Source organism: Streptomyces sp. DvalAA-43, assembly GCF_900091725.1.
Classification (GTDB): Bacteria; Actinomycetota; Actinomycetes; order Streptomycetales; family Streptomycetaceae; genus Streptomyces; species Streptomyces pulveraceus.
In genome coordinates, this window is sequence record NZ_FMBW01000083.1 from 57,672 (window position 1) to 104,463 (window position 46,792).

The following is a 46,792-nucleotide window of genomic DNA, read 5'->3' on the forward strand; positions in this document are numbered from 1 at the left end:
GAAGGGCTCGATGGTGTTGTCCGGCATTTCGACTCTCCAGAGGTGACGGGCTAGACCTGGGCGAGGGAGTGGGAGCGCGGCGGCGAGAGCGTCCGCCCCACGGCCTCGACGACGGGCCTCAACCGGCCCATGAGAGTGGAGAACTGTTCCGCGTCGAGTGCCTGAGCGCCGTCGCACATCGCGTGGCCGGCGTCCGTGTGCACGTCGATGATCAGGCCGTCCGCCCCGCACGCGGCGGCGGCGAGGGACATCGGCGTGACGAGGTGCGGCCGGCCCGTGCTGTGGCTGGGGTCGACGATCACCGGCAGGTGGGTGAGCCGCTTCGCCTCGGCGACGGCGCTGAGGTCCAGGGTGAACCGGGTGCTGGGGTCGAAGCTGCGGATACCGCGCTCGCAGAGGACCACGTCCCTGGTCCCCATGTGCATCAGGTACTCGGCCGCCAGCAGCCATTCCTCGATGGTGGCGGACATGCCCCGCTTGAGGAGGACGGGGCGCCCCGAGGCGCCGACGGCCCGCAGCAGGTCGAAGTTCTGCATGTTCCGCGTGCCGATCTGGAGCATGTCGCTCTCCTCGGCGACGCTCTCCACGTCGCTCGGGGTGACGACCTCGGTGACCACCGGCAGGCCGGTGCGTTTGCGCTGCTCGGCGAGGAGGGCGAGACCCGCGAGCCCCAGTCCCTGGAAGCTGTACGGCGAGGTCCTGGGCTTGAACGCCCCGCCCCGCAGCATGACCGCGCCCGCCACGACGACGGCGTCCGCCGCGGCGCTCATCTGCGTCGTGCTCTCGACCGCGCAGGGTCCCGCGATCACGACGAACTCGGTCCCGCCGAACACGGTCCCGGCCTCGGACCCGGCCTCGGACCCGACCGCCACCTCGGTGGCGTCTGCGCGGAAGTGGCGGCTGGTGAGGCGCTGTGCGCCCGGAATGACGACGACGCGCTCGACCCCGGGGGAATTCTCCACGACTGCCGCGAGATCCGGTGTTCCGACTTCTTCGGTGATGAGCACGGTGATATCCGCCAGGGTGCTCGATTTTGGATCGACGCCGTGCCTCTGGAGAAGTCTGATGACGAAATCAAGCTGTTCACGGGTCGCCCGCGAACGCATTGCAACGATCATAGGAACCTTCCAGGGTGGGCTGTCGCGCGAGATTACCTACCGCCTGCATCCCGATAGCGGACACCACAGAGAAGTGGTCGCTGTACCGCCGTCTCGGGCTCTTTCTCCGAAGCGACTACAAACTGGAGGCTATCCAGAGCCCCGTGAACCGGACAGCTCCGTGGCAGGATTATGCCACCGCAATCAAAATGTCTTTGACGACCCTTGGCGGGCATGTTCTGATGACCGCGCGGAGCCCTCTCAGCAAATCCTGGAACCGTGTTATTCGCGGCGGATTATTACGGAGGGATGAATGGATCCCCCCGCATCAACGGAAGCCGCACAGAATTGAGAAGTGCGGTACTGCGATGCCGCGTCCGCGGCCAAGGGCTGCCCCGTGATCCCCGGCGGATCAGTGGCCGAAGGCGGCCGCGACCGCCAGGAGCGCGTCGTTCTCGGCCGGCGAGCCGATCGAGACCCGCACCCCGTCACCGGCGAACGTCCGTACCAGTACCCCGGCCCGGACGCAGTGCTCGCCGAAGGCCGCGGCCCGCTCGCCGAGCGGGAGCCAGAGGAAGTTGGCCTCGCTCGCGGGAACGGTCAGGCCATGGGCGGTCAGGGCGGCCCCGACCCGCTCGCGTTCCCCGATCGTGGTCTCCACCCGCGCCATCAGCTCACGCTCCGCCCCCAGCGCGGCCACCGCGGCGGCCTGGGCGACGCTGTTCACGCTGAACGGCAGGTATGCCTTGCGGATCGCCCCGGCCACGAGCGGGTGCCCGACCATGAAGCCCACCCTCAGCGCGGCCAGGCCGTACGCCTTGGAGAACGTGCGCAGGACCACCACGTTCGGCCGCCCGGAGGCGAGTTCGAGGCCGTCGGGTGTGCCGCTGTCGCGGACGTACTCCCGGTAGGCCTCGTCGAGGACTACCAGGCAGTCGGCGGGAACCCGGTCGAGGAACGTCCTCAGTGCGTCCTCGGCGACGACCGTGCCGGTGGGGTTGTTCGGGTTGCAGACGAAGATCAGGCGGGTCCTGTCGGTGATGGCGTCGGCCATCGCGGCGAGGTCGTGCACCCCGTCGTCGAGCGGCGTCTCCACGGCGGTGGCGCCGGAGAGCCTGGTCAGGATCGGGTACGCCTCGAACGAGCGCCAGGCGTAGAGGACCTCGTCACCCGGCTCGGCGACGGCCGCGAGGAGCATCTGGGCGACCCCGGCCGAACCGCAGCCGACGGCGACGCACTCCTCGGGGACGCCGTGGCGCGCGGATATCCCGGCGATGAGCTCGGCACAGCCGTTGTCGGGGTAGCGGTTGACTCTCAGCGCCTCCCGGCGGACGGCCTCCACCACCGCGGCGGGCGGCCCGTACGGGGACTCGTTGGCCGCCAGTGGGCAGGCCGGACCGGTCGGCGCGGGCATGGCCCTGCTCGGCCGGAAACTCACGATCCGGTCGAGGACCGAGCGGAATCGGGGGGTCTGCGCGGTGGTGGCCTCGGACATCTGGTGTCTGCTTTCTTCCGGTCCGACCAGGGGGGAGCCGCCGGGGCCGGCGGCCCCGGCGGGCGGCGTCTCACACGTCCGACGCACTTGGGCAGCTCCGGCGTCTCAGGCGTCCGGCGCGCACAGCTCGCTCAGCGCGGGACCCGAGTGGATGCCGTGCGCGCGGTTCATCACGACGTCACCCCACTCGGCCTTGATGGCACGGGTGTTGGCACCCCCGTAGCCGTTGACCACGGAGAACATGCCCCACAGGACGTTCCAGGGCTGCAGATCACCGTTCTCGTCGGGGAACAGCTCGGCGGTGGGCCGGACCCGGCGCTGGAGCACGAAGGGAGCGTCGAAGGCTGCCACGACCTGCTCGCGCCACTCCTCCGCGGTGAGGCCGGCCGTCCAGCCCAGCACCACGCCCCGGTTGCCGTACAGCGACGTCGGCTTGAGCACGAGTTCGTGCCGGTTGTCGACGGCGTGCTGGAGCAGGTCGACGCGCTCGCCGCCCTCCAGGGTCACCTGTCCCGGGCGGACCATCCGGGTCCACGGCAGCAGCCGGTCCACACTGGCCAGTTCCTCAGCGCTGAACAGCCCCCGGTTCTCCTCGTCGGAGAGCATCGCCAGGGCGCCCTTGCTGGCGTACGCGGCGGTGTCGAGCGGAGTGAAGATCTTGACCTCGCCGCGCTCCGCCGCGTTCAGAACCGGGTCGAACAGCTCGGGCCGGTCCACGATCTGCGAGATCGTGAAGGTCCTGAAGACGATGTCGACCGGCTTGTCCTCCAGCCAGACCCGGCCGTCGCGGACCTGGAGCTGCCCGACGTGGCAGGGGTGGGCCTCCAGGCCGATCCCGCGCCAGCGCTCGCAGAGCAGCCGCATGTACGCGACCTCGTTGTCGAAGTTGGCGGGCCAGTCGGTCAGCGCGACCACCGGACGGTCACCCGGCTGGAAACCGGACTCCACCAGGACGTTGTTCACCTGCTCGCGCAGGGTGTCCACGTAACCGAGGTTCCGGTCGGCGGCGAACTCGGCGAGCAGCGGGTGCTCCAGCAGCCCGCGGCAGATGTCGGCGTTGTCCATGCCGCCGATGGAGCTGCCGATGTTGAGTTCCAGCAGTTTGAACTGGTTGTCCTGGACGAACAGGTCGGCCCGCGCCTGGCGGGTCATCGCGGCCCCCCGGCCGCGCACCGCGGCGGCGACCTGGGGCTCGGTCAGGCCGGTGGCGCGCGCGAACGCGGCGAAGTCCCCGCCGAAGAGCAGGTCGGGCAGTCTGCTGAGCGCCCCCATGATGGTGGAGACGTCGCCGAAGGCCTGGACCCGCTCGGCGTGGCCGAGGAACACCGGCCGCGAGAGGTACGTCGCCTTGTAGAACGCGCGGAGCATCTCCGACTCCGGCAGCCTTCCGATCAGATCGGCTGCCTTGGCGCCGTTCTCGGTCACCCTGCTCAGGTATTCCGTGGTCAGTGACGCGCGGTCCATGCGGGTTCTCCTTCAGGTGGTGTGCACGGTCGGTGCCGGTGAGCGGGCGGGGCGGGTCAGCCGGGAAGCGGGAGTAGGGCATGGGGGTTGAGCAGACCCGCGGGGTCCCAGGCAGCCTTGACCGCGCGCATCAGGGCGATGTCGGCCGGGGAGCGGGTGAGGTGGAGATGCCCTGCCTTGGCGCGGCCGACGCCGTGTTCGGCGCTGATGCTGCCGCCCAGGCCGGCGACCCGGCGGAGGACCGCGTCGACGACCGCCGCCTCGTCGGCCGCCGCGACGCCGAGCAGGTTGAGATGGAGGTTGCCCTCGGCGAGGTGGCCGTACAGGTACGCTTCCGCCCGCCCGGCGAGCAGGTCGGGAAGCTCCGCGACGAACCGCGGCAGTTCGGGCAGCGGGACGGTGACGTCGAGCTTCAGCGGTGTGCCGACGGCGTTGACGGCCTCGGTGTGGCGCTCGCGGTAGGCCGCCAGGCGGCGGCGCCCGGAGTCATCCACCGCCACCGCCACATCCAGGGCACCGACCCGCTCCACCGCCTCGGCGAGTTCGCTCGTCGGGTCGCGCGTGCTCGCACACCCGAGGAGCAGGTAGACCGGGTGGGCGCGGCGGAACGGAGCGGCCAGGCCGCTGTGTTCCAGGACCAGCGCCAGGCCGTCGGCCGTGAAGAACTCGGCCAGTTCCAGCGACTCCAGACGGCGCAGCGCCGTCATCGCGCTCACCGCGGCGTCGAGGGAGTCGAGCGCCACGAGGGCGCTGACCCGCCGGGGCATGCGGGCCCGCAGGACCAGCCGGAGCCGGGTCAGCACGGCCAGGGTGCCCTCGCTGCCGACGAGCAGCCCGGCCAGGTCGTAGCCCGTGTTGTCCTTGGGCAGCCCGGCCAGCCGGTCCAGGACGCCGCCGTCGGCCAGTACCGCTTCCACGCCCGCGACGTTGGCCCTGGTGGTGCCGTGCCTGAGCACCCGCTCGCCGCCCGCGTTGGTGGCGGCCATCCCGCCCAGCGTGGCCGAGTCCCTGGAGGCGAGGTCGACCCCGAACTCCAGCCCGTACGGGCGGACATGGCGTTGGAGGTCCGCCAGCGTCACGCCCGCGCCGACGGTGACCTGCCGGCATCCCGGGTCGACCGGGCCGATCCCGGCCAGCCGCCGCGACGACAACACGACCTCGGTCCCGTCCCCGCTCGGGGTCGAGGCCCCGACCAGGCCGGTGTTGCCGCCCTGGGGCACGATCGGGACCCCGGCCGCGGCACAGATCCGCACCGTCCCGGCGACCTGGGCGGAGTCGGTGGGACGGACCACCAGCAGCGCCCGGCCGGTGTGGCGGCCGGTGAAGTCGGTCTCGTACGGGCCGCACAGCGCGGGTCCGGTCAGCACGTGCGCGTCCCCCACCACGGTCGCGAGCCGCCGGGCGAGCAGTCGCCGGTCCACCGGGGAGACCGACGGGGGTGCTTCTGGTCCGGTGGTCAACTGGCCGTCACCGCGGTGCTACCGGCCGCCTGGGCGGGCGGCTCGAAGTAGACGGCGTCGTCCGGCAGCTTGCGGTCGATGAACCACAGCATGGTGCCGCCGGCGAGTGCCGTGGCCGTGATCACCAGCCAGGGCAGCCGACCGTCCACCACGACGAGCGCGGTGAACAGGCTGGGCGTCAGCGCGTTGGCCAGGGCCCAGGAGGACTGGTACGCGGCCAGGTAGCGTCCGCGCAGCGCGGGCGGCGCGGCGGCCTGGGCCAGCGTGCTCGACGCGGGGCTGTGCACCAGCTCCCCGAAGGTGGCGACCACCACGCAGGTCAGCAACACCGCCATGATCACCACGGTGTTCTTCGGTCGGACCGTGCCGAGGACGATCTGTCCCACGAAGGCGACGACGAACAGTCCCGCCCCGGCCGCCGCCATCCAGTTGCGCCTGCGGAAGCGGCGTCGCGCGAACGCCGCGACCGGGACGCCGAGGACGGCGCAGAGCACGGTGTTGACCACGAACGCGCTGCCGATGATGCCCTGTGGCACGTGCAGCCAGCCGATGGCGAAGAGCGGGAGCAGCACCGTGAGCGAGGTGTAGCCGATGGCCATCAGCAGGTTGGCGAGGGTGAGGGTGAGGAAGGGACGGTCCTTGACGACCAGCCGATAGCCGCTCTTCTTCCTGGCGACGGGGCTGTGCTCGACCAGCGGGCTCGCCGGGGTGCGGGTGGCCAGTACCGCGGCGACCACGAAGGAACCGGCGTTCAGCCAGGCCGCGATCACATAGCCGGAGTTGCCCGCGGCGGCCAGGAGCAGCGAGGCGATCAGTGTGCCCGACCCGAGCCCGGCATTGCCCAGGCTCCGGGACAGGGCCTGCATGCGGTCCCGGTCGGTGCCGCCGAGGAGTTCGGAGAACCTGGCCTGCAACGTGGACGGCGCGGTCCTGGTGCCCACGGCGGTGACCAGCGCGAGCAGCGCGAACAGGGCCAGGCTGTGCGCGAGCGGGTAGAGGGCGAAGCCGATGGCGCGCAGCAGGTAGAGCGCGATCAGGACCTTCAGCGCGCCGAACCGGTCCACGGCGGCCCCGCCCAGCGGCAGCGCGACCATGGCGACCAGGCTGGTGACGGTGAGCACCAGGCCGATCTGTGCCAGTGGCAGGCCGGTGACGTACTTGAAGAAGATCAGGTTGAAGGGTACGTACATGCCCGACCCGGTCGCGTCGATGGCGATGCCGGCGACCAGTGCGCGTTCGCCCTTGAAGGATGGGCGCAGAAAGGACATCTGTCTCTCCAGGAGGAATCCGCGAGGGGTGGGCCTACGAGGTCGCCGAGACCGCGTAGAAGCCGTGGCCGTCCAGGTAGCGGGCAGATGTGCAGTCCCGGACGACGGTGCTCTCCGTCTCGTGCGTCAGGAACACCCGTAGCGGGAAGGTCCAGTCGTCGACGGAGCGGTTGAGCCGGTTGCCGGGCGTGACCCGGAACACGGCCTCGTGGAAGCTCTCCAGCCCCTGGAGGTCCGCCAGTTGGGGATAGTCGATGAGGTCGCCCTCGACCGGCGAGACCATGTTGACGATCCTGGCGTGCTTGAGCAGCTCGTAGTCGCCGTCCCACCGCTGGGCGAAGCGCTCGGGGTCGGCGTAGGCGTCGACGGTCCAGTCCAGCTGGCTCTCGCCGATCGCGTCCCCGGCCGGGACGTGGACGTCGGCGCCGCAGACCCGGGCGCCGGTCTCGACCAGCCGGGGGCCCTTCGGGGTCAGCTTGAGTTCGGTGTGCGCGGGCCCGTTCCGGATGCCCAGGGCGTCCAGGACCAGCAGGGTGTGCTCGACCAGCGCCTCCTGGTCGGTGCCGTGGCGGGGCATCAGCTCCGCCCCGGCCGGCAGGTCGCGGACGCCGTTGGCGCTGAGGTGGTGCATCTTCCAGATGTCGGTGACGTGGTGCCTGCCGTGCAGGCTCACGGTGTTGACGATGTACTCGCTGCCGACGAGGTACTCCTGCGCCAGCACCGCCTGGTTCTCCTGGCCCAGGACGCTGTGGGTCCCGTGCAGCTTGCCGAAGGCCGCGCGGACCTGGTCGGTGTCGTCGCAGAAGAAGATCCCGTCGTTGCCCGCGCTGCTCACCGGCTTGAGCACCACGCGGCCCGGGTTGCGGCCGTACCAGTCGAGCAGGGTGTCCGCGTCGGTGGCGAGGAGCTGTTCGGTTCCCGGTATCCCGGCCGCTCTGGCCGTCTCGATCATGCGGAACTTGTCCCGCCGGGTGAGGCTCTGCGCGGTCCCGTTGGTGGGCAGGCCGAGTTCCTCGCTGAGTTCGTCGGCGAGCATGACCGCGCGCTCGATGCCGGGCAGCAGGCCGATCGGCGCGTGTGCGTCGATGGCCGCGACCGTCGCGGCCACGTCCCCGTCGTGGACGATGTTGGCGACGAAGTCGTCCGGGTGGAAGCTCGGCGCGTAGACGTCCGGGATCGTCGGTGTGCTCTGGACGTGGACGCAGTCGACGCCCCGTGCGCGGAACAGCGGAGCCAGGCAGCGCGCGCTGGCGAAGGCGTCGACGATGACCATCGCACGACGGTCTGTGTTGGAAGTCATTGTCATCCCACTGTCGGTTGCGGACTGGCGGCGGAGCCACGTGAGGGGACCGGCCGGATGGTCGTGCGCGGCACGATCTCCACGCCGTCGCCGAACCTCATCAGGTCGTAGTAGGCGGTCGCCCGGACGTGGCGCATGGTGCGCAGGATCGCGATGGCGCTCTCGGCGGCCTCGTCACCCTGCACGATCGACTGGTCGTCGCCGACCAGCGCGGCGGTGATGACCACATGCCGCTCGATGTCCTGCAGGTCGGCGTCGAGCAGGACGTCGCGCGCGAACGCGATCTCGGGCTCGACGGCGGCCAGTTCGGCGAACGGCTCGGCGGAGACGGTGACCAGCTTGCGCATCGCCTTGCGGAACGCCTTGTGCTCGGGCTGGGTCCGGCCGGTGAGCGCCGCGGGCACGGCCGGAGGCTGCATGGTGGGCCGGACCACCGCGTCGTAGCAGGCCGACGACATGTCCCCGGAGTGGATCATGGCCGCGGTGAAGCCGCGGACCAGGACGGCGGCCTCCCGGAGGGCGGTCACCGCGGTGTCCCGGTCCCGACCGGTCAGGGCGGCGGTGGCCCGGGAGACCGCGGCCGCGGCCGCGAGGTTGAGCACGAAGTAGAAGTGGTGGGTGATGACCCACCTGGTCAGCTCGTCGTCGCCGACCCGGTACGGGGCCCGCTCCGCCGGGGCGGCGGCCGGGGGTTCCGGCGCGGGCGAACCGTCCTGCGGGCTCAGGCCCTTGAGGATCAGGACCATCGCCCTGACTTCGGCCGCCTGGTCGTTGAGGTCCAGCCGCGCGCCTCTGAGGTCCGCGAGTGCCCTGGCGATGACGGTCGAGATCTCCGAGACGCGGTACGCGTCGTCGATGTCCGCCGTGCGCACGCCGAAGTAGTCGTGGTTGGGGACGATCGGTATCAGCGACGCGGTGTCCATCGGGGTGACCGCGGCCTCGGCGGCGAGTCGCCCGGTCCTGGCGACGGCGGCGTCCAGCGCCTCGGGGAGGGCGGGCCCGGCCCCCTTCGGGTCCAGCAGCTGGTCCCGGAGGTGGGTCAGCGCGTCGACCGCCGCCGTCAGCGCCGCCCGCACCGGCGCGGAGGGTGCGGTGCGGCAGCTGACGGTGTTGTCCGAAGGGAGGACGACGATCGGGATGTCGGGGCAGGCGGGGGCCATGTGGGTTACCTCGGAGTCCTGTTCGGTGTCGGGGCGGGCTGGGGAAGGCCACGTGGTCATGGCGAGACGAAGCCGCGCGCCTCCTGGACGAACTGGGCGAGGTACCCGTCGTGCGGCAGGAACGGGTCCTTCCACCAGCCGGGGACCCTCCCGTGCAGGACGGTGCGGACACCGGGGGCGTCCAGCGCCTCGGCGACGAGCGCGGCATTGTCGGTGAGCAGGGTCAGCGCCAGTGAGCCGTCCAGCGGGCCGATGCCCTCCGACGGACGCCAGGGGGCCACCCATACGCAGGGGAAGGGCAGTTCGGCGCCGAGTCCCGGATGGTCGGAGCGGTCCACGCACATCACGGCGGGCCGCATCGCCACGGCATCGCCGCCGACCGCGGTGAGCGGGCCGTCGTCGTGGAACCGCCGCACCAGGTCGGCGCTGCCGTGCGCGCTCCGGTCCAGGGCCGCCCTGATGCCTTCCGCCTCCCGGCGCGGACGGACCGGGAGGACGGCGGCGTCGTCGGTCACCGGGTGGGCGGGCAGCCGCGCGAGCCGTTCCGCCAGCGCTTCGGCCAGGGCCCGGTGGTCGCCGGAGCAGAAGACGGCGGTGGTGTTGGTACACCGCACACCGCCGTCCGAGGCGACCTCGGCCACGACATGGTCCAGGGTCTGCTCGTCCACCCGCTGGTCGACCAGGATCTTGCTCCGGCCCGGTCCGCGCACCAGCACCCTGTCGTTGCCCCGGAGCCGGGCCACGGTGTCCTCGCTGCCGTAGACCAGGGCCAGGTCGGCGGTGTTCATCAGGGCGTCGGCGGAGGCGTGCGGCCCCGGGAGCACACTGATCCACCCGTTGCCGAGGCCCGCCGAGTCGAGCGCGAGCGCCAGCCTCAGCGGCGTGAACGGGTCGCGCGTGCCCGGCCGGACCGCCACCCGGTAGCCCATCGCGACCGCCTGGAGCCACGCGCCGTGGGTCGCCGGGTGGTTGCTGGGGGCCACCACACCGAGGACCGAACCGCGGCGCACCCAGCGGGCCGTGCGGCCCGCGCCGACCGGCGCCTGCCGGGCGACGACCTCGCCGAGCCGCCCGCAATCCGCGCCCACTCGGGCCAGCGACTGGCGGGCCACACCGATCGGGACGCCCGAGGCGAGGGCCTGGGCGCGGCAGTACGCCTCCGGCGTCAGCCCCCCGAGGGTGGCCCCGGCGAACAGCCGCCCCGCTTCGGAGAGCACCGCGAGGCGCTCGTCCGCGGACATGGGGGGCGCGTCGTGCATGGCCTTCACGGTCATCCTGGTCACCAGCGCCGGCGCCTCGTGGACGGTGGCGAGCGGCGCGCCGTCGACGCCGTGCAGCGTCCTGGTGTCCCGTGAGGGCCGCTCTTCTCCCCCGCGGAACAGGGGTACGGACAACGTCACGTCAGACCAACTCCTCGGGCGCCGGCCAGGCAAGGGCGGCCACGGACTCGCCGGTGGAGGTCGGTACGCGGAACTGGGTGCGCTCGGGATCGCTGACCTCGTGCCCCATCGCGTACCGCAGCCCGGCCGTCTGGATCGCCCGTGGCGGGCAGCCCTCCAGATAGACGCCGGCCTCCCGGTGCTCGTACAGGGCGTTGCCCACCAGGACGACCGCGCCGCGCAGTTCGGGCAGGTGCTCCATGGGTCCCGACACGATCGTCATCTCGCCGGGGAAGTCCAGCAGTTCGTCGCGCAGCAGGCTCATCGCGGCGGCCAGCCAGCGGCGGCAGTCGTCGCAGGCCGTGCCGGCGTGGACGTGGATGCCCTCGCGCGGCGGGACCAGGGTCACCGGGGCACGGTCGATCACGAACCCGGCCTCCTCGACGGTGACGCCCCTGACCTCGATGTCGGCGAGGTCGACCGGCCCGAGGCCGCGCCGATGGGCATCGCGCAGGTAGGCCAGCTCCCACGCCTGCACGCCCGCGACGGCCGCCATGGTGGCGTCCATCGCGACCGCGTTGCGCGAGGCGGAGACCAGACCGACCTCGCGGGAGCTGCCCTCCATGGGGTAGTTGCCCTCGATGACGGTCGTCGCGTCACAGACCAGCAGGTGCTGCGGGCGGAGCAGGTTGAGGTCGACGAGGGATTCCTCGACCCCGGCCATGTGCACGATCCGGGTGGTGAATCCGGGGAGCAGGCCGACCAGGTTCTTCATCGCGTTGGTGAGGACCACGCTGGAGTGGGTCCGTAACTGCGGGGCCCCGATGAAGAAGTCGCACTCCGTCACGATGTCGGGGATCGCGACCGGCACCCGCAGCGAGGTCGCGCCGGGGATCTGGACTATGCGCAGGGGCCTGTCGTCGAAGCTGACCACCTGGGCGTAGCGGTGGAGCGGGCTTCCGTCGAGGATCTCCTTGAGCACGTGGGTGCGCTCCGCGACGAAGACCTCGGCCCCGCGCGCCGAGGCCCGCTTCGCCACGGCGAGCAGCAGCTCGGGGCTGGTGCGGAAGCCCGGCTTGCGCTGGAACATGTTGGGCTTGATGACGACTCGGTCACCCTTGCCGACGTCCCGCAGGGGGTCGCCGAGCAGGTCGAGCACCTGCTCGACCGCCTGGTCGACCGCGGCGTCCGTGGGGTCGTCGACCCTGGTCAGTGCAACGGCCGTGAGATCGCCGGGCACCCTTCACCTCCCTTTCATGGGGGCACCGTCCAGGTGTGGTCAGAACTGCCATCCGTCGAAGACCACGGCACGGGACGGAGCCGCCTCGACGCCGGAGACCTTGATCGGCAGCGCCATCAGCTGGGCGACCGGGTGGGTGATCTGGTCGAGGTTCTGGATGTTCTCCAGGATCGGGATACCGGCCCCCAGCAGACGGCGGTGCACCTGGCCGCTGCGGTCGTCGGGCCGCTCGGTGATGCAGTCCATGCCGACGAGGACGACGCCGTTCTCCACCATCCAGTCCGCGGCCGAGGTGGTGAGGTACGGGGGCTTGTCCCAGTAGTCCTCACGCCCGAGGTAGCGGTTGGGGTGGTCGGTGCGGATCAGCAGGCGGTCCCCGGGCTGCCAGATGTCGCGCAGCGCCTTCTCCAGGTCCTCGCCGGTCACCGGGTCGAGGTCACGCTTGTCCGAGAGGTCCGCGATGCACGCCCGGCCGACGAACGTCTCCAGCGGGACCTCGTCGATTTTCTCGCGGTCCTCGAAGAAGTGATATCCCGATTCCACGTGCGTGCCGTTGTGCGGGAATATCTGCAGATCCGAGAAGGTCCGGCCGCCTTTGGCCGGGTCCGTCTCCGGAGTCATCGCCTTGCGGATACCGAATTTGGGGTACCAGGACGCATTGTAGGAAGGCATTCCCTGGTACCAGCCCTGGCTGATATCAATCATCTGCACGATGCGCTCCGTTGCTCGACCGGACGGGAGTTCCTCGCCTGTCCTGAGGGTGCGGTGCGGCCATCAGAGCACGGCTGGAGCAGGCCCAGCAATGACGTTCGAATCCGGTGGCAGGATCATGCCACCGCCCTGCCCCTCGCCCGCGGCCTCGGATAAACTGCGAAGAAGACCGCTCTGCCAATTCCATTTGCGGGCGACCGGGGGTGGCCCGTCAACCACCGGACATGTCACCCTCCGGGGCGCGGCGGTATTTGTCGCAGGCTTATCAATGGGAGGGCGGAATTCTCCTCGCCTGTTTCCCGCAGGTGTTTTCTGACGGCCTCCCCGCGGGACAGCCCTTACGCGAGCGCGGCGTCCAGCACCGACTCGGCGACGGACGTGCGGGCGTACAGCACCAAGCGGCCCACCCGGTGCGCGCTGACCAGACCCGCGTCGCGCAGCGCGGTCAGGTGCTGGGACACCCCGCCTGCGGAGAGCCCGGTACGGAGGGCCAGTTCGGTGGTGGAGGCAGGCGTCTCCAGTTCGGTCAGCAGCACGGTCCGCGAACGGCCGAGGACGGCGGCGATGGCGGCGGACCTCGTGACCGGCCGGGGCTCCCACAGCACGCCGACGCCGCGTGCCGGATAGGCCAGTTGCGGCGGCTCCGGCAGCGACACCCGCGTACGCAGTCCGGGCCCGGTGAAGGCCGAGGGGATCAATAGCAGCCCCGCACCCGCGGTCTTCCGGGACAGGGTCCGCTGCCGACGGGCAAGGCGGAGCGCGTTGTCGCCCCAACTGGACGACGGGTGAAGGTCGTTGAAGAGACGGGCGGTGCCGTATTCGGCGACCTGCCTGGCGCGATAGAGGACATCGGCGTCCAGCACGGTCCTGATCCGCGCCCAGTAGGGGGCGATCGCCACCTTCCAGTAGGTCTCGATCTCCTCCACCACCCGGGCCAGCCGGGCCTGCGGCTCGGCGTGCAGGGTGCGTAACCGGGTCCCCAACCCGCCCTGGTGGTGGCGGAGATGGTCGAGGTCGCGGCGTACCCGGTCGGCCGGCGTGGCCAGGATTCTGGCCAGCTCCTCCGCGAGTGTGGGGGCGGGCCCCGGAGGCGCGGGGTTGAGGAAGTCGGGCACGTACCCCGTGGGCGGGATCAGCTCGGCGAGCCAGCCCCGGTCCAGGCCGACGTCCACCACCCGGGGACGGACCTGCTCGGCCCAGCGTCGGTGCACGCCGTGTGCGGGACGGGAGTTCAGCAGCCTGAAGCTGGGTCCGATCTCCCACATCGGTGAGACGGCGAACCGCATCTGTGCCAGATCGCTCGCCGCGAAGGCCAGTTCCACCGACATGACGACCCACCTGGATTCAGCTGTGCCTTAATCAATGGCGGCCAGCGTATCCCAGGAAGACCATGCAGGCATGACCTCAAAGACGACAACCGTGGCCAGGATGGGCACTTGGAGACTCGGCGACCTGGAGCTCACCCGAATCGGCTACGGCGCCATGCGTCTGGCGGGCCCGAACGCCTGGGGGCCGCCGAACGACCGGGACGAGGCCCTCGCCGTCCTGCGCACCGTCGTCGAGGCGGGCATCACGCACATCGACACCAGCGACTACTACGGCCCGTACGTGGTCAACGAGATCATCCGCGAGGCCCTGCACCCCTACCCCGCGGATCTGTGCATCGCCACCAAGGTCGGCGCGCGCCGCACCCACGCCCGGGGCTGGCCCGCCGCCGTGTCCAGGCGCGAACTCGTCCAGGCCGTGCACGACAACCTCACCCGGCTGGACGTGCCGGCACTGGACCTGGTCAACCTGCGGATGACCCGCACCCTGGCCGCCGCCGACATCGTCGAGCCGTTCACCGTGCTCGCCGAATTACGCGACCAGGGCCTGATCCGGAACCTCGGGGTGAGCAACGTCGGCATCGAGCAGGTCAGGGCCGCCAGGAGGATCGCCCCCGTGGTCGCTGTGCAGAACCACTACAACGTCGCCTCACGCGGGGACGACGCACTCGTCGACTGGTGCGCCGAACAGGGCATCGCCTACGTGCCGTTCTACCCGCTGGGCGGCTTCCGCCCGCTCCAGGTCGAGGCCCTGGACCGGATCGCCCGCGACCTGGGCATGACCGCCCGGCAGACGGCACTGGCCTGGCTGCTCCAACGCTCCCCCAGCATCCTGCTGATCCCCGGCACCTCCTCGGTCGCCCACCTGTACGAGAACATCGCCGCTGCCGTCGAACTCCCCGGCCCCGCTCTGCGCACCCTCAACGCCCTGGGCGCCCGCCGGTAACAGCCGCCCGCCGGTATCAGCGCCCGCGGACGCCGGTCCGGCGGGTCAGCGCACCCGTCGGCGGCGCAAGGCCGAACGCACCGCCAGGTACCCCACATCGGCGACGAGGAGCAGGACGCCGATGGAAAGCAGGTACTGCATGCCCGTGACGGCCGCGCCGACGATGACCAGCACGATCGCGAAGACGAGCAGGACCAGGAAGAGGATCATGGTGCCATCCCTCCCCGGCCGGTGGCTGACACCGCTGACCAGGGGCCGGGCTCCGTGGTGAACGGAGCGCGGACGCACCCGCGTCCGAGGGTCAGGTGGTGAGCAGGCGGTCGAAGAAGGACCGGTACTGGCGCAGGGCCAGGCGGAGGTCCTCGGTGGCGACCTCCTCGCCGCGGTGCCACTGGCCTTCGAGTCCCTGCTTGTGATCGGCGAATGTGGTGGCGAGCAGCTGCATGACCTCGGCGACGAGCCCGTCCGCCGCAAGGACCGACTGCTGGGGGTCGTCGACGAATTCCTGCTGGATCCGCTGCCACCTGGCACGGAGGTCCTCCGTCTCCTGGGGCCCGATCAGCGGGGCGGATCCGGTGCTCTGCGCGGAGCCGGTGTCCTGCGGGGACCCGGTGTTCTGCGCGGACTCGTCGCGCTCGCCCGCGTCGGCCTCCCGCGGGCCGCCGGCCTCGTCGGTGATTCTGCTCCTGGGTGCCGCGCGGCCGGCATCGGGCGCGGCGGCCCGTTCGTCGGCCGCGTCCGAGGACTGTCGCGGTGCCTCTGCTTCGGGCCGGGCGATGTCCTCGGTGGACAGGGCTTCGCGGGTGGGCTCGGCGTACTCGTCGCGCCCGGTCGGTCCGTCTCTCTGCATGTCCCTTCACCTCCATGGGGTACGGCAGCCGCTCCCGGCCGCGGTGCTCTCAACGGTGTTCGTCGCCCGGCGAAGCGGTGTCGCCCCGCAGCAGCTCGTCGAAGAGTGCGCGGTAGTGGACCATCGCGGTCCGCAGCTCTTCCGTCGAGGTCTCCCTGCCGCCCGCGCGCTCGTTGATCTCGTGGGCGGCGCGGTAGTGCTCCAGGGTCCGCGAGTGCTCGACCGACAGGTCCCGCGTCTGCTGCTCGTAGCTCTCGGTCGGGTAGCCGCGCTCGCTCATGAGCGTGGTCACGAGGCGGTCCGCCTCGCCGACCGCCTGGTCGGGGCTGTCGACGAAGCGCTCCTGCACGCTGTTCCAGTCCCGGGCGTACTGGTCCCGGACCGTCGAGGGCAGTGGCCTGATGTCCAGCGCCTCATGCCGCTCTTCCCTGGCCTTGAGGTCACGTTCGGCCGCTCCGCGGCCGTGCTTCGCTTCTACCGTGCGTTCGTACTCCGGCCCGTAACGCTCTCGCAGATGCCGCCGCCGGGACATGGTCCGCAGTGCCAGTGCGATCAGAGCCACGACGATCACGGCAACCACGATGATGACGATGGTCGTCCACATCGAGTCCTCCACTCATCGCGAGTTCACGCCGACGGACGGGACTCAGGGGCCGATGAGGGGCACCGCAGCGGATCCTGTCGCTTGGCGTGCCACCTTTCAGGGTTCCATAAATTGTCCCGATTGTCCCCACGAGGTGTGGTCGGCTCTTCGTGAACTCGGTCCGCTCCTCAGGGACTCGTCCGACTTAGTCTGGATGTACGCCGCAATTTCCGGAGTACGTCATGATCGTCATCCTGGGGCTCATCATCCTGATCGTCGCGGTGGTCGTCGCCGTGGCCGGCGTCCTCACCAACGGCGGCAGCGCACACCAGCTCACCGACGGCTTCTCGGTATTCGGGTACCACGTGACCGGTTCCACCGGCACGCTGTTCCTCTACGGCCTCGTCGTCGGGGCACTGGCGGTGTTCGGGCTGAGCCTGCTCGTGGGCGCCGTCCGCCGCCCGTCCCGCCGCTCCAGAACCTCGCGAAGCCCGCACGGTGAGCATGGTCGGCCCGTCCGTGAGCCGACCGCGGAGCGCGACGGCGCGGCCGGTCCCCGCGAGACCGGCCGCACGGACACCGCGCCTGCGCGGGGGAGCGACCGGCCCCACGACGACCGCCCTGCCGCCCAGGACGGCGGCCGTCGGAGCAGGTGGCACCTGCTCGGGCACCGGTCCGCCCCCCAATAGCCCGGGTCACTCGCACAGCTCGCCGGCCCGGCCTGCCCGGTGCCCACCGGGCAGGCCGGCCCGGCGCCGATGTCGCACGAAAGGCGGCCACCCATGAGTATCGGCAAGAAGATCGCGCACAAGGCCGAAGCGGTCAAAGGCGGAGCCAAGAAGGCCGTCGGTCGAGTGACCGGCAGTCCGCGCCTGCGTACCGAAGGCCGGGGGGACCAGGTCAAGGGCAACGTCAAGCAGGCAGGGGCGAAGGTCAAGGACGCCTTCAGGCACTGACGGCCGCATCCCCCTGCACCACGACGCCCCGGCCGGCCCTGCCCGGCCGGGGCGGTCAGGCGAGGAGCTTCGTCTTCGCCCGCTGGTACTCCTCGTCCGTGATGGCGCCCCGGTCCCTGAGCTCGGCGAGTCTCGCCAGATCGTCGACGTGGCTGCCCTTCCTCGTGGCGTCGGCACCGGTCGCGTCGGAGGTGCCCGCGGCTTCCCGTACGTAGGCCTTGAAGGCGGCGTCGCGGTCCTGGGCCTCCTTGATGTCCCGCCTGCTCATGGACTTGCCGCGCACGATCACATAGACGAGCACGCCGATGTACGGCAGCAGCAGCGTCAGGATCAGCCAGCCCGCCTTGCCCCAGCCGCTGAGGTCGTGGCTGCGGAAGATGTCCGTGATGACCTTGAACAGCAGGAACAGCCACATGACCCAGAGGAAGAACCAGAGCATGGTCCAGAAGAGGTCGAGCAACGAGTAGTCGTCCACGGATCGCTCCTCGGTCAGCGCGAGTTCATCGCGGAGAACAGGTGAATGGTTAACCAGTCATATCACCACATATCTACGCCCGCTCGTTGTCGTTATGGATGGGTATGAGGTGCTCTGTGATGAGGGGTGCGGAGTACCGTGGAAGTGTCGAGGGAGGCCCGGCCTCCAGGAGGCGGGGTCGCCCGTGTCCATGAATCGGTGCGGTACACCGCATGAGAAGCGGCGTGAGCCGGCGTACGCACAGAGGCTCGCGAGGGCGCATGCACAGGGCAGATGAGTCCGCCCGCAGCCCGGTCGGGGCGATCGGCCGCGTCACGGTGCCGATTCCGTCCGATGGGCCGGGCGAAGTGCTGGTGGCCGTACGGGGTGGGTCCGAGGCCTACACCGCATGGTCGACGACGTCGATCGGCAGGGACGAGCGCGTCGTGGTCGTCGACTCGGTGTCGGCGCGCGGCGTGTTGGTGGAGCGCCTGCCGTCCTGAGCCGAAGCGGACGAAGTGGCTGAAGCGGTCGCACAGCCCACGGAAGCAGTGATCCACGAAAGCAGTGACCTACGGCAGGAGTCCTCCGATGTTCTTCTGGCACGTTCCCGCCCCCAACGAGGCGATGCTCATATCCGGGTCCAAGGGGCAGACCCTGGACACCCAGTTCCGGATCGTCACCGGGCACGGCAGCTTCGTGCTCCCGGTGAAGCAGAAGGCGCGCATGCTCTCCCTGGCGCTGCGCGAGGCGGAGATCACCGAGGACTGCGTCACGCAGCAGGGCATCCGCCTCAATGTCCGCGCCGTGGCCGTCTTCAAGGTCGGCGACGACGCCGTCTCCATCGCCAACGCGGCCCGCCGCTTCCTGACCGAGCAGGAACAGATGGAGGAGCTCGTCGGGCGGATCTTCGCCGGGCACCTGCGTTCCATCGTCGGCGGACTGACCGTGGAACAGATCATCCGGGAGCGCAACCGGGTCTCCCAGGAGGTCATCGCGGGCAGCCACGGCGAGATGGAGAAGCTCGGCATCGTCGTGGACGCCCTCCAGATCCAGGAGATCGACGACGCCACCGGCTACATCAGGAACCTCGCCGCCCCGCACGCCGCCGCGGTCGCCAGCCAGGCCCGGATCGCCGAGGCCAAGGCCGACCAGGAGGCCAGCCAGCGCGAGCAGCAGGCCGCCGCGCTCAAGGCGGAGTACGAACGCGACACCGCGATCAAGCGGGCCGGCTTCCTCGCCGAGACCGAGCAGTACAACGCCCGCGCCGCCCAGGCCGGGCCGCTCGCCCAGGCCAAGGCCTCGCACGAGGTCATCGAGGAGCAGACCGCGCTGGCCGAACGGCAGGCCGCGCTCGCCGCGCAACGGCTGGAGGCGGAGGTACGGCGCCCGGCGGACGCCGAGGCGTACCGGCAGCGGACCCTGGCGGAGGCGGCCCGGGACCGGGCGAAGTTCGAGGCCGACGGCAACGCGTACACCGAGCGGGCCCTCGCCCAGGCGCAGGCCGACGCCAACAGCGTGCGCGCCGCCTCGCTGCGGGACGGCAACCAGGAGCTCATCGCGGCCAACCGCATCGTGGAGAACCTGCCCGCACTGGCGGACGCCGCCGCCCGCGGCATGTCCGGCGCCGACCTCACCGTGCTCAACGGCACCAGCGGCGTCAACGAGATGGCGGCGGGCGTCGTCGGCCAGGGGCTGGCGATCCTGCACGCGCTGCAGCACGGCGCGAACCCGGTGAAGCCGCCGGCGGTCGACGGGAAGGCCACGTCCGTGCCCCGTATCTCCGAGACGAACACCTCCTGATCTCCGGGAGGGACCGGACGGACCGGACGGGGACCCGTTCCGGCCCGGCCCGGATGACGGCCCGGCGAACCGGAGTGGTCAAAGGGGCGCCGGACATGCCGTAGAGTTGTGTTCACCGACGCGGGGTGGAGCAGCTCGGTAGCTCGCTGGGCTCATAACCCAGAGGTCGCAGGTTCAAATCCTGTCCCCGCTACTGAAGGAATCAGGCCCGGCACGCATGCAGCGTGCCGGGCCTGATTCGTTTCCGCGCATGGGCCCGCACGAAGGCGGGTACGTGCGCCGCACCGCGGGTATCCCTCTTTCGGCGGATGAGGAGTCGCAGCTCCGTTCCGCTCCGGCGAGCCTGGGGGTGGGGCGCGGTACCGTCCGCAGCCGCGCGCGTACCGGGCAGGAGACCACAGGTGTGGAAGCGGGAGAAGCGGCGCGGCAGACATGCCGGGGGCGGTGCGCGCACCCGGAGCTTCGTACGCAAGCTGCCCGCCCTGATGATTCTCGGCGGGCTGGTGTTCGACTCCTTCACCCCGCAGACCTTCACCGCCATTCCGCTGTTCGTGGCCGCTCCGCTGATCGCCGCCCCGTTCTTCTCGCTGGCCAGCACCATCCGCACCGGTATCGCCTCGATGCTGGCCGTCATCGCGCTGCGGCTGTACAGCAGTACGTTGCCGCAGGTCGTGCCGTTGATCGAGCTGCTCACCCTGGCCACCGTCTCGGTCCTCGCCGTCGTGATCAACGGGGTCGTGCGGCGCGGCAACGAGCAGCTGGCCTCCGCGCGGTTCATCGCGGAGACGGCCATGCGCGCGGTGCTGCCGCAGCCGTCCGACCGGATCGGCGGACTGCAGGTCGCGGCGCGGTACGAGGCGGCGCAGGCGGACGAGTTCGTCGGCGGTGACCTGTTCGCCGTATCGGACAGCCCGCAGGGGGTGCGGCTGGTGGTCGGGGACGTGCGGGGCAAGGGGCTCGAAGCCGTGGAGACGGTGGCGGTGGTCATGGGGGCGTTCCGCGAGGCGGCGGAGCAGGAATCCTCGCTGGAAGGGGTGGCCGGCCGGCTGGAGCGGGCGCTGGCGCGGGAGGAGGCGCGGCGGGGCGGGCTCGATGTGCTGGAAGGTTTCATCACCGCCGTGCTGGCCGAGATCCCGTCCGGGCTCTCCCGGGTGCGCATCGTCAATCGCGGTCACCCCGAACCGATCCTGCTCCACCCGGACGGGGCACTGGAGGTGCTGAAGCCCTCGGTGCCCGCGCTGCCGCTCGGCATGGGCCTGGGGGCGTGGCCGGAGCGGACGGACGAGTGGGATCTGCCGGCCGGGACGACGTTGCTGCTCTACACGGACGGGCTGTCCGAGGCGCGGAACGCCGAGGGGGTCTTCTACGACCCGGCGGCCCGGCTGCGCGGGCGGATCTTCCCGGGGCCCGAGGAGCTGCTGTCGGCGCTGACCGACGACGTGCGGCTGCACACGGGCGGCGAGACGACCGACGACATGGCGCTGCTCGCGGTGGTACGTCCCGCGGCGGGGCAGCCGGACCGGCGGAGGACCGTACGGATCGTGGGCGCGGAGACGGCGTGAGGGGCGGGGCGCGTGATGCCACCCTGTGTAATCGAAAGGCGCCGCTCCGCATAACGTTTGACGCAACGTCAGAAACGGGGTAATGGCTGAGCCGCGGTCAACTCGTCCGAGTCCGCCCGCTTGTGTCCCGTAAAGTCCAGGCCAAAGACGTGAACGATCAGTGGGAACAGCTTGGAATAGGACCCCGGTGTCTATTAACGTTCGATAACGCAGCGCGGTCGTCCCAGCCGTCGTCAAGGGCGGCACCGTGCGCGAGCGCCGAATTCCGCAAGGGAACCGGGGAACCACCTACATGGGGTGAATCGGACACCTGTGTCTCGTGAGAGACGGAGGGGTCCGTAGGAGACCTTCCTGCTCCGAACCCGTCAGCTAACCCGGTAGGCGAGAAGGAAGGAAAGGAGTGCGCCCCCGTGGCGTCCAACAAGCCTGCCCCCGAGGCCCCGTCCTGGTTCCATCCCGACCACGGCACCGGCCATGGAGCCGGTCACGGCACCCTGCCGGACGCCGGTTACGGCGCAGAATTCGCGCCCGCACCCGCCGGGACGGCGACGGCCTTCGCGCCCACCGGGCCCGCGACGGCGTTCGTGCCCACCGGGCCGACGGCGGCCTTCGGCACCGACTACGGCACGGATCACGGCACCGAGCCGGGCGGTGACTTCACCGGCGAATTCAGCGGAGACTTCGGCAGCGAATTCGGCGGCGACTTCCGTTCCGAGGCCAACACCGGTGATTCCGAACGCGGTTGGGACGAGTGGAACCCCACCGAGGAGACCGTCCGCCCGGTGCGCGGCAGGCACCGCGTCGCCAAGCAGCGCAACGGTCTCGCCCGCAGCTCCACGGTGCTGGGCGTCGGCGTCATAGCGGCGGTCGGCGCGGGCGGCATGGCCACCGCGGCGGGCAAGCCGCCGGTCTCCATCTCGGTTCCCGACTCCATCAAGGACAACCTCCCCGACGCCAAGTCCCTGCCCGGCGTGGGCTCCCTGTTCTCCGACGGGTCCGGGGCCGACAAGACCGCGGTCACGGCCGCCTCCGCCCCGCTCACCACCGCCGGCATCACCACAGCCGAGGCCGAGCAGGGCACGACGGACGCGGGCGAGGCGCTCCGCGCCCGCATCCTCCAGCAGGCCGAGCAGCAGCAGGACTCCGCCGACGCCGAGGCCAAGGCCGCGCAGGAGAAGGAAGCCGCGGAGAAGGCCGCCGCCGAGGCCAAGAAGCAGAAGGACGAGGCCAAGGCCAAGGCCGAAGCCGAGAAGAAGAAGGCGGAGGAGGAGGCCAAGAAGAAGGCGGAGGCCCTGCGGCTCGCCAAGCTCGCCGCCAGCTACGCCATCCCGACCTCCTCGTACACGATCACCTCGACCTTCGGCGAAGCCGGTTCGATGTGGTCCTCCGGCCACCACACCGGCCTCGACTTCGCGGCTCCGACCGGCACCCCGATCAAGGCCATCCACAGCGGCACGGTCAAGTCGGCCGGCTGGTCCGGCGCGTACGGCTACCGCACGGTGCTGGAGCTCGACGACGGTACGGAGCTGTGGTTCTGCCACCAGTCCTCGATCGGCGTCAGCGTCGGTCAGAAGGTCAGCACCGGTGAGACCATCGGCCGGGTCGGCGCGACCGGCAATGTGACCGGGCCGCACCTCCACCTGGAGGTCCACACCGCCGGCGGTACGGGCATCGACCCGATGGCCTGGCTCCGCGGCAAGGGCCTCAACCCCTGAGCCCGGACCCGAACCTCTGAGGCGACACCCGCCCACCTGCGAGGTGGGCCGGTTCGCCGCCCGATGAACCCCGGCAGCCCTGACGCTCACCCCCCGACGTCAGGGCTGCCGGGCTGTTGTGAGCGGTCCGGGAACCGGGTGCGAGTGGTTGCGCGAATCCGGTGTGAGCGGTTGCGGGAACCTGCTGCGAGGGGTAGGGGAACCTGAGGCGTGCGGTGTGGAGAACGGCGGACGGGCGGAATAGCGGACCCGTCGGAAGGCGTTGATCCACTTATGACTTCTCTTCGCAAGCTGGGCGCCTCCGACCTCCAGGTCTTCCCGCTCGCCCTCGGCGGCAACGTCTTCGGCTGGACCGCCGACGAGGCGCAGTCGTTCGCCGTGCTGGACGCCTACGTCGCGGCCGGCGGCAACTTCATCGACACCGCCGACGGCTACTCCGCCTGGGTGCCGGGCAACGAGGGCGGGGAGTCGGAGACGGTCATCGGCAAGTGGCTCGCCTCCCGTTCCCGCCGCGACGACGTCGTGATCGCCACCAAGGTCTCCACCCACCCCTCGTACAAGGGGCTCGCGCCCGCCAACATCAAGGCCGCGGCCGAGGCGTCGCTGCGCCGGCTCGGGACCGACCACATCGACCTCTACTACACGCACTTCGACGACGAGACCGTGCCGGTCGAGGACATCATCACCGCCCTCGACCAGCTGGTGAAGGAGGGCAAGGTCCGGCAGATCGCCGCCTCCAACATCAGCCCCGCGCGGCTCCAGGCCTCCCTGGACTTCTCGGAGCGCGAGGGGCTGGCCCGCTACGTCGCCCTTCAGCCGCACTACAACCTGGTCTCCCGCGACACGTACGAGGGTGAGCTCCAGGACACCGCCGCCCGCGCCGGGCTCGCCGCCGTGCCGTACTTCGCCCTGGCCTCCGGCTTCCTCACCGGCAAGTACCGTCCGGGCGCCACGGTGGAGAGCGCGCGGGCCGAGAGCGTGTCCAAGTACCGGGATTCGGAGCGGGGGCAGAAGGTCCTGGCCGCGCTCGACAAGGTCGCCAAGGAGCACGACGCGCAGATCGCGACCGTCGCGCTGGCCTGGCTCGCGTCCCGGCCGACCGTGGCCGCGCCGATCGCCTCGGCCCGTACGGTCGAGCAGGTGCCCGCGCTGGTGGCCGTCGCGGACCTCTCGCTGACCGAGCAGGAGCTGGCCGAGCTCACCGAGGCATCCGCCTGACGCACGGCCGTCCTACTGCGGCTGCTGCGGCACCAGATAGGGGTTGTCGACCGGCCCGGGGCCCTGCCCCGGGCCGTGGCCGTGGCCGTGGCCGTCGTACTGCGCGTACTGAGTGGGGTGCCCGTGCTGCGGGTGCTGCGCATGCGGCGGGAACGGCTGGGGGTACGGGGGCGGCGGGTACGAGGGGCGCAGGCGGCCCGTCGCCTGTGCCGCGTACGTCAGGGCGGGCGAGGCCACCTCTCTGCGCTGCCAGAGGTGGTGCAGGAGCTCCAGCTCGCGTGCGGCGAAGTCCGGTCCTGCCGTGCCGCGGCGGGCCTGCAGCCGCAGCGAGGCCAGGGAGGTCGCGAACGACTCGTACTCGGCGACGGCCTGCGCGGCCGCCTGGCCATGGGCCTTCGCCGCGGCCTTCGCCTGGACGGAGGGCGCGGGGACGGGGCCGTACGGGCCCTGCCAGGAGCCCCGGGCCGCGACGGCGTACTGCCGACGGGCCGCGTCGCGGGCCAGGCCGCGAGCCCGCATCGAGGCGAGGGCGAGCGGCTCCGCCGGGGTCAGCCAGCCGGCCGCCGCGTAGGCGGGCAGCTCGGCGGCGAGCGTACGCAGCTCCCGCTGGCGCGACCAGATCACCAGCCAGGTGACCAGGCCGAAGACCGGGACCATGAACACGCCGTACACCGCGTAGAAGCCGTACGGACTGAAGACCGCCGACCCGTTCCACAGCGCGTGCATGCCCATGGCGAGGACGAGCCCGAGCAGCGGCAGCGCGATGCGGCGGACGCGGGCCCGGCGCGGGGCGGCCGCGGCGAGCCCGAAACCTATGCCGGTCAGCACCGTGAAGAGCGGGTGCGCGAACGGCGACATCACCGCCCGTACGAAGAACGTCGCGGCCGTCACCGATACGACGCCCGTGGTGCCGATCTGCTGATCCTCGCCGAAGGCGTTGCCGAGGTAGAGGATGTTCTCGGTGAAGGCGAAGCCGCTCGCGGTGATACCCGCGATCACGACTCCGTCGACGATCCCGTGGAAATCCCGTCTTCGGAACAGGAAGATCAGCAGGACCGCGGCGGCCTTGGCGCTCTCCTCGACGACCGGGGCTATGACCGTGGCGCCGAGGGTGTCGGCGTTCGTCGGATCGGCGGTGGCCGTGGCTATCCAGCGGGTCGCGAACGAATTCGCGAGGATCGCGACCAGGGCGGCGGCGAACGCACCCCACGCGAAGGCGAACAGCACATTCCGCCAGGGGCCCGGATCGACCCGGTCCAGCCAGCGGAACGCCGCCGTCAGGAGCGGCACCGGCAGCACGGCGAGACCGAGGCCGACGAGGAAACCCTGGGTGCCGGTCTGATCGCGGACCAGGGCCAGGATCGCCAGACCGCAGAGGGCGAGCACCGTGAACACCGCCACGACGCGGAACGTCCGGCTGCGCCACACCCTGCCGACGCGGCGCGGCCGGTAGCGCCAGTGCCTGCGCTCGGGGACGGCCGCCAGGATCTCGCCGACCCGCTGCTCCTGGAGGAGCGGGACGGCCGGCTGCGACTGCCGCTGCTGGACAGACCCGTCGGACACCACGCAATGACCCTAACCAGCGGCACTGACACCTGACCATGGGGCGACCGGCCGTCCATGGGGCGGAGGACCGGCCGACCCATGGACCCGGGCCCGCGCGCCGGTTGGTTGCCGCACGGGCCGCCGCAGTGGACTACGAACGGCTCAGCAGCGGGCGAAGAGCAGGTCGTGCACGACATGGCCCTTGTCCAGGCCCTGCCCCTCGAACCGGGTCAGCGGCCGGAACGCGGGCCGGGGCGCGTAGCCACCGTCCGCCCGGGTGTTCTCGAAGAGGGGGTGCGCGGTCAGCACCTCCAGCATCTGCTCGGCGTACGGCTCCCAGTCGGTCGCGCAGTGGACCACCGCCCCCGGCTTCAGCCGCTGCGCCACCAGATCGAGGAACTCGGGCTGGATCAGCCGCCGCTTGTGGTGGCGCTTCTTGGGCCACGGGTCGGGGAAGTACACCCGCAGCCCGTCCAGCGAATCCGGCTTGAGCATCTCGCGCAGCAGGATGATCGCGTCACCGTTGGCCACCCGGATGTTGGTCAGGCCGTTCCGGTCGGCGAGACCGAGCAGATTGCCCTGGCCGGGGGTGTGCACATCGACGGCGAGGATGCCCGTGCCCGGGTCCTCGGCGGCCATCTGCGCCGTGGCCTCGCCCATGCCGAAGCCGATCTCCAGCACGGCCGGGAGCCCGTCGAACAGCTCGGGCAGATCGAGGACGCGCTGCCCGTCGATGTCCAGGCCCCACTTCGGCCAGAGCCGCAGCAGGGCGTCCTGCTGTCCGGGGGTGACGCGGCTGCGGCGCGGCTGGAAGCTACGGATCCGGCGCTCGTGGTGCGAACCGGCGGGGTCGATGGCGGGCCCGCCCGGGAAGCGCGGCTCCTGGCGCAGCCTGCGCTGCCGCTCGAAGGAGGCGGCGCGCAGCTCGTCCGGGATCCCGGCGGCGGCCGGACCGTCGGCGGGATCCGCGGAAACGGCGTCGGGCGCCGGGGCGGAAGGGCTCGCGGCGGGGCGCTCGGGGGAGTCCTCGGAGAGGTTCGCGGAGAGGCCCTCGGAGGGGTTCATGGGCTCAGACACAATGCCCCGATTCTACGGCGGGCGGTCTCCACCCCGTCTCCCGCGCCCGGAACAGCGCCCTGCGTGCCACCTCCCGCCCGATGGGCAGCGAGGCCGTCGCGGCGGGCGACGGGGCATTCAGCACATGGACGGTGTGCGAGGCCTCGCGGATCAGGAAGTCGTCCACCAGCGTGCCGTCCCGCAGCACGGCCTGGGCCCTGACCCCGGCCGGTGCCGGTCTGAGATCGGCCTCCGTCACCTCGGGCAGCAGCCGCCGCACGGCCTGGGTGAACGCGTGCCTGGACAGCGAACGGCGGACCTCGCCCGCCCCGTACCGCCAGTGTCTGCGCGCGATCCGCCAGGTGCCGGGCCAGGCCAGGGTGTCCGCCAGCTCGCGGGGGCGCACGACCGGCCAGCCGTACCCCTCGCGGGCCAGGGCCGGGACCGCGTTCGGCCCGACGTGGACGCTGCCGTCGTGGCCCCGGGTCAGATGGACGCCGAGGAACGGGAAGGCCGGATCGGGCACCGGATAGACCAGGCCGCGCACCAGCTCCGGCCGCGCCAGCTCGTAGTACTCCCCCCGGAAGGGCACGATCCGTATCTCCGGGTCGTCGCCCGCGAGCCGTGCCACCCGGTCGCAGTGCAGCCCGGCGCAGTTGACCAGCACCCGGGCCCGCACCACCACGCCGTCCGCCGTACGCACCGCCACGCCCCAGGGGCGCCGGTCGATCGCGGTGACCTCCGCCCCGTAGCGGATCACGCCGCCCGCCCCGCTCACCTCGGTGGCGAACCGGGCCGCCACCGCCCCGAAGTCGCACACCCCGGTCGATCCGACCCGGATCGCGGCGAGGCCGCTCACCTGCGGCTCGTACTCCGTGATCTGGGCGGGGCCCAGCTCGCGCACCGGCAGCCCGTGCTGCCGGCCGCGCTGGACCAGGGCGTGCAGCCGGGGCAGCTCGGAGCGCTCGGTCGCGACGATCAGCTTGCCGGTCACCTTGTGCGCGATGCCGTGCTCGGCGCAGAAATCGACCATCTCGGCGGCGCCGCGCACCGCGTAACGGGCCTTGAGGGAGCCGGGGCGGTAATAGATGCCGCTGTGGATCACTCCGCTGTTGCGCCCGGTCTGGTGCCGGGCCGGGCCGGGCTCCTTCTCCAGGACCGTCACCCGGGTGCCCGGAGCGGTGCGCGTGATCGCGTACGCCGTCGACAGACCGACGATTCCGCCGCCGATCACCAGCACATCGCAGTCGTACGCCGCGTGCGTCATCATCACGCCACCTCCCACCCCGATAGTGCACTGACCCACTGACAACGCACTCAAACCCGTGCGGCCCAGCGTGGCGCCCAATCTTTACGGCCCTTGGTACGAAGGACGCCGGATGGATGCCGGGCGGATGCCGGATGGACACCGTCCGTACGCCCCCGACCGGCCGGCCGGTCCGGTTACGCGGGTGCCACCAGGAGCGGCCGGGCCCGCTCCCGCAGCTCGGCGACGCGCGGCTCGTGTCCGTACGGTTCGAGCCGGTGCAGCAGGTCCCGTACGTACTCCGTGGTCCGGGCCGAGGAGATGCGGCCGGCCACCTCCACCGCCCGCGTACCCGCGGCGCAGGCCGCGTCCAGATTGCCCGACTCCAGCTCGGCCACCGCCGACACCACGAGCCGCAGCCCGTGCGAGCGGACGAACTCCTCGGTGGGCCGGGACAGCGCCTGCTCGGTGAAGCGCCGCACCTGCCGGGGCGCCTTCAGATCGAGGTGGCACTCCGCGGCATCGGCCGCGAACCTGTCGTACGAGTAGAAGCCCAGCCAGGACGGGTCCGCGTCGCCGTCCCGGGAGCGCTCCAGCCAGCCCTCGGCGGCCTTCAGCGCGGACCCGGCGGCCGCCGCGTCGTTCGCCTTGGCGTGGGCCCGTGCCTCCACCAGACGGAAGAAACTCATGGTGCGGGCCGTGGCGAGGCCCCGGTTGCGCTCGACGGCGGCCTGCGCGAGGTCGACCCCCTCGTCGGCGAAGCCGCGGTAGGTCGCCTGGAGCGACATCGACGCGAGGACATAGCCGCCGAGGGGGACGTCCGCCGCGGCGCGCGCGAGCCGCAGCGCCTGGATGTAGTAGCGCTGCGCGGCCTCCTGCTGGCCGGTGTCGAAGGCCATCCAGCCGGCGAGCCTGGTCAGCTCGGCCGCCGCGCCGAAGAGCGCCCGGCCCACCTCGTCGCTGTACGAACCGAGCAGCAGCGGCGCGGCATCGACCCGTAAACACTCGGGAACCATGGAGGAACGCCAGTCCCCGCCGCCGTACTTGGAGTCCCAGCGGCGGGCGTCCTGGGCCGCCTCGCGCAGCTTGGAGACATCGCTGTGGCCGACCCGCAGCGGGGAGATGTCGCTGGTGGTGCTGGTGGTGCTGACCGCGGGGGCGGTGACGGCTGCGGACGACGGCGCGGATGCGGAGGCGGCCGCGGCCGCGGATGCGGATTCCGGGCTCGGCTGGGTGGGGATGGCGGGTGCCTGGCGCGTACCCAGTGCTCCCAGCGTGCCCAGTGCCGTCCGGGCCGCCTGGGCGTTCAGCGCGGCCTGGGTGCCGGATCTCGGGCCAGCCCCGGACGCCTGCTGCGGGACGGGCACCGGCTCGGCGGGCCTCGCCGCCTTGCCCGGCGGGCTCTGCGCCCCTGCACCGCTGCGTGCGCCCCGTGCGCCTTGGGGGCCGGGGGTGGTCGCCCCGGTCGATGTCGCGTCCCGTGCCACCGTCGCGTCGGCGGGGGATATCAGCCAGCGGGACGCGGGAGTCGCGTACGCACTCACCGAGAACGAGCCCGCGAGCGACTGCCAGATCCCGCCGCCGCCCGCCCGCCGCCCGGCCAGATCGAGCCGGTACAGCTCGGTCGCGGAACGGACCGCCTCGGCCACATCGCGCGGAAAGGCCAGCCCGACCTCCGGCGCCGGATCGGCGTCCGCGAGCCCGATCTCGTGCAGCGGGACCGGCCGGCCGAGCTTGGCGCCGATCGCCGCGGCGATGAGATGGGGCGCGGCGCCCTGCGGCACCATGCCCTTGGAGACCCACCGGGCCACCGAGGTCTTGTCGTACCGCAGTGTCAGACCGCGCTGCGCCCCGAGGTCGTTGACCCGCCGGGCGAGCCCGGCGTTGCTGATTCCCGCGAGGGCGAGAACGGTTCCGAGCTTCTCGTTCGGTCCGCGTTGCTCCCTGGACATGCGCCACCCCTCGACACACAGACGGCAGCCGCGTCACCGTTGCGGCGCGCGGCATTCGTACCGTGTCCTCCCCAGTGACGGGCCCCGGCACTCCGGCCGCACACGCATATGGCCGAGCCCCGAGGAATATGCCTCCTGCAGAGAACCTCAGTAAACCCAGCGTAGTTCGCCGCATCCCTACCGTTAAGGGGCAGACGTCCGTATGGCGGGATTGTTGTCGGTGCGGATGCGGGCAGCGGCCCGGGTACGGTCCGGGCACGGCTCCGGTACGGCTCGGCTGCGGTGCGCGTCCGGTCCGGACGCGGGGTGGACCGGGCCCGCGGCCCGCCCGACGGCGCACGGGAACGGCACGTCGAGGCGCTGTCCGTACGTGGTGACAGCGTTGTGCGCGGAGCTCCGCACGTGCTCCTGGTGTGTGGCCGTGCGCCCGGCCGTGCGCTCTCGTCGGGCAGTTTCGGAAGCGTTTCCATGGGTGCTGCGTGGGTCGGCCCACTGCACGCGACTCAGTGGGCTGGGGGACACTGCCGCCTCATTCCCCGCAGGCGGCGGACCGGTCCGGGAGGTGAACGACGCCTCCCGGACTGTGCATCGGCGGTTCCGGCGGAGATCGTTCGCGGCTGCCGGAGGGTTCGGAGGGTTCCGGGAGGCATTCGGGAGGTTTCGGGGAGCGAAGCGGGGCGAAAGTGGACGTCTGGCGTGGCGAGTTGACCTTCGCGGAGTTCCGAGCTGCGCCAAGAATGGCCGAATGTCGTCGGTCGTCCGAGGTTGGGCTGCCCGTTTCGCGGACATCTCTCCGATCGCCCGGCGGCTGCCTGTCGACGGCTCCCGCGCCGCGCGTGGATGGCTGGATTTCAGCCAGTGGATCTGGCTCATACGGGGATGCCGATCCGCCTGGTCCGTAAGTCGGTTGGTGGGTGCGGTGGTCGGTGCGGGACCGTGCGTGGCGCCGTACCGCCGGAAGCGTCGCCCGTTTCCCGCGCGGTATGCACCCGCCCGCACCCGGCTCGGTCACCCGTCCGGCCGGGCCTTTGCCAGGGGCGCATGCCCTTCCGACGTGCGCCCCTACGGAGCCCCTCCTGTGCGCCGTTGTCGTGGCAGCATGTTCGCAACGGCGCCGCGCGTTACCGGAGTTCTCCCGATACAGCCCTGCTGTGCCGTTTTGTCCACAGCCTGTGGAGGCGGCGATGCGTTGGTTGGTGGGGTGGAGCAGTATCGCCGCGAGCTTCGGTACGGCCGGTGCGGTCGGCCCCGGCGACGAGGGACGCACGATGCACCCCGTGGGCTCCCAACTCCTTTGGGGCGACCCGGATCCGCTCTGGGCCGTGGGGGACTGGCGCCCCGACGAGATCCGGCGCACCACGGTCGAGACCACTGAGGGTGCGCCCACCGCCCGGATGGCCGTCCTCGGCTGCTGCAGCGCCACCGACGAACAGCTGCGCTCCGGCCTCCTCGCCGCCCGCGGCGGCGCCCTGCGCCACCTCACCTCCTGGCCCGGCAGCTACACGACCGTCGTCCAGATCGGCCGCCGGATCACCGTCATCGGCGACCTCGCCGGAGCCCGCCCCGTCTTCTACACGCCCTGGGCGGGCGGCACGGCGTACGCCACCGCCGCGCTCCCGCTCGCCGACCTCATCGAGGCCCAGCTGGACATCGGCCACCTGGCCGCCCTGCTCGCCTGCCCCGAAACACCGGAGGCACTGCGCGACGGCACCCCGTACGCCGGGGTCAAGCGCATCCCGCCGGGCCACGCGCTCATCCTCCGCGAGGGCTCGCGCGAGATCACCGGTTACGAGGCGGTGGCCTCCCTCGCCGTGGCCGCACCCCAGCTCGACCCGGTCAGCGCCGTCGACGGCGTACGCGACGCCCTGGTCGACGCCGTACGCGCCAGGCTCCTGGCCCCGCGCCACGCGCCCGAGACCCTGCCACCCGACCCCGGCCCGGTCCCCGGCATGGGCCCCGCCGAACGGCGCGCCGCCCGTGGCGCACCCGTCCCCGGCATCGGCTCCGACCTCTCCGGAGGCAGCGCCTCCGCCACCCTCGCCCTGCTCGCCGCCGGACTTCCGGGCCTGCCCGGCACCCTCCTCGGCCACGGCACGGGAGCGGGCGAACGACTGCTCGCCGTCACCCTCAACGACCTCACCGCGCACGGACACGAGGACGAACTGGAGCGCGCCCGCGTCATCGCCGCCAACCCGCGCCTGCACCACGTGGTCGTCGCCGCCGGCGAGGAGGCCCTGCCCTACGCCGACCTGGGCGGCGCCGGCCCGCTCACCGACGAACCCGCCCCGTCGCTCGTCGTCGCCGAACGCCACCGCAGACGCCTCGCCTCGGGCAGCGCCGACCACTTCGTCGGCGGTGGCGCCCGGCAGGTCCTGGACGCCCACCCGGCCCGCCTCGCCGACCTGCTGATGGACCGCCGCCGACGCCATCTGCTGCGCCCGGTCGCCGCGCTCGCCAGGGCGGAGGGCCCGAGCGCGCACTCCCTGTTCGTCCCGCTCACCGTCTACCGCGCGGCCCGCCGCCTGTCCCGTACCTCGTACCGCACCGGCCTGGAAGTGGCGGCCGACCGGCTCCCGGACGCCAACCGGCACGCCCCCGACCTGGACACCCCCGCCGAGGCGTCGCTGGCCGCCCTCGCCTGGTCGCGGCCCGGACCCGCCGCCCGCTGGCTCACGGGCGAGGCGCTCGCCGAGGTGGCGGTCCGCTTGCAGGACGCGGCCATCCGCCCCGTCTCCGTCCAGCGCCCCGGCGAGGCACGCGCGAGGGCGGCCCTGGCCCGGTACGCCGCCGACCACCGGATCCTGGAGCAGGCCGCCGAGAACCGCAGCCAGCGGCTGCACGCCCCGTTCCTCGACAACCAGGTCGTACGTGCCGCCCGTGCGCTCCCCGAATCGCTCCGGGTCCAGCCGGGCGCCCGCGCCGCGATCCTGCGCCGGGTGCTCGCCGGGGCGGGCATCCACGAGCTGCCGCCCGGCTGGGGCACCCCCTCCCTCGCCACCTCGCACGCGACCGCCCGCACCGGCCTGCGCGCCGCCCTCCCCGAACTGATCGCCCTCTTCGACGCCCCGCTGCTCGCCGACGCGGGCCTGGTCGAGGCCCGCGTCGTACGGAAGGCCCTGCGCGCGGCCTCCGAGGGCGAACCGCTCCCGCTGGACGGCCTGGCACACCTGGCGTCCACGGAGCTCTGGCTCCGCCGCCTGGTGTCACGGCGCGGCACCTGCTGGACGGGCACGGCGGCGCCCCGGCAGCGCGCGGTCGCGGGCGGAGTCGCCCCGGCCAGGCGGACACTGCAACCGTAGGAGCGGGCGGCTGTCGCGGCCGCGGACCGGGGCACGGGACAGCCGACGGGCCGCGCGGCAGACGGTGGGCGGACGGTCGTCGCGGTCGCGGCCGAGGCCGAGGCATGGGACGGCCCTCGCGGGCGCGGGCTCAAGCATGGGGCGCCCCTCGTGGGCGCGGGACACAATGGCCCGATGCGGTACCTGATCCTGGGCGTCACCGAGGCGCGAGACGAGAACGGCAGTGCGCTGCCCGTGGGCGGTACGCGGCTGCGCGCCCTCCTCGCCGCCCTGGCACTGCGTGCGGGACGCGCCGCCCCCGTCGCCGAACTGGTCGACGACGTGTGGGCCGCGGATCCCCCGCACGACGCTCCCGCCGCGCTCCAGGCCCTCGTGGGCCGGCTGCGCCGAGTGCTGGGCAAGGACGCGATCACGAGTACGCACGGGGGCTACCGCCTGGCGGCCGGGCCCGACGAGGTCGACCTGTACGTGTTCGAGCGGCTCTCCCGCGAGGGGGCCGAGCAGCTCGACGCGGGCGATCCCGCGAAGGCCGCGCGCACGCTTAGCACGGCGCTCGCCCTGTGGCGCGGCCCCGCGCTCGCCGACCTGCCGGACCGGGACCACGGCCACGCCCTGCGCCCCGAGGGCCACCGGCTGGCCGCGCTGGAGCGCCGGATCGAGGCCGACCTGCGGTGCGCGGAGACGGGCACGGGCGGCGGGGCCGGGCCGAATTCCCTCGTACCCGAGCTCATCGAGCTGGCGGCCGCCCACCCGTACGACGAGCGCTTCCGGGCCCAGCTGATCCGGGCCCTGCGCGCCGAGGGCCGCCAGGCCGACGCACTGGCCGCCTACGAGGACGCCCGCCGCGCCCTCGCCGACGATCTCGGGGCCGATCCTGGGCCGGAGCTGGCCGCGCTCCACCGGGAGTTGCTCACACCGTCACGGGTGCGGTCCGGGGCGTCCGTGGCGGCGGTGCCGGTGTCGCCGGGGCCGCACGAATCGTCCGGTCCCGCCGTCGTGCACGGCAACCTGCGCCCTCGGCTCACCTCCTTCGTCGGGCGCGAGCGGGAGCTGAGGTCCATCCGCGCCGACCTGACCCGCTCCCGTCTGGTCACCCTCACCGGCCCCGGTGGCTCGGGCAAGACCCGGCTCGCCGAGGAGGCCGCCGCCCGCGGAGCACAACCGGTCCCGGCCCCGACGGCCCCAACACCCCCGATAGCTCAGACAGCTCAGACGGCCCCGGCAGCCCCGGCAGCACCTACGGCCCAGGAAGCCCCAGCCGCCCCCGCCCCCGAGGCCGGTGCGGACGCCTGGATCGCCGAACTCGCCTCCGTGGACGACCCCGCCGACGTACCCGGAGCCGTGCTCTCCGCTCTCGGTCTGCGCGAGACGGCCCTCCTCCGCGACAACCGCGAGGGACAGCCACCGCGCACCGACCCGACCGGCCTCCTCGTCGAGCACCTGGCACGCCGCTCCCGTATCCGCCCCTTCCTGCTCATCCTGGACAACTGCGAGCACGTCATCGACGCGGCCGCCACCCTCGCCGAGACCCTGCTCACCCACTGCCCGCAGCTGCGGATCCTCGCCACCAGCCGTGAACCCCTCGGTGTCCCCGGTGAATCCGTGCGCCCGGTCGGTCCGCTCCCGGCCGACCCCGCCCACCGGCTGTTCGCCGAGCGGGGCCGCGCCGTACGGCCCGGTTTCGACCTCGGGCAGGAGGCCGTGGGCGATGCGGACGCCGTCGCCGAGATCTGCCGACGGCTCGACGGACAGCCGCTCGCCATCGAGCTGGCCGCGGCCCGGCTGCGGATGCTCGGGCCACGTCAGATCGCGGACCGGCTCGACGACCGCTTCCGTCTGCTGACCGGCGGGAGCCGGACCGTACTGCCGCGCCAGCAGACCCTGCGCGCGGTCGTCGACTGGTCCTGGGACCTCCTCGACGAGGACGAACGCACCGCACTGCGACAGGTCTCCGTCTTCGCGGGCGGCTGGGACCTGCGGGCCGCGGAAGCCGTCGTCACCCCCGGACCGTCGCTCGCCGGGCCGGTCGCCGCCGATGCCCCCGCTGGCGCCCCCGCCGACGCCTCCGCCCGGCTCTCCGCCGCCGACCTGATCGGAGCACTCGTCGACAAGTCCCTCGTCGTCGCCACCCCGACCGCCACCGGCGAGATGCGCTACCGCCTCCTGGAGACCATCCACGAGTACGCCGGTGAACGCGCCGTCGAGGCACCGGAGATACACGCCGCCGCCGCGGACGCGCACACCGCGTACTTCCTCGCGCTCGTCGAGAAGGCCGAGCCCCTCCTCCGCTCCGGCGACCAGATGCCCTGGATCGAACGGCTGGAGACGGAACTCGACAACATCCGGGCCGCCCTCCATCGCACCCTCGTCACCAGCCCGTCCGAGGCGGAAGCCGTACGGCTGGTGCTCGGCATGGGGTGGTTCTGGTGGCTGCGCAACTTCCGTTCCGAGGGCCTCACCTGGACCGAGCGCGCGATGGCGCTCGGTCCGGAACCGGCCGACGACGGCGATCCCCGCTTCTGGCCGCGCATGCACCTGGAGATGCTGTGGTACTTCCTCGTCGTGGAGAGCAGGCCCGCCGGGGCCGTCCACGACGACGAGCGCCATCGGGTACGGATGGGCCGGGTGGCCGACGCGTTCCGGTCCTCCGGCCTCCAGGCCGCCCGTTTCCCCGGACTGCTCTGGCCGATGGCCCTGTTCACGACCCGTACGACGGTCGAGACCCACGCGATGATCGACCTGGTGGTCGACAACACCCGTGTCCACGGCGGCCGTTGGGAATACTGCCTCGCCCTGATGTTCCGTACCCACATGGCCGTCGACATGCCGGGCGGCATGCCCGGGGTCGACGGCGATCTCGCGGAGCTGCGCGAGCTGAGCCGCCGCATCGGGGACCGCTGGATCCGCGCCCAGGTCGCGAGCGCGACCGCGGAGGCGGGCGTGATGCGCGGGCGGTTCGCGCAGGCCCGAGCGGCGTACGAGGAGGCGCTGCTGCTCTCCCGCGAGGTCGGGGCGCACGCCGAGGCACCGTTCCTCCTCGCCCGCCTCGCGGAACTCGCCCACCGGACCGGGGACATGGCGGAATTCGAGCGGAACCTTGCCGAGGCGGAGAGCGAGGCGGAGCGCTACCAGGTGCACGACGCCCGCGCCTACTGCCATTTCCTGAGCGCCACCGCGGCCCTGGAACGGGGCGAGATCGCGGAGGCGCGGCGCCTGGTCACCGATGCGGCGGGCGCGGTCGGACGGGGCAGCCCGCCGTCCCAGTTCAACGCGGCGGTCGAGGGGCTGGCCGCCCGGATCACGGTGCGCGAGCGAGGACCGGGCCGTGGCCCGGCCGCCGGCGTACGCGGTCTGACGGCGGCGCTCCGGGCGGCGAGGAACGCCCAGTGCCCCGAGCTCGTCACCGGGCACCTGGCGGACTGCGCGGCCACCGCGCTGCCGGAGGTGGGCCACCACCGTGCCGCCGTACGGATCCTGGCGGCGGCGGACGGCTGGCGCCTGTTCGGCTCCCGGACCGGGGCGCAGCAGGCCGAGGTGGACGAGACCGGGCGGCGGGCCCGCGAGGAGCTCGGAGCTCAGCCGTACGAGGCGGAGCGGGCCGCGGGCCGCGGGCTGACCGTCGACGACGTCATCGAGCTCCTGACCCGTATCACCGAGGAGCTTCCGGAGACGCCGGGGTGCCCGGATGCTCCGGGGCTCGTGGAGGACCCGGGGCGAGGGGTAACGCCCGGACGTGCTGAGCCCCCGGGACGCACTGACGCCCCGGGACGTGCGGAAGCGCCCGGCTTCACCTCCGGTCTCACCCCGGACCGGCTCACTGGCAACTGATCCTCGAATCGGCCCAGTCGGCGAGCGCCGCGAAGCCGCCGGGCCCGGCGTGCTCGACGACGAGCCGGATGCTCTCCTGGCCGGTGATGCCGACGTCCACGGGCACGGCCGGATCGTCGCCGTTCATCACCGGGGACCGCCACAGCCGCGCCCCGGCACCGTTGAAGACGGAGAAGCGCACCGAGCCGAGCCCCAAGGTCATGTCGTCGATCCCGACCATCGCCTCGTACCGCGAGCACTGCCTGTTCAGCTGGATGGTGACCGAGGAATTGCCGTTGACGGTCACCCCGTGCGCGTACCTCGTGCCGCCGATCGACACGTTGGAACGCTGCCAGACCCAGCTGCTCTCGCCGAGCACCACCTCCGGTTCGGTGTGGTCACCCGTGAGCGAGTAGCTCAGCTCGCTGACCTGATAGACGGTCGGCGCGGGGGGCGGCGGGGTCGGAGTGGGCGGCGGGGTCGGGGTCGGCTTGGGCTCCGGCGCGGGGGGTGCCGGCTTGGGCGGCGTCGGTTTGGGGGCGGGCTTCGGGGGCGGGTGGACCTGGGCGTCGGCTTGGGTTTGGGCTTGGGCGGCGGGGCGGGAGCCGGGGGCGCGGGCGGGGCCGGCGGGGCGGGCTTCGGCGCCGGTGGGGCTGGCTCGGGCGGCGGTGACGGCGCCGGGGGAGCCACGACGGCCGGCTTCGTCGCGGGTCTGGCCTCGGGCTTCGGCTGGTCGTTGCCGACCAGTGCCCAGGCCAGTCCGGCCGCCGCGGCCACGACGACCGCCGCCGCGATTCCGGCCTTCGCCGGGGCGCCGAGCCCCTCCGAGGCCGCGGCCCCTCCGGCCGTACCCCCGCTGGAGCTTCCCCCGGTGGCGGCCGCCGCGGCGCCCGCACCCGCGGCTCCCGCCGCGCCACCGGCGACGATCCCGGCAGCCTTGAGCGAGTACCCGGCGGCGAACCAGCCGATGACCGCGACCGGCAGCAGCGCGGGGATCCCGGCGTTGACATGGGCCAGTTCGCCCGCGGCGAGCCGGCACTTGGAGCACTCCTCCAGGTGTCCGCGCAGGCCGCGCTCGGCCCGCATACGGAGCCCGCCCCGGGCGTACGCGCCGAGCCGGTCGGCGTAGCGCGCGCAGTCGCCGCCCGCGGTGAGCGCCTGGCTCACATGCGCCTGGAGGTAGGCCTGCTTGAGGCCCTCACGGGCCCGGCTGGCCAGTACCGCCGTGGCGTTGGCGGTCAGCCCGAAGAGCGGAGCGACCTCGCTGGGCGACTCCTCCTCCACGGTGGTGTGCCACAGCACGGCCTGCCAGCGCTCCGGCAGACTGCGGAACGCCCGCATGGCCATCGACTGCTCGGCCTCGTGCATCGCCAGCACATCGGCACCGAGGTCGAGCGTGTCCGCGTCCGACACCTGGGAGGACTGGGACGCCTGCGCGGCGAACACCGCGAAGTCGTCGACCAGATGCTCCCGCTTCGCGGTCTTGGTCCAGGCGGCTCCGACATGGCGGACGGCCGTCATGAGATAGGCCCGTACGGCCTCCTCGGGCCCCTTGCCGCGGCGTACCGCCTGCAGTGTGCGGGCGAAGACCTCGGCCGTCAGGTCGTCGGCGGTGTGGGCGTCCCGGCAGCAGCTGCGCGCGTAGCGCCGCACCGCGGCGGAGTGCCGCCGGAAGAGCTCCTCGTACGCGAGGTCGTCGCCTTCCCGCATCTGCCGGATCAGGTCGGCGTCGGAGGCAGCGGCGTCGGAGGCACCGGTGCTGCCACCCTCGCGCTGCATCGGCACCGAGGCGTCGGCCCCGGGACCGGGATCGACCGGTGCCGGCCACGGCCCCGGCAGGACGGTGCCGCCCTCGGCATCACCGCTCGACCGCCCCGGCCCGGCCTGACTCGGCACCTGCCGGGCGGACAGCCCACCGGCCTCCGTGACACCGCCCGCGGCGGAGACGTCGTCGAACGACTCTTCCTGCTGCCCGTCACCGCTCATCGCGGTAGCCCCCGTATGCACTGTCGGACCCGAACATCGGGCAAGAGTGCCACATGGCGCAATCACGACGGACTCTCAGCCCCCGCAACCACTCATCCGGGGCCTTTTTCCGAATGTGAGTGCTAACAGCCATCCATTCGTGGAAAGATCACTTTTCCCTTCTGTGTCGGTGAGTTGTGCGGCCGCAGTGCGCGATTCGAGCGCGTCAGCCGCACGGCGAGAGGGGGGACGCGGGTTTCGACGGCGGACGGGACGGCAGGCGAGGCGGCCGCGGACGCCCGACGCGGGGTCGGGCGGACAGAGACGGGCAATCACGGGCTGTCGACCAAGACCCCATCAAAACGGGCCACATCCGCCCTTCACGCCGACCGCCGCACCCGCCCCGACCACGCACCTCCCGGAGCCCCGCCGGGCGCAGCAGCAGCGACCATCGCCACCACCACGCCCGCGCACCCACGCCCGCGCGAAGCACCACACCCGCGCGCCCCGCGCAGGCGAGCTACCCGCGCGCCCCGCTCACGCGAGAGACCCGCACGAGTGACCCGCGCGCCCCCGCTCAGACGGCCGGCCGGGAGCGCAGCCCCTCCAGCAGGATGTCCAGCAGCCGGCTCGAAGCGGCGGCCTGCTGGGCCGCGTCGGGCAGCGAGGGCGCCGCCGTCGCTATCACCAGCAGGACATCCGCGACCGTCACATCGCGGCGCAGCTCGCCGGCCGCCCGCGCCCGGTCCACGAGGCGGCCGACCACCTCCAGCAGCTCGCCGGCTCCCGTGTTGTCGTCCTCGACGCCGGACTCCCCGGCGGAACGCTCATCGCCAGGCCGCAGGTCGGCCGGGCCGGCGCCCTGGCGCTGCTGAGGCACCCGGGTCTCGTCCCGACCACTGCCCGATGCCGATATCGATCCGGCCGCCGACGCCGAACCCTTTACGGCCACCGACTCCCCGGCCACCGCCGATTCGTCACCATCGGAATCGACATCGACGCCGACCCGCAGAACCTGGGGCGGCAGCAGCCGCCCCGCGCCCGAGGCCACGGACGTCCGCAGGAAGCGCGACAGCGCCGACCACGGCTCGTCCTCCTGGCCGAGCGCGGTCCGGGCCTGGTCCGTGAGCCGGGAGGTCTCCTCCTCGGCTATCCGCCGGACCAGCACGTCCTTGCTCGGGAACCGCCGGTACACCGTGCCGACCCCGACTCTGGCGCGACGCGCCACGTCCTCCATCGGAGCCCCGTATCCCAGCTCGCCGAAGACCTCGCGCGCGGCTCTCAGGACATGCTCCAGATTGCGCTGCGCGTCCACGCGAAGCGGAGCCGTGCGGCCATTCGTACCCGCCGACGCCCCGTTCGACGCCCCGTTCACTCCGACCGTGACGACCGAACCCGTCGTCGTCACCGCCCCGATCGTTCCCACCGCTCCGTTTCGTCCCGTTACGTCGGACGAATGGGACGGAACCGCAGCAGCAGTCGGCCAATGAGAATCCTGAATGTGCATAACTTTTCCCCCGGTTATGACGTCTCCCCCCGGAGACTTCCCGCCGTTTGAGCCGGAGAGTGGATCAACGTCCCAACCCGCCACCCCGACGACATACGAACATAGTTGAGCCCGGCTCAATTCAGAAGGGGGTAGTTCCGCACGGAGCGCCCCCCGATCGGAGCAAGGACCGGTTGGTCACTGATTCGACCCCCGCCCACGGCCCCCACCCCGACCCCTGACCTGCGCGGCTTGCCGCTCACCGCCGCGCCACGCCCCGACCGCCCGTCGAGAACCTCCGGTCACACAATTTGCCCAGGCTGTGGACAAACCCTGGAGCACGTTGCGTCATGGGGTGGTGATGGCTTCAGATTCCGGGGGAACACCCCCCGGCCCCCCGCCGGGTGCGCGCATTCTCGTCATCGGCGGCGGCTACGTCGGGATGTACACAGCGCTGCGTCTCCAGCGGAAGCTGAAGCAGAGACTCAGAAGCGGTGAGGCCGAGATCGTGGTCGTCACACCCGAGCCCTATATGACGTATCAGCCGTTCCTTCCCGAAGCGGCCGCCGGTTCGATCTCGCCGCGCCATGTCGTCGTGCCGCTCCGCCGCGTCCTCGCACACTGCCGGATCGTGATCGGCGAGGCGCGGAGCATCGACCACGGCAAGCGCACGGCGACCGTCACCACCCTCGCCACGGGGGAGGACGGCACCGGCGCCGTCGAGATCCCGTACGACGAACTCGTCCTCGCCCCCGGCTCCGTCTCGCGCACCCTCCCGGTCCCCGGCCTCGCCGACCACGGCGTCGGCTTCAAGACCGTCGAGGAGGCCATCGGCCTGCGCAACCACGTCATCGAGCAGATGGACATCGCCTCCGCCACCCGCGACCCCGCCATCCGCGACGCCGCGCTCACCTTCGTCGTCGTCGGCGGCGGATACGCGGGCGTCGAGGCCCTTGCCGAGCTGGAGGACATGGCCCGCTACACCTCGCGGTACTACCACAACATCAAGGCCGAGGACCTGAAATGGATCCTCGTCGAGGCCTCCGGCCGCATCCTCCCCGAGGTCGGCGAGGAGATGGGAACCTACGCGATCCGTGAGCTGCGTGGCCGCAACATCGACGTACGCCTCGACACCCGGCTGGAGTCCTGCGAGGACCGGATCGCCGTCCTGAGCGACGGTTCCCGGTTCCCGACCCGCACCCTCGTATGGACCGCGGGCGTCAAACCCGCGCCGGTCCTCGCCGCGACCGATCTGCCGCTCGACGAGCACGGCCGGCTCAGGTGCACGGCACAACTCGCCGTCGAGGGCGTCGCGCACGCCTGGTCCGCCGGGGACGCCGCGGCCGTGCCCGACCTGACCGCCGAGGAAGCGGGCCGCACCACCGCGCCCAACGCCCAGCACGCGGTGCGCCAGGCCAAGGTCCTCGCCGAGAACATCCTCGCGTCGATCGCCGGAGAGCCCCTCAAGGAGTACCGGCACAGCTACGCGGGCTCCGTCGCCTCGCTCGGCCTCCACAAGGGCGTCGCCCATGTCTACGGCCGCAAGCTCAAGGGCTGCCCGGCCTGGCTGATGCACCGCACGTACCACCTCAGCCGGGTCCCGACGTTCAACCGGAAGGCCCGCGTCCTTGCCGAATGGACCCTCGCCGGGCTCTTCAAGCGCGAGATCGTCTCGCTCGGCTCGCTGGAACACCCGCGAGCCGAGTTCGAGCTCGCCGCGGGCGGCAGACGCCCCGGGCCGAACGGACCACCGCACCCGGACGGCCCACCGGGGCCGCGCCCGGCCCCCGGGGCCGACGGCCCACCGCGCAGCGCCGGCTGACGAACCGTCGACCCGCCCGTGCACCCGCCAGGCGGCGGACCGTACCGACAACTGTCCGTACGGTCCGTCACACTGGACGTGTGACCATAGGTGGGCCCACATCTGCACAGAGTGACCCGGCCGGCAGTGACCGACAGTGAGCAGCCCGCACGAGCGGACCAGACCGACACACGAGGCCAGAAATTCCGTGAACTTCACGCGCTGGAGCGCCCGCCTACCCGGAACGCAGCGCCGCGCCGCCGCACGGGACGACCGCAGTTCCGTGCCCCCGGCCCGCGCCGAGTACGCACAGCCCGAGGCCGGGCCCCGCCCGCCGGACGGCGACACGCACGGCGGGACGAGTCACGATCCGCGGGACGACGCGCGCGGTGGGGCTTCCCGGCCGGGCGGCCCCGCGCTGGAGGACCTCTCCGCCCAGGACATCCTCGGCCAGCTGCCCGCCCTGGTGGCCCTGGTGTACGGCCCCGACCACCGGATCGCGTACGTCAACGACGCCTACACCGCCGCCTTCGGGCCCCGCCCGGTCGGCGCCACCGCCGCCGAGGCCATGCCGGAGCTCCACGAACTCAGCCTGCTGCCCCTCATGGACCAGGTCCTGCGCAGCGGCACCCCCCGCACGGTCAAGTCCCGCAAGGTCCGCAGCGGCAATTCGTACACCGTGACCTGCACCCCGGTGCACCGGGACGGCGAGGGCGGCACGGGCGGCCCCGGAAAGCGGAACAGGACCGACAAGAGCGCCAGGGGCAGAGGAAGAGGGGGCGAGGGCGGCGTGCTCGTGTACGCCGCCGATGTCACCGACCACGCCGAAGCGGCCGAACGGCTCCGCACCAGCGAGCGCCGCCACCGCGAGACGGCCGTCACTCTCCAGCGTTCCCTGCTCCCGCAGGAGCTGGAGCAGCCGGACGACCTCCGGATCGCCGCCACCTACCAGCCCGGCGGCACGGACGCCGCGGTCGGCGGCGACTGGTACGACGTCATCACCCTCGGCGCGGGCCGCACCGCCCTGGTCATCGGGGACGTGATGGGCCGCGGGGTGCGCGCCGCCGCCGTCATGGGCCAGCTCCGCACGGCGGTACGCGCCTACGCCCGGCTCGACCTCCCGCCGCACGAGGTGCTTCAGCTCCTGGACGGTCTGGCCGCCGAGATCGACGCCAGCCAGATCGCCACCTGCGCCTACGCGGTCCACGACCCCAACGAGGGCCGGCTCGTCTACGCCTCCGCCGGCCACCTCCCGATCCTGGTGTGCCACGAGGACGGCACGGTCCACCGCGCCGAGGACCCGACCGGGCCGCCGCTCGGCACCGGTGGCTGGATCCACACCTCGGGCACGATCGGGCTGCCGCCCGGTTCCACCGCCGTCCTCTACACGGACGGCCTGGTGGAGCGCCGGAGCGAGGACATCGACGAGGGCGTCGCCGCGCTGGAGCGCGCGCTGTCCGGGGCCAAGGGTTCGCCCCAGGTGGTCTGCGACCGGCTGATCCGCTCCCTCGGCGTCACCGCGGAGCACGACGACGACGTGGCCGTGCTGGTGGTCCAGCACCCCGCCCGCACGGGGGCGGACGCGGAGCTGTTCCACAACGCCTCGCTCGATCTCCTCGGTGGCATCGAGGCGGCCCCGCGCGCCCGCGCCTTCGCGACCGGGGTCCTCACCTCGTGGCGTTTCCCGGTCGAGCTCTGCGACCTGGGCGTGCTGGCCGCCGGCGAACTCGTCGCCAACTCCCTCAAGCACGGCACCCCGCCGATGCGCCTGGGCCTGCGGCGCACCGACCGGCGCCTGATCATCGAGGTGACCGACGGCGACGACCATCTGCCGCGCCGCCGCCGGGCCGACCCGGCGGACGAAGCGGGCCGCGGCATCTCCATCGTCGCGACGATCGCCTCGTCCTGGGGCAGCCGCCGGACACCGGGCGGTGGCAAGGCGGTCTGGTGCGAATTCGCCCTGCCGCGGTGAGGCCCCGTAGCGGACGGGGCCCGTCCGCTCAGCGTGCGACGGCAGCCGCCGCGGCGGAGCTGGGCTCCGAGTCCGGCAGCGACACGGCCACCACCCGGGAGGGCACCGCCTCCAGCGAGGGCTGATCCTGCACGGGGGTGAGCCGTCGGCCGAGCCGCAGCGCCAGCGCCGTGATGCCCAGCGAGAACAGCACGAACGTCACGATGTACGGCCCGTGCAGCGTCGCCCCCATCGGCCCGCCCACGGCCGGACCGACCGCCAGCGCGAGTTGCTTGCACAGGGCGAACGCGGAGTTGTACTGCCCGACCATCGACTCCGGCGCCAGATCGGCCACCAGTGGGGCCACGGTCGGCGACAGCATCGACTCCCCGAGTCCGAACAGGGCGTACGTGGAGATCATCGCGGCCGTCGCCATGGTCTGACTGCCGTGTCCGAGCCCCGCGTAGCCCGCCACGATCCAGGCGAACGCCCAGATCAGACCGACCGAGGCGATGACCCGGCTGCGCCTGCGGCGCTCGACGAACCGCAGCACGACGAACTGCGCGACGACGATGACGGCGGTGTTGGCGGCCAGCGCGATCCCGAGCGTCGAGGGCTGCATCCCGGCGGCCTCGGTGCCGTACGCCGCGAGCCCGGACTCGAACTGTCCGTAGCAGGCGAAGAACAGCACGAAGCCCAGCACGCACAGCTGCACCATGGCCCGGTGCGAGAGCAGCACCCGCAGTCCGCCCGGCGCCTTGGACCCGTCGGTGGGCCTGGCGTCGGAGAAGGACGGCGCACGGGAGAGCCGCACCGTGGAGGCGATGACGCCGAGCACGACGAACATCACGGCCTCGATGAGGAACAGCAGGGTGAAGGTCTCCGGCCGGTCCGTGTCGACGATCTGGCCGCCGACGAGCCCACCGATACCGAGCCCGAGGTTCTGCAGGAAGAACTGCATGGCGAAGGCGCGTGTACGGGTGGCGGTGCTGGAGCACCACACGAGCATGGTGGCGAGAGCCGGCTGCATGACGGCCGTACCCGCGCCGAGGACCGCGGCCGACAGCACGGAGGCGGTCACGCCCGACGACAGGCCGAGGGCGACGGCGCCCAGCGAAGCGACGGCCGAGGCGACGACGAGCACGGGCAGTGGCCCGCGCCGGTCGATGGCCCGCCCGGTGAACGGCAGGACGGCCAGCGCCGCCATGGCGAAGACCGCCAGTACGACTCCCGCGGTGCCAGCACCCAGATCCCGTACCTGTGCCACATAGACGTACAGATACGGAACGGTGAACCCCAGCCCGAACGCGCTCAGCGCGCTCCCCAGCTGGATCCGCCGCAGTGCTGCACCCATCTCCCTGGTCACACTCACCTACCTCAAGGTCTCGAAGCGACATGCCGAGCCATCCGAACGACTCGAACCCGAAGACTTTAGCACTAAAGTTAGAACCTCAACAATACAGCTTGAAGGACTTCGACGGCTTTGGAGGGCGTGCCATACTGCCCGCCATGCCTGACACCACCGAGCAGCCCGGACCGCAGGAGCCGGGCCTCGACGAGCAGATCGCCGCCTACCAGCGCGAGTTCCGCGACCTCGACCCCCAGGTCGAGCAGGTCGTCTCGGCCCTGGGCCGGCTGAACCGCCGGATGAACGTGGCGTACGGACGCCAGCTCGCCGCCCTCGGCATCAGCAACGCCGAGTGGGAGGTCCTCAAGACCCTGGTCCTGGCCGGCTCCCCGTACCGCCTGGGCCCGGGAGAGCTGGCCAAGCGCCTGGGTCTCACCCCGGCGGCGATGACCCACCGCATCGACCGCATGGCGGGCGAGGGTCTGGTCACCCGCGACCGCGACGAGAACAACCGGGTGCGCGTGATCGTCGAGCTGACCGACGAGGGCCGTACGAAGTGGCTGGAAGCCATGCGTATGGCCACCGACTTCGAGGAGGACCTGCTCCAGGACCTCACGGCCGACGAGCGCGGGGGCCTCGGCGACATGCTGATCCGCCTGCTGCGCCGCGTGGAGCACGCCCAGCCGGACGCGGGCGGCCGCCTCACCGACCTGGACTGAACGGGTACCCGAGCCCGTGCCCCGCACGCGTTCGGCACGTGTCCGGTAGGTGGGAAAAGGGCTTGACCTGGCAGGGTTGACACACCCCGCATCGGTCCGTAAGGTTCTTCGAGTTGTCACGGGGCCGGAACGGTTCTGCGACAACCGATCCCGCCGCGAATGCGGCAACCAAAACTCAGCACGATCTCCCGCTCAGGGCAATTTCGGCATGCCGAAATTGATTTCGAGGACTCGATTATGAGTCGCCGGGAAAATCCGCTAGAGTTTGGACGTCGGAACGGCCCAACAGCCGGGACGACAAGCCCCGCTGACTGGGAATCAGGCCCGAAAGGATCTGATAGAGTCGGACTCGCCGGAAAGGGAAGCGCGAAAGCGAAGAACTGGAAAGCGGAAAAGCTTGGCCCGCTTCGACCGGGAATCGGACACGAAAGAGTCTGATAGAGTCGGAAACGCAAGACCGAAGGGAAAAGCCCGGAGGAAAGCCCGAGAGGGTGAGTACAAAGGAAGCGTCCGTTCCTTGAGAACTCAACAGCGTGCCAAAAGTCAACGCCAGATATGTTGATACCCCGGCCTGCTTCGGCAGGTTGGTGGTTCCTTTGAAAGTCCTGCCGGGCCTCACGGTTCCGGTGGG

The 46,792-nt window shown here is 72.1% G+C and carries 35 protein-coding genes, 1 tRNA gene, 1 pseudogene and 1 riboswitch (1 of these 38 running past the window's edge); of the genes and pseudogenes, 14 read left to right on the forward strand and 23 right to left on the reverse strand.

The window, feature by feature from the left end; all coding sequences use genetic code 11:
* The 12 genes from GA0115234_RS34295 to GA0115234_RS34350 form a co-directional block, all read right to left on the reverse strand.
* Positions 1–27 carry the beginning of an AMP-binding protein gene (locus tag GA0115234_RS34295; RefSeq protein WP_093549535.1) on the reverse strand. Its footprint begins 1,068 nt before the window's first position, so the window shows 27 of its 1,095 coding nt (coding positions 1–27); its start codon is at positions 25–27; the stop codon falls past the left edge of the window.
* Between the two features lie 23 nt (positions 28–50).
* On the reverse strand, positions 51–1,106 hold the full coding sequence (gene aroF, locus GA0115234_RS34300; RefSeq protein WP_237541970.1) for a 3-deoxy-7-phosphoheptulonate synthase: 1,056 nt from the start codon (positions 1,104–1,106) through the stop codon (positions 51–53).
* Between the two features lie 403 nt (positions 1,107–1,509).
* Positions 1,510–2,592: a histidinol-phosphate transaminase gene (gene hisC, locus GA0115234_RS34305; protein WP_093549539.1), complete on the reverse strand. Its 1,083-nt coding sequence runs from the start codon at positions 2,590–2,592 to the stop codon at positions 1,510–1,512.
* 105 nt (positions 2,593–2,697) lie between these two features.
* Positions 2,698–4,056 (reverse strand): hypothetical protein, encoded by a 1,359-nt coding sequence (locus GA0115234_RS34310; protein WP_093549541.1) that lies wholly within the window; start codon positions 4,054–4,056, stop codon positions 2,698–2,700.
* A 56-nt stretch (positions 4,057–4,112) separates the two neighbouring features.
* Entirely contained in the window at positions 4,113–5,516 is a 1,404-nt protein-coding gene (locus GA0115234_RS34315; RefSeq protein ID WP_218107202.1) for an FAD-binding oxidoreductase, read from the reverse strand.
* Entirely contained in the window at positions 5,513–6,784 is a 1,272-nt protein-coding gene (locus GA0115234_RS34320) for an MFS transporter (protein WP_093549545.1), read from the reverse strand. Before GA0115234_RS34320 ends, GA0115234_RS34315 begins: the two co-directional genes overlap by 4 nt.
* A gap of 34 nt (positions 6,785–6,818) precedes the next feature.
* Complete coding sequence (locus tag GA0115234_RS34325) at positions 6,819–8,084, reverse strand: ATP-grasp domain-containing protein (RefSeq protein ID WP_093549547.1); 1,266 nt, start codon at positions 8,082–8,084, stop codon at positions 6,819–6,821.
* Positions 8,085–8,086: 2 nt separating this feature from the next.
* On the reverse strand, positions 8,087–9,304 hold the full coding sequence (locus GA0115234_RS34330) for a hypothetical protein (RefSeq protein ID WP_176729356.1): 1,218 nt from the start codon (positions 9,302–9,304) through the stop codon (positions 8,087–8,089).
* Positions 9,301–10,644, reverse strand: coding sequence for an aldehyde dehydrogenase family protein (locus GA0115234_RS34335; RefSeq protein WP_093549549.1), 1,344 nt, complete (start codon positions 10,642–10,644; stop codon positions 9,301–9,303). The genes GA0115234_RS34330 and GA0115234_RS34335 overlap by 4 nt, the downstream gene beginning before the upstream one ends.
* A 1-nt stretch (position 10,645) precedes the next feature.
* Positions 10,646–11,863: a DUF362 domain-containing protein gene (locus GA0115234_RS34340; RefSeq protein WP_093549551.1), complete on the reverse strand. Its 1,218-nt coding sequence runs from the start codon at positions 11,861–11,863 to the stop codon at positions 10,646–10,648.
* Between the two features lie 39 nt (positions 11,864–11,902).
* Positions 11,903–12,568: a cyclase family protein gene (locus GA0115234_RS34345; protein ID WP_202554487.1), complete on the reverse strand. Its 666-nt coding sequence runs from the start codon at positions 12,566–12,568 to the stop codon at positions 11,903–11,905.
* A 344-nt stretch (positions 12,569–12,912) separates the two neighbouring features.
* Positions 12,913–13,902, reverse strand: coding sequence for an ArsR/SmtB family transcription factor (locus tag GA0115234_RS34350; protein ID WP_202554476.1), 990 nt, complete (start codon positions 13,900–13,902; stop codon positions 12,913–12,915).
* A gap of 100 nt (positions 13,903–14,002) precedes the next feature.
* Between GA0115234_RS34350 and GA0115234_RS34355 the strand changes: the two genes are divergently transcribed.
* The gene (locus GA0115234_RS34355) at positions 14,003–14,845 is read left to right on the forward strand and encodes an oxidoreductase (protein WP_237541971.1); all 843 of its coding nucleotides are present in this window, start codon (positions 14,003–14,005) and stop codon (positions 14,843–14,845) included.
* Between the two features lie 45 nt (positions 14,846–14,890).
* Here GA0115234_RS34355 and GA0115234_RS42635 read toward each other — a convergent pair whose 3' ends face one another.
* The 3 genes from GA0115234_RS42635 to GA0115234_RS34365 all read right to left on the reverse strand — a co-directional run bounded on the left by GA0115234_RS42635 (position 14,891) and on the right by GA0115234_RS34365 (position 16,299).
* Positions 14,891–15,055 (reverse strand): hypothetical protein, encoded by a 165-nt coding sequence (locus GA0115234_RS42635; RefSeq protein WP_176729357.1) that lies wholly within the window; start codon positions 15,053–15,055, stop codon positions 14,891–14,893.
* A gap of 91 nt (positions 15,056–15,146) precedes the next feature.
* Positions 15,147–15,695 (reverse strand): hypothetical protein, encoded by a 549-nt coding sequence (locus GA0115234_RS34360; protein ID WP_093549557.1) that lies wholly within the window; start codon positions 15,693–15,695, stop codon positions 15,147–15,149.
* A gap of 49 nt (positions 15,696–15,744) precedes the next feature.
* Positions 15,745–16,299: a hypothetical protein gene (locus tag GA0115234_RS34365; protein ID WP_093549559.1), complete on the reverse strand. Its 555-nt coding sequence runs from the start codon at positions 16,297–16,299 to the stop codon at positions 15,745–15,747.
* A gap of 221 nt (positions 16,300–16,520) precedes the next feature.
* Between GA0115234_RS34365 and GA0115234_RS34370 the strand changes: the two genes are divergently transcribed.
* Positions 16,521–16,967, forward strand: a complete 447-nt coding sequence (locus tag GA0115234_RS34370) for a hypothetical protein (RefSeq protein ID WP_093549561.1) — start codon at positions 16,521–16,523, stop codon at positions 16,965–16,967.
* A gap of 93 nt (positions 16,968–17,060) precedes the next feature.
* Complete coding sequence (locus tag GA0115234_RS34375) at positions 17,061–17,234, forward strand: CsbD family protein (protein ID WP_093549563.1); 174 nt, start codon at positions 17,061–17,063, stop codon at positions 17,232–17,234.
* A 55-nt stretch (positions 17,235–17,289) separates the two neighbouring features.
* On the opposite strand, the gene GA0115234_RS34380 is transcribed toward GA0115234_RS34375, so the two are convergent.
* Entirely contained in the window at positions 17,290–17,709 is a 420-nt protein-coding gene (locus tag GA0115234_RS34380; protein WP_093549565.1) for an SHOCT domain-containing protein, read from the reverse strand.
* 260 nt (positions 17,710–17,969) lie between these two features.
* Between GA0115234_RS34380 and GA0115234_RS34385 the strand changes: the two genes are divergently transcribed.
* The 6 genes from GA0115234_RS34385 to GA0115234_RS34410 all read left to right on the forward strand — a co-directional run bounded on the left by GA0115234_RS34385 (position 17,970) and on the right by GA0115234_RS34410 (position 23,986).
* Positions 17,970–18,191, forward strand: coding sequence for a hypothetical protein (locus GA0115234_RS34385; RefSeq protein ID WP_093549566.1), 222 nt, complete (start codon positions 17,970–17,972; stop codon positions 18,189–18,191).
* Positions 18,192–18,279: 88 nt separating this feature from the next.
* The gene (locus GA0115234_RS34390) at positions 18,280–19,491 is read left to right on the forward strand and encodes an SPFH domain-containing protein (protein ID WP_093549568.1); all 1,212 of its coding nucleotides are present in this window, start codon (positions 18,280–18,282) and stop codon (positions 19,489–19,491) included.
* A 119-nt stretch (positions 19,492–19,610) separates the two neighbouring features.
* Positions 19,611–19,684, forward strand: a tRNA-Met gene (locus GA0115234_RS34395).
* 208 nt (positions 19,685–19,892) lie between these two features.
* Positions 19,893–21,053, forward strand: a complete 1,161-nt coding sequence (locus tag GA0115234_RS34400; protein ID WP_256088891.1) for a PP2C family protein-serine/threonine phosphatase — start codon at positions 19,893–19,895, stop codon at positions 21,051–21,053.
* A gap of 246 nt (positions 21,054–21,299) precedes the next feature.
* Positions 21,300–21,452, forward strand: a riboswitch (cyclic di-AMP (ydaO/yuaA leader).
* Between the two features lie 11 nt (positions 21,453–21,463).
* Positions 21,464–22,768, forward strand: a complete 1,305-nt coding sequence (locus GA0115234_RS34405; RefSeq protein ID WP_093549572.1) for a M23 family metallopeptidase — start codon at positions 21,464–21,466, stop codon at positions 22,766–22,768.
* A gap of 273 nt (positions 22,769–23,041) precedes the next feature.
* Complete coding sequence (locus GA0115234_RS34410; RefSeq protein WP_093549574.1) at positions 23,042–23,986, forward strand: aldo/keto reductase; 945 nt, start codon at positions 23,042–23,044, stop codon at positions 23,984–23,986.
* A gap of 12 nt (positions 23,987–23,998) precedes the next feature.
* Here the strand turns inward: GA0115234_RS34410 and GA0115234_RS34415 are convergent, their stop codons facing one another.
* From GA0115234_RS34415 to GA0115234_RS34430, 4 genes are all read right to left on the reverse strand, one after another.
* Positions 23,999–25,549, reverse strand: a complete 1,551-nt coding sequence (locus GA0115234_RS34415) for a PrsW family intramembrane metalloprotease (protein ID WP_093549602.1) — start codon at positions 25,547–25,549, stop codon at positions 23,999–24,001.
* A gap of 144 nt (positions 25,550–25,693) precedes the next feature.
* Positions 25,694–26,596, reverse strand: coding sequence for a tRNA (guanosine(46)-N7)-methyltransferase TrmB (trmB, locus tag GA0115234_RS34420; RefSeq protein WP_093549576.1), 903 nt, complete (start codon positions 26,594–26,596; stop codon positions 25,694–25,696).
* A gap of 4 nt (positions 26,597–26,600) precedes the next feature.
* The gene (lhgO, locus tag GA0115234_RS34425) at positions 26,601–27,857 is read right to left on the reverse strand and encodes an L-2-hydroxyglutarate oxidase (RefSeq protein WP_093549578.1); all 1,257 of its coding nucleotides are present in this window, start codon (positions 27,855–27,857) and stop codon (positions 26,601–26,603) included.
* A 173-nt stretch (positions 27,858–28,030) separates the two neighbouring features.
* Positions 28,031–29,785: a sporulation protein gene (locus GA0115234_RS34430; protein WP_093549580.1), complete on the reverse strand. Its 1,755-nt coding sequence runs from the start codon at positions 29,783–29,785 to the stop codon at positions 28,031–28,033.
* A 1,184-nt stretch (positions 29,786–30,969) separates the two neighbouring features.
* Here GA0115234_RS34430 and GA0115234_RS34435 point away from each other — a divergent pair.
* The gene (locus GA0115234_RS34435) at positions 30,970–33,084 is read left to right on the forward strand and encodes an asparagine synthase-related protein (protein WP_107405830.1); all 2,115 of its coding nucleotides are present in this window, start codon (positions 30,970–30,972) and stop codon (positions 33,082–33,084) included.
* A gap of 174 nt (positions 33,085–33,258) precedes the next feature.
* Entirely contained in the window at positions 33,259–36,912 is a 3,654-nt protein-coding gene (locus GA0115234_RS34440; protein ID WP_093549582.1) for an ATP-binding protein, read from the forward strand.
* Here the strand turns inward: GA0115234_RS34440 and GA0115234_RS34445 are convergent.
* Both GA0115234_RS34445 and GA0115234_RS34450 read right to left on the reverse strand, forming a co-directional pair.
* Positions 36,899–38,877 (reverse strand): annotated as a pseudogene (locus GA0115234_RS34445) (sigma-70 family RNA polymerase sigma factor). The gene GA0115234_RS34440 and the pseudogene GA0115234_RS34445 overlap by 14 nt on opposite strands.
* Positions 38,878–39,433: 556 nt before the next feature.
* A complete protein-coding gene (locus GA0115234_RS34450) occupies positions 39,434–40,363 on the reverse strand; it encodes a TetR/AcrR family transcriptional regulator (protein ID WP_093549583.1) in 930 nt (309 codons plus the stop codon).
* 340 nt (positions 40,364–40,703) lie between these two features.
* Here GA0115234_RS34450 and GA0115234_RS34455 point away from each other — a divergent pair, with 340 nt between their 5' ends.
* Complete coding sequence (locus GA0115234_RS34455) at positions 40,704–42,164, forward strand: NAD(P)/FAD-dependent oxidoreductase (RefSeq protein WP_093549605.1); 1,461 nt, start codon at positions 40,704–40,706, stop codon at positions 42,162–42,164.
* A gap of 187 nt (positions 42,165–42,351) precedes the next feature.
* Positions 42,352–44,115 (forward strand): ATP-binding SpoIIE family protein phosphatase, encoded by a 1,764-nt coding sequence (locus tag GA0115234_RS34460; protein WP_093549585.1) that lies wholly within the window; start codon positions 42,352–42,354, stop codon positions 44,113–44,115.
* Between the two features lie 28 nt (positions 44,116–44,143).
* Here GA0115234_RS34460 and GA0115234_RS34465 read toward each other — a convergent pair whose 3' ends face one another.
* Entirely contained in the window at positions 44,144–45,448 is a 1,305-nt protein-coding gene (locus GA0115234_RS34465; RefSeq protein WP_093549587.1) for an MFS transporter, read from the reverse strand.
* A gap of 155 nt (positions 45,449–45,603) precedes the next feature.
* On the opposite strand from GA0115234_RS34465, the gene GA0115234_RS34470 reads away from it, so the two are divergent.
* Positions 45,604–46,161, forward strand: a complete 558-nt coding sequence (locus GA0115234_RS34470; RefSeq protein WP_093549590.1) for a MarR family winged helix-turn-helix transcriptional regulator — start codon at positions 45,604–45,606, stop codon at positions 46,159–46,161.
* Positions 46,162–46,792 lie beyond the last annotated feature (631 nt).

Coding starts and splice junctions, on each gene's coding strand:
- GA0115234_RS34330 (WP_176729356.1), bottom strand. CDS start 9,304: ATGACCACGTGGCCTTCCCCAGCCCGCCCCGACACCGAACAGGACTCC.
- GA0115234_RS34470 (WP_093549590.1), top strand. CDS start 45,604: ATGCCTGACACCACCGAGCAGCCCGGACCGCAGGAGCCGGGCCTCGAC.
- GA0115234_RS34365 (WP_093549559.1), bottom strand. CDS start 16,299: ATGTGGACGACCATCGTCATCATCGTGGTTGCCGTGATCGTCGTGGCT.
- GA0115234_RS34465 (WP_093549587.1), bottom strand. CDS start 45,448: ATGGGTGCAGCACTGCGGCGGATCCAGCTGGGGAGCGCGCTGAGCGCG.
- GA0115234_RS34410 (WP_093549574.1), top strand. CDS start 23,042: ATGACTTCTCTTCGCAAGCTGGGCGCCTCCGACCTCCAGGTCTTCCCG.
- GA0115234_RS34360 (WP_093549557.1), bottom strand. CDS start 15,695: ATGCAGAGAGACGGACCGACCGGGCGCGACGAGTACGCCGAGCCCACC.
- lhgO (WP_093549578.1), bottom strand. CDS start 27,857: ATGATGACGCACGCGGCGTACGACTGCGATGTGCTGGTGATCGGCGGC.
- hisC (WP_093549539.1), bottom strand. CDS start 2,592: ATGTCCGAGGCCACCACCGCGCAGACCCCCCGATTCCGCTCGGTCCTC.
- GA0115234_RS34375 (WP_093549563.1), top strand. CDS start 17,061: ATGAGTATCGGCAAGAAGATCGCGCACAAGGCCGAAGCGGTCAAAGGC.
- GA0115234_RS34390 (WP_093549568.1), top strand. CDS start 18,280: ATGTTCTTCTGGCACGTTCCCGCCCCCAACGAGGCGATGCTCATATCC.
- GA0115234_RS34370 (WP_093549561.1), top strand. CDS start 16,521: ATGATCGTCATCCTGGGGCTCATCATCCTGATCGTCGCGGTGGTCGTC.
- GA0115234_RS34435 (WP_107405830.1), top strand. CDS start 30,970: ATGCGTTGGTTGGTGGGGTGGAGCAGTATCGCCGCGAGCTTCGGTACG.
- aroF (WP_237541970.1), bottom strand. CDS start 1,106: ATGCGTTCGCGGGCGACCCGTGAACAGCTTGATTTCGTCATCAGACTT.
- GA0115234_RS34430 (WP_093549580.1), bottom strand. CDS start 29,785: ATGTCCAGGGAGCAACGCGGACCGAACGAGAAGCTCGGAACCGTTCTC.
- GA0115234_RS34455 (WP_093549605.1), top strand. CDS start 40,704: ATGGCTTCAGATTCCGGGGGAACACCCCCCGGCCCCCCGCCGGGTGCG.
- GA0115234_RS34450 (WP_093549583.1), bottom strand. CDS start 40,363: ATGCACATTCAGGATTCTCATTGGCCGACTGCTGCTGCGGTTCCGTCC.
- GA0115234_RS34350 (WP_202554476.1), bottom strand. CDS start 13,902: ATGTCGGTGGAACTGGCCTTCGCGGCGAGCGATCTGGCACAGATGCGG.
- GA0115234_RS34325 (WP_093549547.1), bottom strand. CDS start 8,084: ATGACTTCCAACACAGACCGTCGTGCGATGGTCATCGTCGACGCCTTC.
- GA0115234_RS34385 (WP_093549566.1), top strand. CDS start 17,970: ATGCACAGGGCAGATGAGTCCGCCCGCAGCCCGGTCGGGGCGATCGGC.
- GA0115234_RS34440 (WP_093549582.1), top strand. CDS start 33,259: ATGCGGTACCTGATCCTGGGCGTCACCGAGGCGCGAGACGAGAACGGC.
- GA0115234_RS34310 (WP_093549541.1), bottom strand. CDS start 4,056: ATGGACCGCGCGTCACTGACCACGGAATACCTGAGCAGGGTGACCGAG.
- GA0115234_RS34345 (WP_202554487.1), bottom strand. CDS start 12,568: ATGATTGATATCAGCCAGGGCTGGTACCAGGGAATGCCTTCCTACAAT.
- GA0115234_RS34320 (WP_093549545.1), bottom strand. CDS start 6,784: ATGTCCTTTCTGCGCCCATCCTTCAAGGGCGAACGCGCACTGGTCGCC.
- GA0115234_RS42635 (WP_176729357.1), bottom strand. CDS start 15,055: ATGATCCTCTTCCTGGTCCTGCTCGTCTTCGCGATCGTGCTGGTCATC.
- trmB (WP_093549576.1), bottom strand. CDS start 26,596: ATGAACCCCTCCGAGGGCCTCTCCGCGAACCTCTCCGAGGACTCCCCC.
- GA0115234_RS34355 (WP_237541971.1), top strand. CDS start 14,003: ATGGGCACTTGGAGACTCGGCGACCTGGAGCTCACCCGAATCGGCTAC.